The organism is Ruegeria sp. B10 (assembly GCF_056539825.1).
The window spans coordinates 57,521-115,191 of the sequence record NZ_JBQFVP010000010.1 but is presented as its reverse complement, the minus strand read 5'-3'; the positions used below and the strand labels follow the sequence as shown (position 1 = coordinate 115,191).

At 59.9% G+C, this 57,671-nt stretch carries 47 protein-coding genes (2 of these 47 running past the window's edge); 28 read left to right on the top strand and 19 right to left on the bottom strand.

Annotated features, from left to right (window positions below):
- Positions 1-295: the 5' portion of an SDR family NAD(P)-dependent oxidoreductase gene (locus ACR0J4_RS15060; RefSeq protein WP_170641207.1), read on the bottom strand. 719 nt of this gene lie to the left of the window's left edge; the window shows 295 of its 1,014 coding nt (coding positions 1-295); its start codon is at positions 293-295; its stop codon lies beyond the left edge, outside the window.
- A gap of 125 nt (positions 296-420) precedes the next feature.
- Here ACR0J4_RS15060 and ACR0J4_RS15055 point away from each other — a divergent pair, with 125 nt between their 5' ends.
- Complete coding sequence (locus tag ACR0J4_RS15055; protein WP_170641209.1) at positions 421-1,164, top strand: metallophosphoesterase family protein; 744 nt, start codon at positions 421-423, stop codon at positions 1,162-1,164.
- 43 nt (positions 1,165-1,207) lie between these two features.
- On the opposite strand, the gene ACR0J4_RS15050 is transcribed toward ACR0J4_RS15055, so the two are convergent.
- Positions 1,208-1,732 carry a CBS domain-containing protein gene (locus ACR0J4_RS15050; protein WP_170472451.1) on the bottom strand — a complete coding sequence of 175 codons (525 nt, stop codon included), beginning with the start codon at positions 1,730-1,732 and terminating at the stop codon, positions 1,208-1,210.
- A gap of 112 nt (positions 1,733-1,844) precedes the next feature.
- On the opposite strand from ACR0J4_RS15050, the gene ACR0J4_RS15045 reads away from it, so the two are divergent.
- The 4 genes from ACR0J4_RS15045 (at position 1,845) to ACR0J4_RS15030 (ending at position 5,108) form a co-directional block, all read left to right on the top strand.
- On the top strand, positions 1,845-2,030 hold the full coding sequence (locus ACR0J4_RS15045; protein WP_170377287.1) for a hypothetical protein: 186 nt from the start codon (positions 1,845-1,847) through the stop codon (positions 2,028-2,030).
- 66 nt (positions 2,031-2,096) lie between these two features.
- Positions 2,097-3,122: an FAD:protein FMN transferase gene (locus tag ACR0J4_RS15040; protein ID WP_170377289.1), complete on the top strand. Its 1,026-nt coding sequence runs from the start codon at positions 2,097-2,099 to the stop codon at positions 3,120-3,122.
- A 15-nt stretch (positions 3,123-3,137) separates the two neighbouring features.
- The gene (gene nqrM / locus ACR0J4_RS15035) at positions 3,138-3,374 is read left to right on the top strand and encodes a (Na+)-NQR maturation NqrM (protein ID WP_170641212.1); all 237 of its coding nucleotides are present in this window, start codon (positions 3,138-3,140) and stop codon (positions 3,372-3,374) included.
- A gap of 93 nt (positions 3,375-3,467) precedes the next feature.
- Positions 3,468-5,108, top strand: a complete 1,641-nt coding sequence (locus tag ACR0J4_RS15030; protein ID WP_480668725.1) for a sulfatase-like hydrolase/transferase — start codon at positions 3,468-3,470, stop codon at positions 5,106-5,108.
- On the opposite strand, the gene ACR0J4_RS15025 is transcribed toward ACR0J4_RS15030, so the two are convergent.
- Positions 5,105-6,526, bottom strand: a complete 1,422-nt coding sequence (locus tag ACR0J4_RS15025; RefSeq protein ID WP_170641217.1) for a pyridoxal phosphate-dependent decarboxylase family protein — start codon at positions 6,524-6,526, stop codon at positions 5,105-5,107. The genes ACR0J4_RS15030 and ACR0J4_RS15025 overlap by 4 nt on opposite strands.
- Positions 6,527-6,529: 3 nt before the next feature.
- Positions 6,530-7,663 (bottom strand): DUF819 family protein, encoded by a 1,134-nt coding sequence (locus ACR0J4_RS15020; protein ID WP_170641220.1) that lies wholly within the window; start codon positions 7,661-7,663, stop codon positions 6,530-6,532.
- Between the two features lie 213 nt (positions 7,664-7,876).
- Here ACR0J4_RS15020 and gpmI point away from each other — a divergent pair, with 213 nt between their 5' ends.
- Genes gpmI through ACR0J4_RS15005 form a run of 3 tightly spaced genes read left to right on the top strand, consistent with a single transcriptional unit; the run spans position 7,877 to position 11,862 of the window.
- Entirely contained in the window at positions 7,877-9,391 is a 1,515-nt protein-coding gene (gpmI, locus tag ACR0J4_RS15015; protein WP_170641222.1) for a 2,3-bisphosphoglycerate-independent phosphoglycerate mutase, read from the top strand.
- Complete coding sequence (locus ACR0J4_RS15010) at positions 9,388-10,518, top strand: peptidase M23 (protein ID WP_170641224.1); 1,131 nt, start codon at positions 9,388-9,390, stop codon at positions 10,516-10,518. The genes gpmI and ACR0J4_RS15010 overlap by 4 nt, the downstream gene beginning before the upstream one ends.
- 6 nt (positions 10,519-10,524) lie before the next feature.
- The gene (locus ACR0J4_RS15005; RefSeq protein WP_170554976.1) at positions 10,525-11,862 is read left to right on the top strand and encodes a S41 family peptidase; all 1,338 of its coding nucleotides are present in this window, start codon (positions 10,525-10,527) and stop codon (positions 11,860-11,862) included.
- A 31-nt stretch (positions 11,863-11,893) separates the two neighbouring features.
- On the opposite strand, the gene ACR0J4_RS15000 is transcribed toward ACR0J4_RS15005, so the two are convergent.
- The 3 genes from ACR0J4_RS15000 to ACR0J4_RS14990 all read right to left on the bottom strand — a co-directional run bounded on the left by ACR0J4_RS15000 (position 11,894) and on the right by ACR0J4_RS14990 (position 14,630).
- Entirely contained in the window at positions 11,894-13,420 is a 1,527-nt protein-coding gene (locus ACR0J4_RS15000; protein WP_170641226.1) for an MFS transporter, read from the bottom strand.
- Positions 13,421-13,497: 77 nt separating this feature from the next.
- Positions 13,498-13,857: a hypothetical protein gene (locus ACR0J4_RS14995; protein WP_170641228.1), complete on the bottom strand. Its 360-nt coding sequence runs from the start codon at positions 13,855-13,857 to the stop codon at positions 13,498-13,500.
- Between the two features lie 11 nt (positions 13,858-13,868).
- Positions 13,869-14,630, bottom strand: a complete 762-nt coding sequence (locus tag ACR0J4_RS14990; RefSeq protein ID WP_170641230.1) for a DUF6478 family protein — start codon at positions 14,628-14,630, stop codon at positions 13,869-13,871.
- Positions 14,631-14,834: 204 nt separating this feature from the next.
- Between ACR0J4_RS14990 and ACR0J4_RS14985 the strand changes: the two genes are divergently transcribed.
- From ACR0J4_RS14985 to ACR0J4_RS14970, 4 genes are read left to right on the top strand one after another with little or no spacing between them, the layout of a single operon-like run.
- Entirely contained in the window at positions 14,835-17,942 is a 3,108-nt protein-coding gene (locus ACR0J4_RS14985) for an ABC transporter transmembrane domain-containing protein (RefSeq protein ID WP_170641232.1), read from the top strand.
- A complete protein-coding gene (locus ACR0J4_RS14980; protein WP_170641233.1) occupies positions 17,929-18,825 on the top strand; it encodes a type II CAAX endopeptidase family protein in 897 nt (298 codons plus the stop codon). Before ACR0J4_RS14985 ends, ACR0J4_RS14980 begins: the two co-directional genes overlap by 14 nt.
- Positions 18,826-18,885: 60 nt before the next feature.
- Entirely contained in the window at positions 18,886-19,818 is a 933-nt protein-coding gene (accD, locus tag ACR0J4_RS14975; protein WP_170641235.1) for an acetyl-CoA carboxylase, carboxyltransferase subunit beta, read from the top strand.
- The gene (locus ACR0J4_RS14970; protein WP_170641237.1) at positions 19,815-21,089 is read left to right on the top strand and encodes a bifunctional folylpolyglutamate synthase/dihydrofolate synthase; all 1,275 of its coding nucleotides are present in this window, start codon (positions 19,815-19,817) and stop codon (positions 21,087-21,089) included. Before accD ends, ACR0J4_RS14970 begins: the two co-directional genes overlap by 4 nt.
- 73 nt (positions 21,090-21,162) lie before the next feature.
- Here ACR0J4_RS14970 and zapE read toward each other — a convergent pair whose 3' ends face one another.
- The gene (gene zapE, locus ACR0J4_RS14965) at positions 21,163-22,221 is read right to left on the bottom strand and encodes a cell division protein ZapE (RefSeq protein ID WP_170641239.1); all 1,059 of its coding nucleotides are present in this window, start codon (positions 22,219-22,221) and stop codon (positions 21,163-21,165) included.
- Positions 22,222-22,370: 149 nt separating this feature from the next.
- Between zapE and ACR0J4_RS14960 the strand changes: the two genes are divergently transcribed.
- Positions 22,371-23,612, top strand: coding sequence for an MFS transporter (locus tag ACR0J4_RS14960; RefSeq protein ID WP_170641241.1), 1,242 nt, complete (start codon positions 22,371-22,373; stop codon positions 23,610-23,612).
- Positions 23,613-23,696: 84 nt separating this feature from the next.
- Here the strand turns inward: ACR0J4_RS14960 and ACR0J4_RS14955 are convergent, their stop codons facing one another.
- From ACR0J4_RS14955 to ACR0J4_RS14940, 4 genes are all read right to left on the bottom strand, one after another.
- Entirely contained in the window at positions 23,697-24,152 is a 456-nt protein-coding gene (locus tag ACR0J4_RS14955) for a YaiI/YqxD family protein (RefSeq protein ID WP_170641243.1), read from the bottom strand.
- Positions 24,149-25,606: a Si-specific NAD(P)(+) transhydrogenase gene (sthA, locus tag ACR0J4_RS14950; RefSeq protein WP_170377338.1), complete on the bottom strand. Its 1,458-nt coding sequence runs from the start codon at positions 25,604-25,606 to the stop codon at positions 24,149-24,151. The genes ACR0J4_RS14955 and sthA overlap by 4 nt, the downstream gene beginning before the upstream one ends.
- A gap of 3 nt (positions 25,607-25,609) precedes the next feature.
- Entirely contained in the window at positions 25,610-26,443 is an 834-nt protein-coding gene (fghA, locus tag ACR0J4_RS14945) for an S-formylglutathione hydrolase (protein WP_170641245.1), read from the bottom strand.
- Positions 26,444-26,548: 105 nt separating this feature from the next.
- Positions 26,549-27,478 (bottom strand): AEC family transporter, encoded by a 930-nt coding sequence (locus ACR0J4_RS14940; protein WP_170641247.1) that lies wholly within the window; start codon positions 27,476-27,478, stop codon positions 26,549-26,551.
- Positions 27,479-27,625: 147 nt separating this feature from the next.
- Here ACR0J4_RS14940 and ACR0J4_RS14935 point away from each other — a divergent pair, with 147 nt between their 5' ends.
- Complete coding sequence (locus ACR0J4_RS14935) at positions 27,626-28,243, top strand: TetR/AcrR family transcriptional regulator (protein ID WP_170641249.1); 618 nt, start codon at positions 27,626-27,628, stop codon at positions 28,241-28,243.
- A gap of 77 nt (positions 28,244-28,320) precedes the next feature.
- Here ACR0J4_RS14935 and ACR0J4_RS14930 read toward each other — a convergent pair whose 3' ends face one another.
- The 3 genes from ACR0J4_RS14930 to ACR0J4_RS14920 are packed head-to-tail and all read right to left on the bottom strand — an operon-like array spanning position 28,321 to position 35,237.
- Positions 28,321-29,691, bottom strand: coding sequence for an HlyD family type I secretion periplasmic adaptor subunit (locus tag ACR0J4_RS14930; RefSeq protein ID WP_170641251.1), 1,371 nt, complete (start codon positions 29,689-29,691; stop codon positions 28,321-28,323).
- Positions 29,688-31,439 (bottom strand): type I secretion system permease/ATPase, encoded by a 1,752-nt coding sequence (locus ACR0J4_RS14925; protein ID WP_170641253.1) that lies wholly within the window; start codon positions 31,437-31,439, stop codon positions 29,688-29,690. Before ACR0J4_RS14925 ends, ACR0J4_RS14930 begins: the two co-directional genes overlap by 4 nt.
- Before the next feature lie 60 nt (positions 31,440-31,499).
- Entirely contained in the window at positions 31,500-35,237 is a 3,738-nt protein-coding gene (locus tag ACR0J4_RS14920; RefSeq protein ID WP_170641255.1) for a CHRD domain-containing protein, read from the bottom strand.
- A gap of 358 nt (positions 35,238-35,595) precedes the next feature.
- Between ACR0J4_RS14920 and ACR0J4_RS14915 the strand changes: the two genes are divergently transcribed.
- Positions 35,596-36,552, top strand: coding sequence for a LysR substrate-binding domain-containing protein (locus ACR0J4_RS14915; RefSeq protein WP_170641257.1), 957 nt, complete (start codon positions 35,596-35,598; stop codon positions 36,550-36,552).
- Between the two features lie 18 nt (positions 36,553-36,570).
- Here the strand turns inward: ACR0J4_RS14915 and ACR0J4_RS14910 are convergent, their stop codons facing one another.
- Entirely contained in the window at positions 36,571-37,272 is a 702-nt protein-coding gene (locus ACR0J4_RS14910; protein WP_170641259.1) for a GntR family transcriptional regulator, read from the bottom strand.
- A 78-nt stretch (positions 37,273-37,350) separates the two neighbouring features.
- Complete coding sequence (locus tag ACR0J4_RS14905) at positions 37,351-38,709, bottom strand: formimidoylglutamate deiminase (RefSeq protein WP_170641261.1); 1,359 nt, start codon at positions 38,707-38,709, stop codon at positions 37,351-37,353.
- 82 nt (positions 38,710-38,791) lie between these two features.
- Between ACR0J4_RS14905 and hutI the strand changes: the two genes are divergently transcribed.
- The 13 genes from hutI (at position 38,792) to ACR0J4_RS14840 (ending at position 53,682) form a co-directional block, all read left to right on the top strand.
- Positions 38,792-40,000 (top strand): imidazolonepropionase, encoded by a 1,209-nt coding sequence (hutI, locus tag ACR0J4_RS14900; protein ID WP_170641263.1) that lies wholly within the window; start codon positions 38,792-38,794, stop codon positions 39,998-40,000.
- Positions 39,997-41,535, top strand: a complete 1,539-nt coding sequence (gene hutH / locus ACR0J4_RS14895; protein WP_170641265.1) for a histidine ammonia-lyase — start codon at positions 39,997-39,999, stop codon at positions 41,533-41,535. Before hutI ends, hutH begins: the two co-directional genes overlap by 4 nt.
- Positions 41,535-42,326 carry an N-formylglutamate deformylase gene (hutG, locus tag ACR0J4_RS14890; RefSeq protein WP_170641396.1) on the top strand — a complete coding sequence of 264 codons (792 nt, stop codon included), beginning with the start codon at positions 41,535-41,537 and terminating at the stop codon, positions 42,324-42,326. Before hutH ends, hutG begins: the two co-directional genes overlap by 1 nt.
- Positions 42,323-44,005, top strand: coding sequence for a urocanate hydratase (gene hutU / locus ACR0J4_RS14885; protein WP_170641267.1), 1,683 nt, complete (start codon positions 42,323-42,325; stop codon positions 44,003-44,005). The genes hutG and hutU overlap by 4 nt, the downstream gene beginning before the upstream one ends.
- A gap of 126 nt (positions 44,006-44,131) precedes the next feature.
- Complete coding sequence (gene bioB / locus ACR0J4_RS14880; protein WP_170641269.1) at positions 44,132-45,112, top strand: biotin synthase BioB; 981 nt, start codon at positions 44,132-44,134, stop codon at positions 45,110-45,112.
- Positions 45,109-46,242: an 8-amino-7-oxononanoate synthase gene (locus ACR0J4_RS14875; protein WP_170641271.1), complete on the top strand. Its 1,134-nt coding sequence runs from the start codon at positions 45,109-45,111 to the stop codon at positions 46,240-46,242. The genes bioB and ACR0J4_RS14875 overlap by 4 nt, the downstream gene beginning before the upstream one ends.
- Positions 46,239-46,859: a dethiobiotin synthase gene (gene bioD, locus ACR0J4_RS14870; protein ID WP_170641273.1), complete on the top strand. Its 621-nt coding sequence runs from the start codon at positions 46,239-46,241 to the stop codon at positions 46,857-46,859. Before ACR0J4_RS14875 ends, bioD begins: the two co-directional genes overlap by 4 nt.
- Positions 46,856-48,142 carry an adenosylmethionine--8-amino-7-oxononanoate transaminase gene (gene bioA / locus ACR0J4_RS14865; protein WP_170641275.1) on the top strand — a complete coding sequence of 429 codons (1,287 nt, stop codon included), beginning with the start codon at positions 46,856-46,858 and terminating at the stop codon, positions 48,140-48,142. The genes bioD and bioA overlap by 4 nt, the downstream gene beginning before the upstream one ends.
- Positions 48,139-48,759 carry a pimeloyl-ACP methyl esterase BioG family protein gene (locus ACR0J4_RS14860; protein WP_170641277.1) on the top strand — a complete coding sequence of 207 codons (621 nt, stop codon included), beginning with the start codon at positions 48,139-48,141 and terminating at the stop codon, positions 48,757-48,759. Before bioA ends, ACR0J4_RS14860 begins: the two co-directional genes overlap by 4 nt.
- Positions 48,756-49,517 carry a methyltransferase domain-containing protein gene (locus tag ACR0J4_RS14855; RefSeq protein WP_170641279.1) on the top strand — a complete coding sequence of 254 codons (762 nt, stop codon included), beginning with the start codon at positions 48,756-48,758 and terminating at the stop codon, positions 49,515-49,517. Before ACR0J4_RS14860 ends, ACR0J4_RS14855 begins: the two co-directional genes overlap by 4 nt.
- A gap of 186 nt (positions 49,518-49,703) precedes the next feature.
- Positions 49,704-51,065, top strand: a complete 1,362-nt coding sequence (locus ACR0J4_RS14850; protein WP_170641281.1) for a glutamine synthetase family protein — start codon at positions 49,704-49,706, stop codon at positions 51,063-51,065.
- Positions 51,066-51,157: 92 nt separating this feature from the next.
- Positions 51,158-52,540 (top strand): aldehyde dehydrogenase family protein, encoded by a 1,383-nt coding sequence (locus tag ACR0J4_RS14845; protein WP_170641283.1) that lies wholly within the window; start codon positions 51,158-51,160, stop codon positions 52,538-52,540.
- A complete protein-coding gene (locus tag ACR0J4_RS14840; protein WP_170641285.1) occupies positions 52,537-53,682 on the top strand; it encodes an iron-containing alcohol dehydrogenase in 1,146 nt (381 codons plus the stop codon). The genes ACR0J4_RS14845 and ACR0J4_RS14840 overlap by 4 nt, the downstream gene beginning before the upstream one ends.
- Before the next feature lie 42 nt (positions 53,683-53,724).
- On the opposite strand, the gene ACR0J4_RS14835 is transcribed toward ACR0J4_RS14840, so the two are convergent.
- Together ACR0J4_RS14835 and ACR0J4_RS14830 are read right to left on the bottom strand one after the other, a co-directional pair.
- On the bottom strand, positions 53,725-56,130 hold the full coding sequence (locus ACR0J4_RS14835) for a DUF2309 domain-containing protein (RefSeq protein ID WP_170641287.1): 2,406 nt from the start codon (positions 56,128-56,130) through the stop codon (positions 53,725-53,727).
- 15 nt (positions 56,131-56,145) lie between these two features.
- Positions 56,146-57,671: the 3' portion of a proton-conducting transporter transmembrane domain-containing protein gene (locus ACR0J4_RS14830; protein ID WP_170641289.1), read on the bottom strand. The gene runs 25 nt beyond the window's last position; the window shows 1,526 of its 1,551 coding nt (coding positions 26-1,551); the start codon falls outside the window, past its right edge; the stop codon is at positions 56,146-56,148.

Genomic DNA, 57,671 nt, shown 5'->3' with positions numbered 1-57,671 from the left:
TGCGCGGCTCTTCCAGGCTGTAGCGCACACCGGCCTGAGCGGCGAGGTGGATGATCACCTCGGGCTGAAACTCATCCGCGACCTGCATCAGCCGTTCATGATTTTCCAGCATGTCCTCGGTGGTGGTAAAGCTGGGATTTTGCAGCAACATCTGATGGCGGCGTTGCTTGAGGGCGACGTCGTAATAGTCGGTCATCCCGTCATAACCATGCACACGGAACCCTTCGGACAGCAACAGCTTCGCCAGGTGAAAGCCGATAAATCCGGCCGTGCCCGTGATCAAAACCCGCTTCATACATCCCTCACGCTTCGGCTACCCGTCTGCATTGTCTATCAAGGTTGCGCGCGCATTGGTCAACCGCCCGTTTCCGGACCGATTGCCGATTGTCCGTGGCAACTGGTCAGAGTAGAGGTCATTGCATGGTGACGGGCTGGATCAAAGGGCTGCTTGGACCGGGCGGAATGCGCGGCGCGGATGTGTCGGGCATAAGGCCCGAGGCGCCTTTCGTGGCCATCGGAGATATCCACGGACGTTTGGACCTGTTGCAAGCCCTGCTGCCGAAGCTCGACGACGGCCTGCCCTGGGTGTTTGTCGGTGACTATATCGACCGGGGCGATTACAGCGCGCAGGTGTTGCGGCAGTTAAAACATCTGAGTTTGACCTCGAATGGGCGCGTAACCTGCCTGCTGGGCAATCACGAAGAGATGTTACTGCGGTTTCTTGAGGATCCGTTCGGCATTGGCCCGCTGTGGATGAACAACGGGGGCGCCCAGACGCTTGCCTCCTTTGGAATAAAGGATTTCGCCGCCGACAAGGGCGATTTGGCGGAGCGTTTGCGCATTGCCATGGGCGAGGCGCTCGTGGACTGGCTGACCGAGAGGCCCTTGATGTGGAACAGCGGCAATGTCTCTGTCGTTCATGCCGCTCTGGACCCTCGGGCATCAGCGGAAAAACAGGACCGGAGAACCTGTCTTTGGGGCCACCCCAAGTTCCGACAGCAACCGCGCCGGGATGGTCAATGGGTGGTGCATGGACACACAATCGTTGATCAGGCCGAGGTTCGGGACGGGGTCATTTCGATCGACACCGGCGCTTTCGCGACCAACTGCCTGACCGCTGCTGAGTTGTACCCCGGAGGGGTCACGTTCACGGCAACGGCTTAGGTCGTTTGGCCCGAGCCGAAAGATCGCCGCGGGCCGGGTTGCTTTAGCCAACGATCATCTGCTTCATACGGAGCGCTTCGTATTCCAGCTCTTTCAGACGGAAATGCACGACGTCACCGATGGTGATCATACCGCACAAAAGTCCATCACGGACAACTGGCATGTGGCGGAACCGGCCTTCGGTCATGGTTTTCAGAACCGCATTCAGCGTGTCGTCGGGCGAGCAGCTCTGAACCTCCTTGGTCATCAGATCCTCGACCGATTGCGGCAGCGTCTGGCCGGGCGTGTCAGCCATACGTCGCACGATGTCGCGCTCGGACAGGATGCCCTGCAGCGCTCCGTTCTGATCAGTGACCAAAACGGCACCGATGTGTTTTTCCTTGAGAATGTTGACCACCGTGTGGATCGTCTCGTTCGGACGGACCGAGAACACCGCGTCGCCTTTCCCCTCAAGCAGTTTTGCCACGGTCGTCTGCGACTGCGACAGGTTCGATCCCGTCGACTGGCTGTAGGTGGACTTGTCCTGCTTGTCGCCGCGTGTGGGGGCCTGGTATGAGGTTGGGGCCATGGGCAATCTCCTTTTTGGTTCTTGCAAAGTCTTTCCCTTTCACCTTAGCGCAGCTAAATGGCCTGTATAGGGTGCAAATGCCCGCATCGGCGAAAACCCGGAGTCCAAGCCTGTGAGTGACATCTATCTGACACCCCCCATTGCTGCGCTGATTTTCTTTGTTGTGGTGGTCTGCGGCCATAATTTTCGCATGGTGTGGAAACAGCAGCCGGACGGGTGGCAGAAACGGGCGTGGTTGTTCGGACTTCCAGCTGGGATCGGCCTTTTGATGTTGGGTTTTTTGCCGCTGAAGCTGTGAAGCCGGTTTGACTCTGACCGGGGTGGCTGGCATATGCCGGGCACTGCTTTTCCCGGAGACTGATCCATGCGTCTACTGCCTGCGCTGGCCCTTACCACCCTTTTGACTGGCTGCCTGTTCGACAAGGAACACGATGTGGTGCGCCTGTCGGGTGAGACCATGGGCACGACCTTCAATGTCACTGCGATTGGCGAGGATCTGGATGAAACCGCGTTGGCTGCTTCGGTCGAAGAGACTCTGGCCGCAGTCAACGCCAAGATGTCGAACTGGGATCCAAATTCCGAGGTTTCGACCTTTTCGGCGTCCACCAGCACCGACCCCGTTGCGGTATCCGACGAATTCGTACTGGTTCTGGCCGCCGCAAATGACGTTCACGACAAGACCGATGGAGCCTTTGACGTCACCCTCGGCCCGTTGATCGAGCTATGGGGCTTTGGCCCGCGCAAGCCCGAAGACCCTGTGCCATCCGATGCTGATATCGAGGCCGCGCTGGCAGGCGTTGGACAAAAGCGGCTTTTGACCCTGGATGCTGAGGCAGGAACGCTGGCAAAATCCGAACCTGGCGTTGGGATCAATCTGTCGGCCATCGCCAAGGGCTATGGCATTGACGCTGTCGCCGAGACCCTGCGGGACGCAGGCATCGAAAACTATCTGGTCGAGATCGGCGGCGATCTGGTCTCAAAAGGCCAGAACGACAAGGGCGAAACGTGGCAAATCGGGATCGAAAAGCCTCAGGCCGGGTCTCAGAGCCTGCAGTTGATCGTGTCGCTGGATGATCGCGGTATGGCCAGTTCGGGCGATTACAAGAACTACTTCGAACAGGATGGCGTGCGCTACTCGCATATCATCGACCCGACAACCGGGCGTCCGATCACGCATCGTACGACCTCGGTCACCGTTCTGGCGGAAAACGCCATGATGGCGGATGCCTGGGCGACTGCAATGCTGGCACTGGGTCAGGAAAAGGGTATGCAACTGGCCGAAGAGCATAAACTTGCCGTGTATTTTATCTCGCGGGATGTGACAGGCGGCGATGATGCCTATATAACCTCCCACAGCAGCGCGTTCAAAGACGCCCTGGGCACCAACTGATTGGTAGGAACCGAGATGAGCACCTTCATTCTGGCCTTTATTCTTCTGTCTCTGGTCATGGTCGGCATGTCGTTGGGCGTGATGTTGATGGGTAAAACCATCAAGGGCAGCTGCGGCGGTCTGAACGCGATCTCAGGCGCAGATAAATGCGTGGTCTGCCAAAAGGACATCGACCCCGACAGCTCTCTGCGGGACCAGCTGCAATGCAAACGCGCCAAGAAGATGCTGGAGCAGATGGAGCGTCAGGCCTAATCAGCATTTGCACCACCTGCTGGGAATTGGCTAGATAGCCTCCGGACCAGATCGGAGGCGCGTGTGGCCAAAGCCAAGAATATCCTGTTCATCATGTTCGACCAGCTGCGCTGGGATTACCTGAGCTGCTACGGGCATCCGCACCTCCACACGCCCAATATCGACCGTCTGGCGGCTCGGGGTGTGCGATTCAATCGCGCCTATATCCAATCGCCGATTTGCGGCAGTTCGCGCATGTCGACCTATACGGGTCGGTACGTACATTCGCATGGTGCCTCGTGGAACGGGATCCCCTTGAAGGTTGGCGAGATGACCATGGGCGACCACCTGCGCAAGGCGGGGATGGAATGCTGGCTGGTTGGCAAAACCCATATGCGCGCGGATGCAGAGGGCATGGCGCGGCTCGGCCTTGAACCGGACAGCCTGATTGGCGCTCGTGTGGCGGAATGTGGTTTTGATGTCTTCGAACGCGACGACGGGATGCGCCCCGAAGGGCCGGACGGGTTTTATGACCCCGATGGGGCCAAGGCCTACAATGAATACCTGCGCGACAAAGGCTATGAAAGCGACAACCCCTGGCATGACTTCGCAAATTCTGGTTTGGACGCGCACGGCAATGTTCTGTCCGGCTGGTTCCTGAAAAACTCGTGCGAGGCTGCGAACATTGCCGAAGAAGACAGCGAGACTCCCTATCTGACCGGGCGCGGGATCGAGTTCATGGAAACCCATGACGCCCCATGGTGCTGTCACCTGAGCTTCATCAAACCGCACTGGCCCTATATCGTGCCAGAGCCATATGCCTCGATGTACGGACCTGAGCATGTACTGCCGGTGGTGCGATCCGATGAGGAACGCCAAAATGCGCATCCGGTGTCGAAAGCGTTCATGGAGACCAAAATCGGTGAGACCTTCTCGCGCCAGGATGTGCGTGAGGCGGTGATCCCGGCCTATATGGGCCTAATCAAGCAGGCCGATGATCAAATGGGCCGGTTGTTCGACTGGATGGAGCAGACCGGTCGGATGGACGATACGATGATCGTCCTGACATCGGATCACGGGGATTTTCTCGGCGACCATTGGATGGGCGAAAAGACGTTCTTCCACGATACCTCGACCAAAATGCCACTGATCATCTATGACCCTTCGCCCGAGGCCGACGCGACCCGAGGCATGGTGAGCGATGCGCTGGTCGAATCCATTGATCTTGCTCCGACGTTCGTCGAAGTGGCCGGAGGCGACGTCGCCAATCATATCCTCGAAGGTCATTCCCTGCTGCCGATCCTGCATGGGCAGGCGCAGGAGCTGCCTCGTGATGTTGTGATCTGCGAATACGACTATTCCGCATCACCAATCGCCGAGCGGATGAACGCCTCGGTCCGCGATGCGGTGATGTTCATGGTCGCCAACAAACGTTGGAAGCTGATCCATTGCGAAGGTGGGCACCGTCCGATTCTGTTCGATCTGGAAAACGACCCGGAGGAGCTGGTTGATCTGGGCGACAGCGAAGATCATGCCGAGGTGATCAGTGAAATGTATGACCACCTGTTCGCCTGGGCACGCCGCCCGTCACAGCGCACGACGCGGTCTGAACAGCAACTGATCGAGATGCGAACCAAAAGCCGGGGCAGGGGGATCGTGTTGGGGATCTACGACGAAAATGACATGCCGCTAGACCTGACGGTCAAATACCGAAACCGGAAAGCCAAGCCGTACAAGAGTTATCTGAAGGACTAACTGCGCCGCGCTTTCCACTGAACATATCGGGCCATGCCGCGTTCCAGCAGGTTCGGGGTCTTGCCGTCATCCAGATGCAAATCTCCACCACCGGCCCGGTACATCTCGGCAAACACATCCAGCACCTTGGATTTCACCATGCCGCGCAGTGGGACATGGGCCATCATGCCATAGGTCGCGGCCCCACCGGTTTTCGCGAGCTCGGGGTTGGCCCGCACGGTGGCAACGGCCTGCGCCAGATCGCTCAGGTATTCATCGGTGACGTGCCGGTGTTTGGCCGTCACCATACAGTGGATGCCGTCGGGATTCTGCACGCGATTGAGGCTCCAACCGGCGCGCTCCAATTGGTCCGCGACGGCGTAGATGTTCAGGTTTGGGTCGCTGGACCCATAGGCCAGCAGCGGCCCCTGCGGGTTCCCCAGAATGTGCAGCCCGTCGATGGCGGTTATCCCGGCTTTCAGCGCCTCGACCGCCTCGGTCGTGTCTTTGGCCAGACGGCAATACCCCTCGACCCCCAGCTTTTGCATCACGGCCCAGGCCGCCGCATAGGCCCCGCCTGGTCGCGTGCCCAGCAATGCGGGTGAGGCAAAAACGCCACCGGGCCAATCCTGACAGACGAACATCTGGTGCTTCAACAGGTCCAGATTGCGGTAAAGGATGGTCGAGGCCCCCTTGGCCGCATAGCCGTATTTGTGCAGATCGGCCGAGATCGACGTCACCCCCGGCACCCGGAAATCCCAATCGGGCAGATCGACACCGTTCCGCTCCATGAAGGGCAGGATCAGCCCGCCGACGCAGGCGTCGATATGCAAGGGAATGCCCTTGGATTGCGCGATCTTGCCCATCTCGGCAATCGGGTCGATGGTGCCATGCGGGTATTCCGGGGCAGAGCCCAGGATCAACACTGTGCCCGCGTCGATCATGCGTTTCAGTTTGGAAATGTCGGTCGCATAGTCTGCGGTCATCGGCAGCAGGCGGGCCTTGACGCCGAAATACTCCGCCGCCTTGAACCACGCCACATGCGCCGTCTTGGGCAGGATCATGTTGGGCCGCGTCACCTTGCGCGTTTTGCGGGCCATGTCGCGGTAGGTTTTGACCGCCATCAGGCAGCTTTCCGTCCCGCCCGCCGTCACCACGCCGCAGGTCTCGGGCCCGCCATGCAGCAACCCGGCCATGGTCGAGATGATCTGCGTCTCCATCCGTTTCAGGCTTTGAAATGCGGCGGGGTTCAACCCGTTGGCCGACGAAAAGGCGCTATAGGCTTGGGCGGTGAAGGCGTCGTGGTCGTCGTCGAGATGGTACACAAGGCTCCACGTCCGGCCCTCGCGATAATTGGGGTCGCCTTCGGCAAAGGATTTCAACTCGTCCAGAACTTCGGCCTCGGGTCGTCCCGTTTCAGGCAGTTTCTGATGATCCATATCCTATCCTTTCCCGGCCAAAAGCAGCGCCAGTGAAATGCCCAGATAGTTGCCGATGGCAAAGCCCAGAATGCCCGTCGCCATGCCCGACATCAAGGTCGCTGGGTTGCGCAAGCTGCGCGCGACCATGGGCACAAAGGCAGGCGACATGACCGCCGCGACCGAGGTGATCAGGAACGTATCTCGGTCGACCCCGGCGGTGCGTGCAAGCAGTGCGTGCAGACCGAAACTGCCGAAGGTGGCGATCAGCACAAAGCCAAGAATTGACAGATCCATATCGCGCAACTCGGCCAGGTCCATTGACGCCGCAACGCTGAATGAAAACACGTAAAGCAGGTACATGCCCATATGAGGTGCGGCCCGGTTTTTGCGCAAAGACGGTGTGACCGAACCAAGCAGACCCAGAGATGTCAGAAGAACCACGGTCATGACCTGCGAGGGCGCAAAGCTGAACAGAGGGGCCAGAAGCACCGCCGCGGCCACGCAAAACGCACTAACCAGAAAAGCGACCACCCCCTGACGGAGCATATTTGGCGCATTGGCCTCGACCGCGTCAGGAAGCTGCGTGTCGCGGGCAGCCGGAAACGGCTTAAGAAAGCGGGCAAAAACAAACGGGGCTAGCGTCAGAACAAACAGCAGGTAACCTGTGCCGACAACAGTATCGACGGTTGCAAACAGCAGATATCGGTTCTCGGGGATATCGAGCGCTAGTTTGATCGCGCCCATATTCGCAAGGCCGCCCGTATACATCCCCACTGCCATGCCGGAAAGCTGCTCACTCTGCGCGGTGCCGCCTGCTTGGAAAGCAAAGAAAAGGCCCGTTGCAACGAGCGTGACCGAAACAACGGCCAGCGCCATCGACAAGAGCGCAGAACCTGCGATCCGCCCCCATGCCCCAACGTCGACTCCAAACAGCAGCAAAGGCAGGGCCAGTCCTAAGGTAGCCTCCATGACCCCGTCACGGACCTGACCGGCCACGTCAGGCTGCAGACCAGACAGCCCCAACGCCAACCCGGCCATATAGCACAGCACAATCGGCCCCAGCCGCTCGGCCAAAGTCGAATGCCGTGCAAGCAGCATCATCGCGGCGGGCGCCAAAAGGTAGATCAGTGCGAAGACTGAGATCTCTGGCCGCATAGGTTCCCTCTCCCTGAAGGTGAGACTAGGCAGCACCTCGCGGTTCGCACAAGGTGGTCTGACGTAAGGTTCACGTTCCTTTCGGGTAAGGAAATCCGGGTATCGGGGTCGGTTTACGAAACGATTAAATCTGCTCCGATGGGCGCAAAGGCGGTTCACCCCAAAGCGGTCAGGCGATAGAAGGTTCGCCAAGAGCAGTTACCGGAGACCAAAATGGCCACGCCCAAACCCGTAGTCCTGTGTATTCTTGATGGTTGGGGATTGTCCGAAGACACTCAGGCCAACGCGCCATACTTGGCCGATACGCCAACATTCGATGCGATCATGCAGGGCCCGCATGCCACGCTGATAACGCATGGGCCGGATGTGGGTTTGCCCAGCGGTCAGATGGGAAATTCCGAGGTTGGGCACACCAATATCGGTGCGGGCCGTGTGGTGGCGATGGACCTGGGCCAGATTGATCTGGCGATCGAGGATGGCTCATTTTTTAACAACGCCGCGCTGCAAGCCTTCATTGCTAAGGTGAAAGCGACGGGCGGGACGGCGCATCTGATGGGGCTAGCCTCGGATGGTGGTGTCCATGGGCATGTGAACCACATCGTTGCGGCGGCCAAAGCGATCACGGATGCCGGCGTTCCGGTGGCTCTGCATGCAGTGACCGACGGGCGCGATGTCGCTCCGAAATCAGCCTTCACCTACATTGCCGAGCTTGAAGAACGCCTGCCTGAAGGCGCGCGTATCGTCACCGTCTGCGGGCGTTACTTCGCCATGGACCGCGACAACCGGTGGGAGCGTGTCAGCCAAGCCTACAACGCCATGATCAAAGGACAGGGCCGTGCCGGTACCTCGGCGCATGGGGCAGTGGATCAAGCCTACAACCAATCGGAGACGGATGAGTTCATAGTGCCGACCGTGCTGGAAGGCTATGATGGCGTCAAAGATGGCGACGGGTTCTTCTGCCTGAATTTCCGCGCCGACCGTGCGCGGGAAATCCTGCGCGCGATTGCCGAGCCGGGCTTTGACGATTTCGACACCGGCCCACGCGCGGTTCTGTCCGCCTTGTTGGGCATGGTCGAATACTCCGACGGCCACAACGCCTATATGACGACGGTGTTCCCCAAACGGGCCATCGTGAACACTCTGGGCGAGTGGGTGGCCAAGCAGGGATTGCGTCAGTTCCGTCTGGCCGAAACCGAGAAATACCCCCATGTCACCTTCTTCCTGAACGGTGGCAAGGAGGTCCCCGAGACTGGCGAAGATCGCTTCATGCCCAAATCGCCCAAAGTGGCCACCTATGATCTGCAGCCCGAAATGTCCTCGGCCGAGGTGACGGACAAGTTCGTTGAGGCAATCGAGGCTGGCTATGATCTGATCGTCACCAACTACGCCAACCCCGATATGGTCGGCCATACCGGAGATCTGAGCGCTGCGATCAAAGCCTGTGAGGCCGTGGATCAAGGTCTGGCTCGCGTGGTTGCCGCACTGGAAAAAGCCGGTGGGGCGATGATCGTCACTGCCGATCACGGCAATTGCGAAGTAATGGTGGATCCGGAGACAGGTGGCCCGCATACCGCGCACACGCTTAATCCGGTACCGGTGGCTTTGGTTGGCGGGCCCGAGGGGGCGACGCTCCGCACCGGGCGATTGTCGGACCTTGCGCCCACCTTGCTGGCACTGATGAACCTGCCCAAACCGCCTGAGATGACTGGGGAAAGCCTGCTGTCATGAGGGGTCTCGCCGCAGCCTTGGCGGTGCTCTTGTGTGGCTCGGCTAAGGCGCAGAACACGCCTTCTCAGGCAGCGCTGGCGGCGGCCGAGATGTTGGAACAGGCGTCAATCTCGCTGTCCGAGGCTGAAAGCGCCCGCGACCGGGTGCGCGCTCTGACAGTGACGATCCAAGCCTACGAGGCTGGGTTATCCGCCATGCGTGACGGGTTGCGCATGGCGGCCACGCGCGAGGCGCAGCTGTCGGCCGAGCTGCGTGCGCGGGAACAGGATGTCGCGCAGTTGCTGGGTGTATTGCAGACCATAGAAACGACCGCCCCGCCGGTGCTGATGTTGCACCCTTCGGGCCCCTTGGGGGCTGCGCGGGCCGGGATGATGCTGTCCGAGGTGACACCAGGCCTGAATGCCAAGGCGCAGGCTTTGGCACAGGATTTGCAAGAGGTTCAGACCTTGCGAGTACTGCAGCAGGATGCGGCGGAAACCCTGACAGAAGGTCTGACCGGCGTGCAATCTGCCCGCACACGCCTGAGCGAGGCCATCGCGGATCGCACCGGGTTGCCGCAGCGCTTTGTTGAAGACCCGATCAAAACGGCGATCCTGATCTCTTCGACCGAAACACTCGATGGGTTCGCAACAGGCCTATCCGAAATCTCGGAAGGGGAGATCGCGCAAAGTGACGACTCTATTCAAAGCCGCAAGGGCGAAGTGCCTCTGCCGGTTCAAGGCGTTTTATTGCACCGGGCCGGGGAAACAGACGCAGCGGGCGTGACGCGGCCGGGGCTCGTGCTTGGTGCGCGCCCGCGTGCCCTGGTAACAACGCCCACGGCGGCTACAATTCGCTACCGAGGTCCGCTTCTGGACCTGGGAAATCTGATCATTCTTGAGCCTCAGCCCGGCCTTCTGTTTGTCTTTTCGGGCTTGCAGGAAGTCTACGGAGACATAGGTCAAGTGATACCAGAGGGCACTCCGGTCGGTTTGATGCCCGGTGAAACGCCGGAAATCGGTGCTATTTTGTCAACTCGTGGTGATGGCACTGGAACTGACCGGTCAGAAACGCTCTATATAGAGGTCAGAGAAGATAACAGCCCCGTGGACCCCGAGTCGTGGTTTCGGACCAGCAAGGATGGATAAACGAGTATGAAGAAATTTGTGATGGCCGGACTGGCCGGAACGGTTGCAGGCATCATTGCAACAACTCAGATCGCAGGACCCCTGCTGGCGCAGGAGGCCGAGAGCAAGGCCAATGTCTACCAACAACTCGACCTGTTCGGTGACATTTTCGAACGCATCCGCGCGCAATATGTCGAAGAGGTTGAGCCGGAAGAGCTGATCGAAGCCGCGATTGACGGCATGTTGACCTCGCTTGATCCGCATTCCAGCTACCTGTCGCCTGACGACGCCGAACAGATGCGCGTCCAGACCCGAGGTGAGTTTGGTGGGCTTGGTATCGAGGTCACGCAAGAGGAAGGCTTTGTCAAGGTCGTCTCTCCGATTGACGACACGCCCGCTGATGAAGCCGGGATCGAGGCCGGAGATTTCATCACCCATGTGGATGGCGAAAGCATTCTGGGCCTGACGCTGGACAAGGCGGTTGAACTGATGCGCGGCCCTGTTGGGTCGGAAATCGTGATCACCGTTGTGCGTGAGGGCGAGCCTGATCCGTTCGATGTCACCATCATTCGCGATACGATCAAACTGACAGCTGTCCGCGCGCGAACCGAGGGCACCAGCGTCGTCATGCGTGTGACCACGTTCAATGATCAGACCTTCCCGAACCTGCAAGCCGGAATGGAAGAGCAGATCGAGGAAGCGGGCGGGATCGACAAGGTCAACGGCTTTGTGCTGGACCTGCGCAACAATCCCGGCGGCCTGCTGACACAGGCGATCAAAGTCTCGGACGCGTTCCTGAACGAAGGTGAGATTGTCTCGACCCGGGGCCGTGACCCGCAGGACGGCGAGCGGTTCAACGCGACCCCCGGTGATCTGGCCGAAGGCAAGCCAATTGTGGTGCTGATCAATGGCGGCTCGGCCTCGGCCTCCGAAATCGTGGCTGGTGCCCTGCAAGACCACCGTCGCGCGATTGTTGTTGGCACCAAGAGCTTTGGTAAAGGCTCGGTGCAGACGGTGATGCCGCTGCGCGGTGACGGTGCGATGCGTCTGACCACCTCGCGTTACTACACGCCGTCTGGCCGCTCCATCCAGGCGTTAGGTGTCAGCCCGGACATTATCGTAGAACAACCGCGCCCGGCTCCGGAAACCGAAGAAGAGGATGATCGTCCGGCACGTTCCGAGGCGGATCTTCGCGGCAGTCTGAACAATGACAGCCTCAGCGAGGATGAAATCCGCCAGATCGAAGAAGATCGCGCCAAGGCCGAAGCCACAGCTGAGCTGCGGGAAGAGGATTATCAGCTGGCTTATGCCATCGACATCCTCAAAGGTCTGTCGGCGTTCAATCCTGACGGTCCGTCTCAGTAAAATCCAAAGGGTCGCGCCAGGCGCGGCCCTTTCAACTTTCGATCTTGTGCAGCTTGGCTTCGTCTAGCATCAACGCCAGAAGAATGCCCAACGAGACCGAAATCGTGGAAAAGATGAACGCCATACTCATGCCGCTGTCAAAGGCGGTGGTGAGGGCGGATTTGACTGCCTCGACCTGATCCGCGTTCAGCTTTGCCATCACCGCATGCGCAGAGTCGGTGCTAAGGGAACCGCCATTGATCGCCCTTTGCTCGGCGTCGGTCAGATCAATGCCAGCGGCGGCAAGCTTGTCCCGCAGGGTAGACAGCGACACCGCATACATAATAGCCGTTGCACAGGCGACCGAGATTGCCCCGTAGACCAGATGCGTCATGAAGCTGAGGCCACCAACCAGCCCGGCGCGTTCGGGTTTGACCGCACATACCGCAGCAGTTCCGGACGGCCCGACCGTTAGTGTCGCGCCCAACCCGATCATCGCCATACCCGGCAGGATGTGGAAATAGCCCAAGCTGCTGGGCAGGATCACGATACTGGCCGATCCGACAGTCGCCAACACATAGCCCCAAAACAACAGGCGTTTTGGTCCGAAATCATTGTAAAGCGTGCCGGAGACGATCGACCCCACCGCCAACAGGATAGTCAGAGGGGCCAGCCCAAGCGCCGATTGGAAAGTCGTCCAGCCCAGCACCTTTTGCATGTATTGCGGAAAGTACAACAACGCAACGAAGGCGGCTGAGACGTTGAACATATTCAGGCCAAGCGTGATCAGAAACTCTCTATTCTGCATTAGTTGCGGCAGCAGGAGCGGTTCCTTCACCCGCTTTTCAACGCGCGGAAACAGCAGGAACAGAACGGCGCTGACAAAGAACAGCAGCAAAAGCGGGATCGACGACCAGCCCCAATCGGCCCCCACGTCCAACCCATAGAGCAACAGAAGCACGGCAAAGGACAGGATCCCCATCCCGGCAAAGTCGATATGTTCGCCCTGTTTGTGCTGGGTCTCCCGCTCCATCAAAATCAGTGCGGTTGCCATCGAGATGCAGGAGAACACGACGTTGGCGAGGAAGAAGTATCGCCATTCACCGAAACTGACGGCAAGTCCGCTGATCATTGGGCCAAATACATTGCCCGTGGTCACGCCCGCCAGGATCAGACCCATGACAAGCGCGCGGTGTTCCTGTTTGGAGACTTTGGTGGCCCCAAAGGCCAAGGTGCAGGGCCAGACGCATCCTGCACCAATGCCTTGCAAGGCACGCGCGCCGATCAGGAAATCGAGGCCGGGGGCGAAGAAGCACATCACCGAGGCAAACAGAAAGATCGACAGGCCGATGATCATCACTCTGCGGTGTCCGTACATGTCGCCCAAGCGTCCTCCGGCGACCATGGTCATGGCGAAGAACAGTGCGTAAATGTTCAGAACCCACTGGGTGCTGGTGATATCGCTGTCAAAGCTGCTTTCGATCGACGGAACCAGCATCAGAGCCCCGGTAAAGTCGATGCCGATGCCAAATGCGGTCACCATCAAGGCAATGACTTTGATGATACTTTTGCGATCCATGGCGGCTTCCGGAGTGTTGCGGCTGCCTCAATGATGCATGTAAATGGCGAAAAAGATAGGAAAACCCGGGTAGCGGCTCAGCTCGGGTCCCGGCAAATTCTGCGAAAAGCTCGCTTGAGCATGTCAAGCTCACCGCGCAATAGCTCGACTTCGGCGCGTAGGTCGTCGGCGGCAGGTTCGCCCGATATCACCGTGAAATCACCCAGTTTCCGGGCCGTTGAGCGCTCGGATATGACAAAGCTGTGGACCCCGTCCGACAGAGCCGCGACCGGCACCGGGATGGTCACGGTCCAGCCGTCCTCGGCATCCGAGAGAGTGACGCCCTCGACATCTTCGCCACGGTACAACACCTGTATATCCGGCTGGGTCTGGGCGCGCAGATGCCCTTGCCAAATTCCGTTCTCAAACCGGGTTCGGGTCAATAGTGGCTCAGTCATTCCCAAGGACCTCACAAATCAGCGCGATGGTGGCGGCACAAAGTCAGGTCACGCAGAGTGACTCTGTTCATGCCGGGGTTTTCAAGGATTAGGTCCAACCAGACCTTCTCGATCCGTTTCTCATTCAACGGTAGATGGGCCAGATCGAAATCGACGCTGGGCGACGGGTTGGTCAGATCAAGCTTGCGCAGAACCTGTTCGGTATTCGGGCCGCTCAGGATGTTCAGCCGGGCAAAGAGGTCAATCTCCTGTTCCGCGTCAATATGCGTATCCAGACGGATAAGGTGCTGGAGGCTCAGACCCTGAGAGGCGTCGCTAGGCAGTTGGATCGAAAGCGACAGAAAACTGCCTTCGAAACCAAAAACCTCGACCTCAAAGTTGAAAGGGGCCAGATCATTGGGCAGACGGTTGCGGTTCTGACGCAGGGCGATCTCGGCCTGTGGGCAGTCATGAAACACCTGCACCTGATCATTGAGGGACGCTTTGCGCGGGGGTGAGGCAAGGCCAGGGGTTGTAAGGGGCCAGCGCCACAGATCGGGGCGCCAGCTCCAATCCGTGCCGATCGGTTTGGGAAACTGGTTCGAGCCGACTTGAGGGTCGCGCAGCCGCATATCTGCCGTGTCAATCACCTGCCTAAGCTGTGTTTGCAGGGCGCGCGCACTGTCGCGCTGGCGTCGCAGTTCGGCCTGAGGGGCGTTAGCCGCCATCTGCGCGGCATTGCGCCAGCGGTCCAAAACCCTGCGGTGAAAATAGCGTTCGAGAATCCTGCCCATGGTCCCTTCGTCCGACGTAGGACCTCTTTAGTCAAAGACCGGGCGGGGGACAAACCCGGAATTTTGATCTGTCGGATTTCGGTGGGTGTAGGCACCGTCGGTTCTTGCATTACGTCGGGTCTGTGCTTAGGGTCGGGCCTCTTGAAAAAGCGGGTCGCCAGCAACCACGCCACGCATCAGTTTTTCATTCGACAAGGCCCGGCCATGGAACCCACCCTGTTTTCGTTCATTTGGAAACACTCCAAAAAACAACAGCTTGTGCTGTTGGTTCTGACGGTTCTTTCGTTTCCGTTCCTTTATGCCTCGCTTGAGCTGCCCAAGCAGATCATCAACGACGCCATTGGTGCGCCCGCGGATACGGTCACGATCTGGGGGGTGACCGTCACGCAGATTCAATACCTTATGATCCTGTGTTTTGCCTTTCTGGCCACTGTGATCGCCAGCGGCTTGATGAAGATGCGCATCAACACGATGAAGGGCGTTCTGGCGGAACGGATGCTGCGTCGCTTGCGATTTACGCTGATCAACCGGTCGATGCGCTTCCCGAAATCGTATTTTGCCACCACCAGTCAGGGTGAGCTGGTGTCGATGATCACTTCCGAGGCCGAACCTATGGGTGGTCTGATGGGCGACGCCATCGCTCAGCCGGTGTTTCAGTTCGGTCAGATGATGACCATCGTCACCTTCCTGTTCATGCAGAGCGTCTGGTTCGGGCTGGCCAGTATCGCCCTCATCCCGCTACAGGCGTGGTTGATCCCGAAACTGCAACGTCAGATCAACCTGCTGAACAAAGAACGCATTCAGGAGGTCCGCCACCTGAGTTCCGAGATCGGCGAAAGTGCCGCTGGGATCAGCGATCTGCGCACCAATGGTGGCTGGCGCTACCGGTTGGCGCAGTTCAGCTACCGCCTGGGGAACTTGTTTGAGATCCGCTTCAAGATCTACAACAAAAAGTTCTTTATGAAGTTCCTCAACAATCTGATCACTCAGATGACGCCGTTCCTGTTCTACTCGGTCGGTGGATATCTGGCGATCACGGGTGAGGTGACTGTGGGTGCTCTGGTCGCCGCTTTGGGGGCGTACAAGGATCTGAGCGGCCCATGGAAGGATCTGCTGACCTATTACAATCAGGTGCAGGACATGTCGCTGCGCTGGGAGATCGTGACCGAACGCTTCGCCCCGTCCAACATGATCCCGGAACATCTGTTCGAAGGCCGCCCCGAGGTCATCCCGCACCTCACCGGCGATATCGAACTGCGGAACATCACCGTGCGCGATGATGACGGTAAAACCATTCTGGAAGACATCGATCTGAGAATTCCCAAGGGCGCGCGGGTGGCGATTCAGTCGACCAACGCGGCCGAACGCACCGCTCTGGCGCAGCTTTTGACGCGTGAGGTGGTGCCGGTTCAGGGCGAGGTAATGTTGGCCGGGCACAATCTGAACGAACTTCATCAGGCAGTGATTGCTGCTCGGATCGGTTACGCCTATTCGCGGCCATATCTGTTCGATGGAACTCTGGGTGACAACCTGCTGATGCCGCTGCGCCCCCATCCTCAGCACGAGACTGAGGCCAAGAAGGCCCCGACCCGCCGCCAGATCGAGGCCGTTCGGTCCGGCAATCCAATAGATTCGCTAGAGGATGAGTGGGTCGATCCGGGGCTGGCCGGGCTGGACGATATCGACGACATCCGCGCGTGGTGGTTCCAACTGGTCGAGGCGATGGGCATTGACGAGTTCATGTTGCGACGCACCCTTCGCACGCAGTTTGATCCGAAACTGCATCCGCGCCTGTCGCAAGAGCTTGTGAAACTGCGCGAGACCGTAGCCCTGAAATTGCAGGACAAGGGCCTCGATCGCTATGTCTATCGGTTCGACCCGGATCAGTTCAATCCTGCGGTGCCTTTGGGTGGTAACTTGCTATTTGCAACGCCCGCGCGGGATATCACACCCGAGTCTCTGGCTGGTGATCAGCGGTTCCGCAACATGTTGCGCAGCCATGATCTGGCCGAGGAAGCAATGAACATGGCCAGCACCGTGATCGAGACGTTGGACCAGGCCTTTGGTCGCGATGGCACCGATCACCCGCTTTTCCTGCGGTTGGGCATGTCCAAAGACATGTATCACCGGCTTTTGGACATCAAGGATCGCCTGAAAACCAAAGGGGCTGATGCGGTCTCAGAACCGGATTGTGCGCTGATGCTGACAGTACCGTTCCTATTGACGGCCGAGCAAATTGGCCCCGACTTTCCGGATGAATACAAGGACAAGATCCTTGCGATCCGAAAACAGCAATCCGCCGCCATGCATGAGGCGCTGGATGGGATGTTCGTTCCATTGTCACCTGACGCCTACTTCCCGCGCCTGACCGTGATCGAGAATGTCCTTTATGGGCGCGTTTCCCTCATGGCAGGCGCCCACGCCGAAGAGATTGAAGATCTGGTTGCCCAGGCCGTGAATGAGGCCGGTCTGCGCCGCCGCGCTGCGGCCACCATGTTCGACCTGCCCTCGGGTTTGGGGGGGAACAACCTGCCTACGGTGTTCCAAGAACGCGCATCTTTCTCGCGTGCGGGTATCAAGCGCCCCGATATCCTGATCCTCGATAAGGCGCTGGCCAGCCACGATTCGGAAAGTCGCCTGCGCACCCGGCTGCGCCTGCGGGAATTGCTTCCCGAGTCGATCATGATCTTCATGGAGGATCACTTTGCTCATCCCGAAGCCTATGACCTGTTCGTCGAGGTCAAGGATGGCCGCATCGATGGTGTCTCACGCACGCCCGTTCTGCATCAGGAGGGGGCTACTGCCGACCTCAGCAGAAAGCTCGAAATCATCTCGACCACCGAGCTTTTCTCGGGCATCGACGCGCGAAACCAACGGCTGCTGGCGTTCTCGGCGCAATGGTATGACGTCGCCGCGGGGCAGGTGATCTTCTCGCGCGGGCAGACGGCGGACGCAGCCTATCTTTGCATCCGGGGTCAGGCCCGGTTGGACTGGTCGGATGAAGATGGCAACAAACGCCCCATATCGATTGTTGAGCCGGGTCGCTTGATCGGGGATCTGTCGATCATTACCGGTGACCGCCGGCAACTTGATCTGGTCGCTAACAAAGATTGCGCCTTTCTGCGTATCGGAGCCGAAGAACTGCGCGCCGTTGTCGAAAGCGACGCCTCGGTCGCGACGCAGTTGCTGCAGACCGTTGCGGGATACCTGACCACGCTCGCCACGCGCGTGAACACGGTTGCAAACCCGGCGGATGTCTTCCCGGACGTGGTGCAGGAAACCATTCTTGACGAGGCCGATGACAATGATTGAACCCGCCGCCTATGCCGCGCATGAACATTTGGTGCGCGACGCCCGCGCGCGCCCTGATCTGTGGCGGCTGCTGGTCGGGCTGGCGATTGTTTGCACGCTCTATTTGGCGGCGAACACTGTTCTTTTTGCGGTTATAGGCGCCCTCATCCCCCCCTCTCAGGCCCAAGGGTTTTTGCGCGGCACGTCCCCCCTCGCGACATTTGTCCTGCTGGCCAGCTTTGGGTTTCTGACGATTGGCGTTGCTGTTGCTGCAAAACAGATGCAGCAAAGGTCGCTCTGGGCGATTCTCGGAGAGCGTCGTTTGGCGATCAGTCAATTCACACAGGTTTTGGTGGCCTTGGTGGTTCTCGGTCTGGCACTGGCAGCCCTACCGCCTTACGGAATGGGGGATCCGCTGACCCAGAACCTGGCGTTCTTGACCTGGATCGTACTGCTGCCGTTCGCGGCAGGCGCCGTGCTGATTCAGACCAGCGCCGAAGAGATCCTGTTTCGCGGCTACCTGCAGCAATCTCTGGCCGCGCGGTTTCAGTCACCGCTGATCTGGGTAGGCGTGCCTTCGGCCTTGTTTGCAGCGGGTCACTATGCGCCGGGGATTGCTGGCGACAACGCGCTGCTGGTTGCAGTCTGGTCCTGTGTGTTCGGCGTTCTGGCGGCTGATCTGACGGCTCGTTCTGGCACTTTGGGCCCAGCTATCGCCTTGCATTTCTTCAATAATGTGATCTCTCTCCTGATTATCTCATTGCCCGATACGCTCAGTGGTCTGGCCCTTTTCGTGCTGCCCTACGATATGTCGGACGGTGGAGTATTGCGGCAGTGGTTGTGGGTGGATTTCGGCTCGATGATGGTTTGTTGGCTGACAGCACGACTAGTCATCAGGCGCTGATTGCATTTCTTTCCGTAGCGTCTTATTTGACGTCAACGCCGCACAATCCAAGGCTCTGATATGAACTGGATCACAAACTACGTCCGCCCCCGGATCAACTCGATCTTCTCGCGCCGAGAAGTGCCAGAAAATCTGTGGCACAAATGCGATGAATGCGGAACGATGCTGTTCCATCGTGAATTGGCCGAAAACCAGAACGTCTGCACCCAGTGCGGTCACCATATGGCAATCACACCGCGTGACCGCTTTGGCCACCTGTTCGATGGCGGGATTTTCACCGAAGTTGCGGTGCCTGCGCCCAAAGATGACCCGCTGCAGTTCCGCGATCAGAAGAAATACCCCGATCGCATGAAGGCGGCCCAGAAGAAAACGGGCGAAAAAGAAGCCATGCTGGTCGCTACGGGCGAAATCGGGCGTACCCCGATTGTTGCGGCGGCGCAGGATTTCTCGTTTATGGGCGGTTCGATGGGCATGTATGTTGGCAACGCGATCATCGCCGCCGCGCAAGAGGCGGTTAAGCTAAAGCGCCCGCTGATCCTGTTCTCGGCCGCCGGCGGTGCCCGGATGCAGGAAGGCATCCTGAGCCTGATGCAGATGCCGCGTACCACCGTGGCCGTCGAGATGCTGAAAGAGGCGAACCTGCCCTATATCGTCGTTCTGACCCACCCAACCACCGGTGGTGTGACTGCATCTTACGCGATGCTGGGCGACGTGCATATCTCGGAACCCAACGCGCTGATCTGTTTTGCGGGTCCCCGCGTGATCGAGCAGACCATCCGTGAAAAACTGCCCGAAGGGTTCCAGCGCGCCGAATATCTGCTGGACCACGGTATGCTCGACCGCGTGACCAAACGTACCGAGCTGCGAGAAGAGCTGATCACCATCACGCGCATGCTGATGAACCAGCCTCCTGCGATTAAAGGTGATTTGCCCGCGCCGGAACCGGAAGAGGCCGCCGCAGACGCACCTGCTGAAGATACGGATCAGAAATGACCGCCCAAACATCGGACGCCATCCTCGACCGGATGATGGCGCTGCACCCCAAGATCATCGACCTGACCTTGGATCGCGTCTGGCGTTTGCTAGAGGCATTGGACAACCCGCAAGACAAGCTGCCGCCGGTGATCCATATCGCCGGAACCAACGGCAAAGGTTCGACCCAAGCGATGATCCGAGCCGGGCTTGAGGGGGCAGAGCTGTCGGCCCATGCTTATACCTCACCGCATCTCGCTCGGTTCCATGAACGTATTCGTCTAGCCGGAGAGCTGATCTCGGAACCCGACCTGACGGCGGTGCTTGATGAGTGCTACGCAGCCAATGGCGGCGAAAACATCACCTATTTCGAGATTACGACCTGCGCGGCCCTTTTGGCCTTCGCACGAGCCAAGGCGGATTACACCCTGCTCGAAGTCGGCCTCGGCGGACGACTGGACGCCACCAATGTGATCGAAAAACCTGCCGTGACGGTGATCACCCCGATCTCGATCGACCACGAGCAGTTTCTGGGCAATACGCTGGCGAAAATCGCCGCTGAGAAGGCCGGTATCATCAAACGCGGCGTGCCTTGCATCGTCGGCCCGCAACCTGATGAGGCGATGGAGGTCATTGAACAGACCGCCGCACGCCTCGGCGCGCCTCTCGTTGCATATGGTCAACATTGGCACGTCAGCGAAGAAAATGGTCGCCTGGTTTATCAGGACGAAACCGGCTTGCGTGACCTGCCTCTGCCCAACCTCTTGGGTGCCCATCAGATTCAGAACGCAGGCGCGGCCCTGGCCGTTCTGCGCCACCTCAGCCTTGGTGACGCCTCTTATGAGGCCGCAGTAACCAAGGCTGAATGGCCCGCTCGAATGCAACGCCTCAAAACCGGCCCGCTTGTGCGAGCCGCAGGGCAGGCCGAACTTTGGCTGGACGGAGGGCACAACGCCGCGGCAGGCATCGCTTTGGCCGAGGTTCTGTCGAACCTGCCGAAACGCCCGACCCATATGATCTGCGGTATGCTGAACACCAAAGACGTGACAGGTTACCTCGCGCCGCTTGCCAAACAGGCCCAAAGCCTGACCGCCGTTTCCATCCCAGGTGAGGCCGCAACCCTCAGCGCCGAAGAAACAGCCGCCGCCGCTGGTAAGGTCGATCTGTTTGCATCAACCGCCAACAGCGTGGCCGAGGCGCTCGACTCAATCGTCGCCAAAGACCCGCAGGCGCGTATTCTGATCTGCGGGTCCCTCTACCTTGCAGGCAATATCCTGCGCGAAAACAGCTAAGATCCGCCCGCAGGGCTTCATCTGGCTAAAAATATCCCGGGGGAGCCGCCAGCGGCGGCGGGGGCAGAGCCCCCTACTTCCCCCAATCCTGATCCTGCATCTCCCGTAGGCGAGACGCGGTACGCTCAAATTCAAAGGTCCCTTCGCCCTCAACATACAGCATCTCGGGCTCCGCCGCTGCAGAACAGATCAACCGCACCCTGGCCTCATAGAGCGCGTCGATCAACGTCACAAAGCGTTTGGCCTCATTGAAGTTGTTGCGCGACAGACGGGGAATATCCTCAAGCACCAGAACCTTGACCGTTTCGGCGATAGCCAGATAGTCCCCAGGCCCCAGCATTCGACCACACAGGTCGTAGAACGAGGCCCGCGCGACCCCATTGCGAAAAGCTGGCAGCTCAACAGCGCGGCCTTTGACTTGAAGGACCAAGGGCTCGGCGGTACCACCGGACAAATCCGTCCAGACGGCGCGAATCTTCTCACGCGCTTCCGGGCCGATTGGCGAGAAATAAACCGGCGCGCCTTCAAGGCGGTTTTGGCGGTAGTCGGTCGGTGAGACCAACTCCCACACCTGAAGCTGCTCTTTGATATGAGCGATGAAGGGCAAAAACAGCTGTCGATTCAAACCGTCCTTGTACAGATCATCCGGATGCCGGTTCGACGTCGTTACGATGACCACCCCCCCCGCATGTAGCAGATCAAACAGGCGTCCGACGATCATGGCGTCCGTGATATCGGTGATCTGCATTTCGTCAAACGCCAGCAGCTTGACAGATTTCACGACCTCTTGCGCGACCGGGGCTAGCGCGTCTTCGACACCATCTTTGCGTGCCTTGTGCATACCCGCATGGATTTCCTGCATGAACGCGTGAAAATGCACCCTCCGCGCTGGTATGTCTTCCATCGCATCGACGAACATATCCATCAGCATGGACTTCCCACGCCCAACCCCGCCCCACAAGTACAACCCTTTGGGTGGTGGCGGAGCCTTGCGGAACAAGCCTCGCTTCACCGGTGCGCTCAACTCGGCCCTGATACGTTCAAAATGCGGCAGAACAGCTTCCTGCGCGTCATCCCGCGTCAGAGACCCATCGGAGATACGTTCGTTATACAGCGAAATCAGATCCGTCATGGGTTTGAGCCATAGCGCCCGCACTACGCGTTGAAAAGCGGGCATTTTCAGGCACGCATCAATTTTCCTTATGTCGAACCGCAAATCTACTGAATTGACGGGGCGACGAAAAACAGTAGCGTCGCACAACTTGTTTGTCTGAGGTCCCCATGCCGCACTCCGCACGTCTGCTGAATCCGATTCTGATCGTGGGCTGTATCATCATTACAATCAGTTTTGCGGTGCGCGCTTCGTTTGGGGTGTTCCAGATCCCGATCGCATCTGAGTTCGGCTGGCTGCGCACCGATTTCTCAATGGCCATTGCGATCCAGAATCTGGCCTGGGGGATCGGGCAGCCGATCTTTGGCGCCATCGCTGAAAAGATCGGCGACCGAAAGGCCATTGTGCTTGGCGCGCTGACTTATGCCGCTGGTATGGTGCTTTCAGCCTGGTCCATCACTCCGTTTGAACACCAGATCTACGCATGGTTGGTCGGGTTTGGCATTGCAGGGACCGGCTTCGGCGTGGTTCTGGCTGTTGTTGGGCGGGCATCCTCTGACGCGAACCGATCCATGTCTTTGGCCATCGTCACTGCTGCGGGCAGTTTCGGTCAGGTTTTGGGCGCGCCAACGGCCGAATGGATGCTGACCTTCCTGCCCTGGCATCAGGTCTATATCGTGTTCGCCGTCGCCATTCTCTGCCTTGTGCTGATCCTGCCCTTTATGCGCGCGCCTCAGCAAAGCAGTAAGGCCGAGTTGGAAGAAAGCATGGGTCAAATCTTAGGGCGTGCTCTCCGAGACCCGTCTTACACGCTGATCTCACTTGGCTTTTTCAGCTGCGGTTATCAGCTCGGCTTTATCACAGCTCACTTCCCGGCATTCGTGACCGAGATGTGCGGCCCCATCCAGCCGGGTGGCGTGCTGCATTCGATAGGCATAACGACCACGTCCGCCTTGGGTGCGTTGTCTATTTCGCTGATCGGACTGGCCAATATCGGCGGCACGCTTTTGGCAGGCTGGGCTGGGAACCACTTCCCTAAGAAATACTTGCTGGCCATCGTATATACGGCGCGTACGCTGGCTGCTGTCGTGTTCATCATGTTTCCGATCACCCCAATTTCGGTCATCGTTTTTTCGTTGGCTATGGGCTCTCTCTGGCTGGCCACAATACCACTGACATCCGGTCTGGTCGCGCATCTCTACGGTCTGCGCTACATGGGTACGCTGTATGGAATTGTTTTCCTCAGCCACCAACTTGGCAGTTTCCTTGGTATCTGGCTGGGCGGGCGGATGTATGACGTCTATGGCGACTACACAATGGTTTGGTGGATCGGTATCGCCGTGGGCGCGTTTAGCGCGATTGTCCACCTGCCTATTCGCGAGAACCGAGGGCCGACCCCCGCCGCTGCCTAGCTGGGCGCACCCGTAGCGCGGCACGCGCTGCCTGGCCCAACAGGCGAGGGCGCATCTTTGATGCGGCCTCAACTGGCGGGAGGGTCAGCCGCGCAGCGCCGCCCGCAGTTCTCGCTCCAACGCATCCAAGAACCGCGAGCGATCGGCTTTTCCAAACGGTTTGCCGCCACCCCCTGCGCCCAGAGGGTTTGCAGCCCGAAGATCCGCCATCAGGTCTCGCATCGCCAGTTGCTGGCCGATATTGGCGGCGGTGAAAGCCTCGCCGTTGGGCCGTAGCACTCGGGCACCGGCCTCGACACATTTCGCAGCCAATGGGATGTCCGAGGTGACCACCACATCGCCGGTTCCGCAACGCTCGGCGATCCACTTGTCGGCCTCATCCGCGCCCTCGGCCACAATGACGACCTGCACCAGAGGGTTTGCCGATGGCCGCAACCCGCCATTCGACACCAGCGCCATAGGCACTTTGTGTCGGGTGGCGACCCGCTCAGCCTCGGCTTTCACAGGGCAGGCGTCTCCATCGACATAGAGCGTTGTCACGCTTTCTTCGCCTCTTTCTTGGCGGGTTCAACAGGCTTTTTCTTGACCTTGAACTCTTCGGGGATCGGCATCCGATTGAAGGCATCCAAACCCGCGATCTTATAGGCCTCGGCCAGCGTCGGATAGTTGAACGTGTTCTGTACGAAGTAATCCACGGTGCCTTTCAGATTCAGCACGGCCTGCGCGATATGTATCAACTCCGTTGCGCCTTCGCCCACGATCTGCACACCAAGCACCCGGCGGGTTTTCAGGGAAAACAGCATTTTCAACATGCCATGTTCCAACCCCATGATATGCCCACGCGAGGTTTCGCGGAACCGCGCCACGCCGACCTCATAGGGGATGCCGCGCTCCTGCAACTCTTCCTCGGACATGCCGCAGGTTGAGATTTCGGGCACGGAGTAAATGCCATAGGGATACCACGGGCTTTCCGGCAGAGTCGGGGTTTCAAGCGCATGACACGCCGCCACGCGTCCCTGTTGCAACGAGGTTGAGGCCAGCGAAGGATGCCCGATCACGTCTCCCGTAGCGTAAACATGCGGCACTTCGGTCTGGTAGGTCTTGCGGTCCACGCTGATCCGGTTGCGGTGATCGGTTTCAACACCAACAGCCTTCAGATTCAGTGTCGAGGTCGCGCCCATGCGTCCGGCAGCAAACAACAGCATCTCGGCCCGGACGTGACGACCGTTCTCAAGGGTGACCTCGACATGCTCGCCCGCATCTTCGATCTTTTCGACGGCCGAACCGAGCCGCAGATCCACTCCATTTTCGCGGATCTGATGTGTGAAATCGTGGATCAGGCGTTTGTCGATGAAATCAAGGAAGGTGTCGCGAGGCTCGATCAGGGTGACACGGACATCCAGGGCCGAGAACATGGTGGCGTATTCAACACCAATCACCCCGGCACCGATCACGACCAGCGACCGAGGGATCTCGGCCATTTCAAGAAACTCATCGCCATCCACAACGGTTTTGCCGTTGAACGGCACATAGTCCGGGCGATAGGTTTTTGTTCCGGTCGCAATCAGAAACTTTGCGGCGGTCAGGCGGGTTTTCTCACCGCTATCCGTCGCCACCTCAATCTCATGCGGACCCGTGAACGAGGCCAGCCCGTTCAGAGTATCCACATGGTTTCGGTTGAACTGATGCTCCAGCACGTCAACTTCGTGGTCGAGTGTCATGTGCAGCCGGGCTTTCAGGTCTTCGGCGCGAATCTGTTCCTTGACCCGGTAAGAGCGGCCGTAAAAGCTGCGCTCACGCCAGCCCGAAAGGTTCAGCACGGTTTCACGCAGGGTTTTGGACGGGATCGTGCCGGTATGCACCGAGACGCCGCCGAAACGGTCGTGCCGGTCGATCACCAACACTCGGCGCTTCAATTTGCCCGCCTGAATTGCCGCAGACCGGCCCGAGGGGCCAGACCCGATGATGATCAGGTCATAGTCATACTTGCTCATGCCTCAGTCTCCGTACAGCGCTTCGGCGTGGAACGTGATGTGGTCTTCCATGAAGGTGGACACAAAGAAATAGGAATGGTCATAGCCTGGTTGCAGACGATAGGTCGCCTGCTGGCGGCGCTCGGCGATGGCCGAAGCCAAAGTTTCGGGGCGCAGGAGGTCGATGAACTGGTCGTTCGCACCGGTGTCGATCAGGACAGGGCCGTCAAAACCGACCTCTTTCATCAGGAGCGAGGCGTCGTGCTTGGCCCAAACGGCCTCATCATCGCCCAGATAGGCGCTCAGCTGTTTGCGGCCCCAATCCGCGCCGCTCGGGTTCGAGATTGGCGCAAAGGCCGAAACCGAGCGATAGCGTCCCGGCAGGTTCATCGCCAGTGTCAGCGCACCATGGCCGCCCATCGAATGGCCGGTGATTGCCTGACGATCCATGTCGATGGCAAAGTTCTCGGCGATCAGCTCGGGCAGTTCCTCGGCCACATAGTCCCACATGTTGAAATGTGGGGCCCACGGGGTTTGCGTTGCGTTGACGTAGAAACCCGCGCCTTGGCCAAGATCATAGTCTTCGTGGTCGGCGACGCCTTCGCCGCGCGGAGAAGTGTCGGGGAACACGATGGCGATGCCCTGTTCGGCGGCCCAGGCCTGTGCACCGGCCTTGGTCATTGCGTTTTCATGGGTGCAGGTTAGGCCAGACAGGTACCACAGGACCGGAACGGGGCCGTCCTTGGCCTCGGCAGGCAGGAACAGGCCAAAGGTCATATCGCATTGGCAGGTGGTCGAGGCATGGCGGTAGACACCTTGCACACCACCAAAACAGGCATTTTCCGAAAGGGTTTCCATCTGGTAGAGTCCTTAGTCTAGGGTCGCGCCATGGCTATCGCCCAAAGGACGCCGCGTAAAGTGCGGCAGTCACCCTGTGCATGACTTTTTGGTGGGGTTGCGTGCTCACAAAGCGGTAAGCCATCCGATGATCAGCGGAACCGTCAGAATACTGGCCGCCGTAGACAGCAGGATCGCCGCCGAGGCGCGATGAGGCGCAACACCGTAATGCGCGGCTAGCATGTAGACATTGCCCGCAACCGGTAGTGCAGCGGCGGCAATCGCAACCGTGGCAGAGAAGGTATCGACTGGAACCAGCCAAAGCAAGGCGACGGCGACACAGGCGGGGTGTACGATCAGCTTGCAAAAGCTCAGCCAGCCCGCGATTTGGACCCGCTCGGCCGATTTCCCAGCCAGCGAGGCGCCGATTGCGAATAGTGCTCCGGGCGTTGCGGCCCCACCCAGAATGGTCAGGAAATCGTTCATCGCGTCGGGCACCGGAATCTGCAGCGCTGACCAGGTCAATCCGGCTGAGATCGACACGATCATCGGATTCTTGAGCAACCCAACGCCGATCAATCGCAGCGTTTTGACCGTTAGCTTTCCGTCCCGGCCGCCATTGATCAGGATCACGATGAGCGAGGAAAACACCACCAGATCTACCGCGAGGATCAGCATGACAGGCCCGATCGCGGCCTCAGACAGCAGCATGGCCAACATCGGCAGGCCGAGAAACCCGACATTGCCGATTGCAGCACACTGGGCCTCAACCGCAGCGGTGGGGATGTCGAGGCCCCGTATCCAAGCCACCAGCGACGCCAGAGCATAGACCGCCAGTGTGCCGATCAGATAACCGATGATCAGCCGCCCATTGAAGATCTCGGCAAAGGGCAGAGTGGCGGCAAAGCGAAACAGCATGGCCGACAGGGCAAAGAAAAAGACGAATTTCGTCAGATAGGCGGTGGCTTCCTCAGTGAAAAACCGCGTGCGCCCGGCCCAGTAACCCAGGCCGATGATCACGAAGAATGGAAGGGTACGCAGAAAGATCTCGACCATGGGTACCCTCCTAACATGGATTGCGCGACCTGCAAGTCACGGATCGAACAGCGTTTTGGGTGACGGCCCGTCAGAAAACACCAAGAATCCTTGTGTCTGAACAGATCGGTTTATAAATTCGATCCACAACCCGCTGAAGGAGCCATCATGACCCAATCCGCCACCATCCTGCGTACCGGCCGAAAATTCGACCAGGTACTGCGCGGGGCCCGAGAAGTTTTTCTCGCGGATGGGTTCGAGGGGGCCAGCGTGGACGACATCGCGCGGGCGGCGGGTGTCTCAAAAGCGACGCTGTATAGCTATTTCCCCGACAAGCGCCTGCTGTTTATTGAGGTGGCGCAAACCGAGTGCCGCCGCATGGCTGAGCGTGTGATCTCGATGATCGACGAAACCAAACCCGTGCGTGAGGTTCTGACGATTACCGCGACGCAGTTGGTCAGCTTTTTCGTGTCGGATTTCAATCGCCAGATTTTCCGCGTTTGCGTGGCTGAACGGGATCGGTTCCCGGAACTTGGACGCGTTTTTTATGAAGCTGGGCCTCAGAACGGTCAGCGCAAGATGGTTGAGTATCTGGACAAGGCTGTCGCTAAGGGCGAATTGGTGATCGAGGACGTGACGATCGCAGCAGAACAATTCGCCGAGCTTTGCAAAGTACGCCTATGGCTGCGCGCCGCCTTTGGCATTCAGGAAGAGTTCTCCCAGGCCGAGATCGACGAGGTTGCCCTGCAAGCTGTCGACATGTTCATGGCCCGCTACGGCGTTTGACAAAGTGAAATGGCCTGCAGCCCCATCTGCAGACCATTCCCACTCGTTAAAAACATACTCGTTACCTGAGCACCCACTCACTCGATAAAAGTTTTGGCCAACCGGTCACTGATGGGCTGTGACAGATAGGCGATCACGGCCCTCTCGCCGGTATTGACGAACAGATCAGCCGGCATACCGGGTACCAGATTCAGCGCGGCCACCGCCTCGGGCTGCTGGGCATCCAGTTTGACCCGCGCCTTGTAGTAGGGCTCGCCCGTGCGTTCGTCTTCCAAAGCATCGGCGGAGATGTCGAAGATCTTGCCGCTGGCCTCGGGGACGTCTGCCTGTGCGAAGGCCGACAAGCGGATGCGGGTGGACTGGCCGATCCGCAGCTTGTCAATATCACCGGTTTTGACCCGCGCCTCGACAATCAGCGCCTGATCCGCCGGGACAATGTCCATGATGTGTTCGCCCGGACGAATGACGCCGCCCGTGGTCGAGGCCGCCAGATTGACCACCCGCCCGCTGGTCGGGGCCAACAGCTCGATCCGCTTGCGACGCTCGGCGGTGCCTGCATATTGCGGGCGCACGAGATCAAGCTGCGCTTCAACCACCGCAAGCTCACCCGCGATCACCTCATCCCGCAGCTTTTGCTGGCTGATCAGCGTCAGTTCCAGCTCTCTAACTTGATTTTCAGCCTGCGCGATCTGGGTGCGCAGCGAAGCATCGACGCCGTAGAGACGCTGCAGCTCAATCTGGCGCGAGCTGACGCGGGTGGCTGCCACCAACCCCTTGTCCAGCAGGGTCTGCAGGTTGGTCAGTTCGGTCAGCGTGATCTCGATCTGATTCTGGGTTCTGACGCGCTGCTCGGTCAGCCCCTGCGCCTCATCCTTCAGGCCCGAAATCCGCTGCTCGTTGATCCGGGCTTCTGTCTGGCGGGCGCGGGCTTCGACGTCAAACAGCTGTTTCTGCGTCAGATAGGCGGACGTCCAGTGCAGCCGCTCCATACCCGCCTGAAAACCGGCCATGGCCGAGGCCTCATCAAACCGATCCTGACCGCTCATCTGTGCCAGAAGGCGGGCGCGGCGCACCGAAAGTTCACCCATCTGGCTGCCCAACACGTTCAGGTCGACGTCGATATCGGTGCTGTCCAGCCGGATCAGGGGTTGGCCTGCCTGAACGAAATCTCCGTCGGCAATCAAGATGTCACGGATGATGCCGCCGTCCAGATGCTCCACCGTTTTGCGATCACCTTCGACCACGAAGGAGGCCGGGGCAACCACCGCGCCGTCCAGTTTCGAGGCGAAGGCCCAGTAGGCGCTGCCTCCGACAAAGGCCATCAGGGTGATGACGCCAACCCAGACATAGCGTCCGATCCGGGGGGAGGCGTCCGAGATATCGATGAACTCTGCCTCATTCAGAGACAACGCATTGCGAGAGGCGTTGTACGGGACAATCTGTGTCATTGGGCTGCTCCTGTGATTTGCGTTTCCGGGACGGGCTGAGGGGTAGGGCGGGTGCCCTTGCCTGAACTGTCCAGAACATTGCGGCGATTGACTTTCAGCACGTCATCCTTGTCGCCAAACTGGGTCTGGGACCCGTTGCGCATGACCATGACCTTGTTGGCGGCCTGCAAGGTTGCGGGGCGGTGAGTCATGACAATTGCGATGGAGCCGCGGGCCTGAGTGGCCAGAATGGCATCGCGCAAGGCCTGTTCCCCTTCGGCATCCAGATCCGAGTTCGGTTCGTCCAGCACCAGAACAAACGGGTCACCATAGAGCGCGCGGGCGAGGGCCAGACGCTGCCGCTGACCGCCGGACAGAAAGAACCCTTGACCAATGCGCGTTTCATAGCTGTCGGGCAGGGCGCTGATCATTTCGTGAATGCCAGCTTCCTGCGCGACGCGAAAAACCTCGGCGTCGTCGATGGCGACCGAGAAACGGGCGATGTTTTCGCGGATCGTACCGTCGAACAGCTCAACATCCTGCGGCAGGTAGCCGATCTGTTTGCCCAGATCCTCGGTGTTCCATTTCGACATTGGGCTGCCATCCAGCAGAACCTCGCCCCGTTGCGGGTGCCAGATCCCGGCCAGCATTTTGCCCAGCGTCGTCTTGCCCGAGCCGCTATGGCCAATGACAGCCAGAACGTCGCCTGCGGCCAGATCAAAGTCGATACCCCGAATGGTGGCATTGATCGCGCGCGGCGGACCGGCCTGAGCAATTTTCGCGTCCAACGTCTTGAAAGCGCGGGGCAGGTGCAGGTTGGGTGTTTCCTCGGCGAAGTCCTCTGTCAGCGCCTTGATCTTGGCGTAGGAACCGCGAGCGGCCAGAAAACCACGCCATTGGCCGATAAGCTGGTCAATCGGCGCCAGCGCCCGCGCCAATACGATGGTCGCGGCGATCATGACGCCTGCAGTGGATTCGCCCGTTATGGCAAGGGCTGCACCCAGACCCAGAATGGCCGATTGCAGGCCCATACGGATGGTCTTGGACAGGACCGAAAAGCCAGCGATACGGTCAGCCGCGCATGTTTTATGCGCGTGCGCGTCGATTTGCAGGGCGGTCCAGCGACGCACCAGATCGGATTTCATGCCCAGCGCGTGGACCAGTTCGGCATTACGATCCGAAGTCTTGAACAGCGCGTCCGAGCGTCCTCGGGCCTCGGCAGCGTTTCGCATCGGTTTCTGTGCGCGTGCGTTGTTGATCAGCGCCATGACGGTCAGGGTGACGGCTCCGGCCAGTCCCAGCAGACCCAGCAGCGGGTGCAGGACATAGAGGACCAGCAGGTATATCGGAATCCACGGCGCATCGAAAAAGGCGGTCAGGGTCGAGCCCGAGATGAACTCGCGAAATCCGTTGACGTCGTCGACCAGATTCTCGGCGCTCTGCGCTTTGCCCTGAACCCGGCGGCGCATGGCGGCCCCCAGAACGGGCGCACCGACGGCCATTTCGAACCGGGCGGCCAGGCGGCCCAGGATGCGCATCCGCATCAGTTCGAGACAGGCGATAACGACAAAGACGCCGCCCAGCAAAAGGGTCAGCGCCATCAGCGTGTCGACATTCTGGCTGGTCAGGACCCGGTCGTAGACCTGCAGCATGTAAAGCGGCCCGGCAAGCATCAGCAGGTTGAGAAACAGGCTGAAGAAAGCGACGGCAACAAACCCTTTGCGCAACGAGGCCCATGCGGTTTGTACGGGGTTGGATTTCTGAAACATCGTCTTGCCCTTTTCCGGTTTGGCAAACGGGGCGGCCAAAGCCGCCCCGTCCGTTTTCGATTAAGCGACGAAGTCGTCTTCGGTCAGGTCGGTGGTGTTGACGCCCGCCAGACGGACCGATCCTTCGGTGCCGAACGAGATCACAGCGTCGTTGCCATCCTGAGCAACATTCACCGCGCCGCCGAAGTCGGGACCGAAATCGCCAAACTGCAGCTGGTCGAGGCCAACTTCGAAGTCCTGGATCACGTCGTTTCCGAAGTTTGCGCCGAAAGTGAAGGTATCCGAGCCTGCGCCACCGATCAGGATGTCATTGCCAACCTCACCCGAGATCAGGTCATCGCCGTCGCCGCCGCTGAGTTTGTTATCGAGATCGCTGCCGATGATGATGTCACCATCGTCGGACCCGATCACATTCTCAATCGACTGCAGAACATCGACTTCGATCTGGTTGTCGATGACGTCCTGACCGATGACACCGGTGCCGCCTGTGGCGTTCACATCCAGCGTGGCGCCCGCATCCACCAGCGTATCCTGCACGACCGGGCCATTGTTGCCAGCCGGCGCGTTGTGCAGATGGATGGCCGAGACAACACCCGGGATCGGCGTGTTCAGGTCGGCCTCGTTCAGGCCCACAACGCTCAGCTCGCTGGAATAGGTCACCTCACCTGTGTTCAGGTTCTGGGTGATGACCAGAGAGGCCTCGCCGGTGGCTTCGCTGTCCGAGGTCGGCCCCGGTTCCTGCGCCGCGTCCAGACCGCCGCTCAGGGTGACGGTGCGGATGCCATGCTCGGTTTCGACACTGTCCACCAGCAGCTGCCCGCGGATTTCGCCGCCGGGGAAGTCCGATGTGTGGATGTTGTAGTACAGGTTGCCCTGAAGCGCCTGTTCCACAAATGCCGCACCATTGGCGATGTTCGCGCCGAACTGACCAGGGGCAGAGACCACGGCGTCCTTGATCGAGACATTGAAGCCCGTATCGCGGGTTGCTGTGCCATTGCCATTGGCGCCTAGGCGCACCTCGACCGCGACATCCAGATCCGAGAAGTCGGCCGTGTCGATGCCGTCGCCACCGTCGATGAAGTCATTGCCCAGACCACCGGTCAGAACATTGTCCGCATCGCCAGCGATCAGAACGTCGTCGCCTGCGCCACCATCGATATTGCCGTTGGTGGTGCCTAGATCGACAAAGATGTCATCGCCCACGCCCAGCAGAACGTTGCCGGTGATCACACCTTCGTCGTTATTGACGATGGTCACGTCACCCGCATCCAAGGCGTCGATTGCATTGACCGTCCCGCGGATCTCACCTTCGTTCAGGATCGCCCCCAGAAGGTTCAGGCCACCGTCAACGCGGATACCTGCGGCCGCGTCCGAGGTCTCGGACCCTGCGATCAGGCCTTCGTTGACGACCACCCCGGCAAATCCGGCCTCGGACTGGCTGGTAAACAGGCGCAGACCATCGCCGATCTGATTGCCCTCAACCGCGTCGCCGCGACCTTGCAGAGTGCCTTCGTTCAGAGTGGCTGCTGACACGATATCGCCTTCGACATCGCCGGTTTGCAGCGACACGGCCGAGCCGTTGTTGCCCAGACCTGCATCAACCAGACCGGTGTTGCTGAAGGTGTAGTTGTCGGCAGTGCCATCGGCATAAACGGTGCCATTGCGCTGGTTGCCGGTGCCGAGGATTTCGCCTTCGTTGACGACCTCAAGCCCCTCACCGTCGATATTCACCGCACGGCTGTCCGACGTAACGGTTCCACGGTTCACAAACGAGCCGCCGGTGTGATCGCCAGTTCCGAAGTAGACGCCGTTTTGTACACCCGCGAAAACACCGCCTTCTTCGTTGACCAATTGGCCTTGGAAGTTAACGTTGTTCACCGCGCGGAACGCACCGACGGTTCCGTTTGCACCTTCCGACAGGACGGTGCCTGCGTTGGTGATGGAGCCGGTGAACGTGCCTGCGTTGCCGACATTGCCGATGCGGATACCGTCGCCTGCGGCATTGGTGCCCGCTGCCGCGTTGCCGCGACCCTGGATCAGACCGTCATTGTTCAGCGTGAACGCATTCTCGCCTGCGATCTCGGCGCCAAAGCCCGAACCTTCGTTGCCTTCACCCGCATCGACGACGCCGGTTTCTTTGTTGTTGAAGGTGAAGTCTTGCGCGGTGCCATCGGCATAGACGGTGCCGTTGCGCTGGTTGTCGGTGCCGACAATCTCGCCTGCGTTGTTCACTTCGAGGCCGATGCCGTCGATATTGAAAGCGCGGCTGTCGGACGAGATCACCCCGGTTTCGAGATTGTTGAAAACACCACCAGTGTGATCCGCACCTTCGCCGGCAACCGGGTTGCCGAAATAGACACCGTTCTGAACGCCCGAAATCTGGCCCGAGTTGTTGAACTCACCCTGGAAGGACACGCCGTTGACGAAACGCACACCGGCAACGGTGCCATTTGCGCCCTCGGAGTCGATAATGCCCGAGTTGTTAATGACCGCATCGGTGACGCCGATGTTGCCCACATTGCCGACCCGGATACCGTCGCCTGCCGCGTTGGAGCCTGCCGCCGCATTGCCGCGACCCTGAATGGTGCCTGCATTGTCCAGCGTGAACGAGGATGCGCCATCCGCAGTTCCGCCGATTTCAACGCCAAAGCCCGACCCTTCATTGCCTTCGCCTGCGTCGATCGTGCCTGTGACCAGGTTGTTGACTGCGAAATCATCGGCTGTGCCGTCGGCGTAGACGGTGCCGTTGCGCTGGCTGTCCGTGCCAAGGATATCGCCGCCGTTCACTAGGTTCACACCCGTACCGTCGATATTCACCGCGCGGCTGTCGGATTGGATCGTGCCGAAGTTCAGAACATCCAGATCATGCGTGCCCTGACCGATATTGAGCCCGTTTGCAGCCCCCTCGATCACCCCGGTCGAGGTGTTCAGGATCTCGCCCTCGGCGCTTGCGCCGTCCGCAATGCGGATACCGGCTGCGTTGCCTTGCGTGCTTTCTGATGTGATCAGCCCGCTGTTGAGGATCTCGGTCTCGAGGATCGTGCCCTCGGCCCCGTTGTTGATGCGGATACCGTCACCGGCCAGACCGGTGTTCGATGCCGCCTGACCACGGCCCTGAATGGTCCCGCCAAAGCCGTTGAAGATATCGGTTTCCACACGGTCGCCGACCTCGTCCCCGACCTGAAGCGAGATGCCAGCACCCTGATTGCCTTCGCCAGCATCCACGGTTCCGCCCGTGAAGTTCGAGATCGAGATATCCTCGGCGGTGCTGTTGGTGTAGATCGTGCCGTTGCGCTGATCTCCGGTGCCAAGGATGTCGCCGAAGTTGCGCACATCAATGCCTTGGCCCTGAATATCCACGGCACGGCTGTCGGAAGAGATCACGCCGCCACGGAAGTTGTCCAGGCTGCCCGAGCTGTCGGGGCCTGCAAACTGAACACCGTTAAAGTCGCCCGAGATCTCACCAAAGTTGCGCACAGCGGCGCTGCCGGTGAACTGAACGCCGGTGGCCAGTGCGTCGGGGCCGCTATTGGCCTCGATCACGCCCGAGCGGAAATTGAACACGTCAACATCCTCTCCCTGGGCCTGAACGGCGGCGACGGCGTTGTTGGTGACGATCTCGCCAAAGTTCAGCAGGCGCGAAAAGTCATTGGCCAGAACAAAGGCGGGCGTGTCATCCACGATCGTGTTCTGGAAGAAGTTGTTGAAAAGGGTTTGGCCGTCACGTGTGGTCTCTTGCGCCAGTGTTGACGTAGTCAAGAGACGGGCGCGCAGGCTTTCTACGAATTGGGACAGCATGGGTCACTCCGTCTGGTTTGTTGCGTGATGCAGGTGGCCCGTTTGATCGGGCAACCGACGCAACAAATCAGTAGGCCTGGCCCGTGGTCAGCGGAAATTCATGTTCCAAATTGGGGGTATAACCAACGCAAATACTCACGGGTTTCGTGAGGTCTTCGCTGGTCAGGGCCTTGATTCAAACGGCGATGCGATGGGAAAACGCGGGTCGCTCACTTATTTGATGACGAAGTTTCACCTATTTGTGACGAATTGTGGGGGTCAAATTCGCCTCAAACCGCTGTCCGGGCTTCTGAAACAGGGGGGCAGCGCGTAGTGTCTCAGGTACCTTGACCTATTTGATTGTTTGAATTGCCCCGCCATGAACCTCAGAGACCTGGAATACGTCATTGCCATCGCCAAGCACGGCCAGTTCAGTCAGGCCGCATCAGCCTGCAACGTGTCCCAGCCGGCGATGTCCAACCAGATCAAGAAACTCGAACAGGAGTTGGGGGTCGAGCTGTTCCTGCGCCTGAATAATGAGGTCCGCCCAACGGCCTGCGGTGCGCGGATCGTCGACATCGCAACCCGGATGCTGAATGACGCGCAAAAGATCCGCGACACAGCGACCGAGTTTCGCGACCCCGAGGCGGTGCCCTTCACCATTGGAATGACTCCCACGTTGGCCCCATATCTGACGCAGTATTTCTCGGAGCTGTTCAGCACTTTGTTTCCGCGCATGCGGGTGACAATGATCGAAGACCTGCCGCAAAAGATGTTGAAGATGGTCGAAGATCACACGCTGGATCTGGCGCTTGTCGCTAAGATCAACAACAGCGACGCGCTGGATTTCACCTCAATCTGGTCCGAGCCTCTGTTTCTGGCACTGCGCGAGGGGCATCCGCTGCATACTCTGCCCTCGATTTCTGCCGATGAGGTGCCAGTGCATGATTTCATCCGTTTGCCCCATAGCTTCGGCTATGCGCTGGAAGATCGGTTGCCCAAGCAGGATCCCTCCAGCCGTATCAGTAAGCGCTTTGATCTGACCGCTTTGCGGTTCGAGACGATCTGCCGTCATATCTGCCACTCTGACGATTGCACGATTGTTTCCGCCCTGGCGGTCGAGCAGTTCAAGCGGGATAACTGGCCGCTTTGCTTTATTCCGTTCGAAGGGCCAGGCCATCTGCGCGATCTGGGGGCGGCGACGCGACCGAATTGCCCGCGCAAACCGATGCTGGCGCGGATCGGAGAATACATCCGCGAAAAACCCCCGATCGGCGTGATCCCGACCTATCAACCCGAGCACGTTGATCCGCCGAAACAGCCTGCGACGGTCTGAGCGTATTCGACCAAGGGGTTAGTAGGTGGTCCGCATCTGATAACCTTGATGGAAGGTCATTCTGACGAATGTGACCGGTTTGCTTTGGAACCATGTCGTGCGTTCCAGTTGGAACAACGGTGTGCCCGGTGGCACTGACAGAAAGTCCTGCAACTGCCCGGTGGCCGGAACCGCCGAGAAGGCGATCTCAGCATTGGAAAAGGGAACCTCGGATAGCAGCCATTCATTGGGGCCGGTGGTCAGAAAGCTCTCATTCAGCACGTGAGGTACGGCATCAACGCTGATCCAACGCTCTTCAAACTGAAAAGGGCGGTTGTCTGCGTGATGCATGCATTGAAGATGCAGGATTTGCGCGCCTTCCTGCAGGCCCAGCTTGGCTTGCAGCCACGCTGGGCAGTCGATCTGCGTACGGCTGACAAGCGCATAGCGATACTCGGCATTCATATCCTCGATCGTCTGGCGGACAACGGTGATCGGCAGTTTGGCCTGTTTGACCGGGGTCGTGACAACCCGGGTGCCGCCTTTGCGCTTGCGGGTGATGATGCCCTGTTCCGCCAGCTCTCGAAGCGCGCGGTTCACGGTAGCTCGGGCGCAGCCGAACTCGGCGGCCAGTTCCAGCTCGGTCGGAAGCAAGCTTCCCTGAGGCCAGATGCGGCTTTGGATACGGTTGATCACCTCGTCACGGATATCCTGAAAACCGATGTTCTTCTGTTCCGTCACGATCTGATCCCGTTTCCTCAATAAGCTTATTCATAATATGTATTGCAGGCGACCCTCGCGTAAAGAGGATGCCTAGCGTTACAAGTGAGGCAGTATCTCGGCTATGGCTTTTCTGTACCGCGTCACTATCTGGTCGCGTGCCACGTGATGCCCATCCTTGACCCTATGCCGCCCAGCCGACCAGAGGTCGGTCACCATTCCGTCCTGTGCGGCAAACACAAGCCCGTCCAGTAACTGGTCAGGTCGCAAAGCGCACAGCGCCGGATCACTGCTGTCGATGGCAACAAGGTCCGCCAAGGCGCCCTCTGCGATCTGCCCCGCGTTGCGTCCCAGCGCTTGCGCTCCACCCGTCGCGGCGCCGCAATAGAGGGTTTGTCCGACGGACCCTTCGCCGACTACCATCACATTGCGCGACAGGTCACGCAGGCGTTGGGAGTATTCCAGCGTCCGAAGCTCCTCGGTCAGTGAAATCCGCACGTTCGAATCCGATCCCACACCGAACACGCCGCCTGCGGTCAGATACGTCGCGCCATTGAACGGGCCGTCGCCCAGATTGGCTTCTGTGATTGGGCAAAGGCCTGCGACAGCGCCGGACGCCGCCAATGCGCGTGTCTCTTCATCGGTCATGTGTGTGGCGTGGATCAAGCACCACTGCCTGTCGACAGGGGCATTACCCAGCAGCCATTCGACCGGGCGCGCGCCCAGGCCAGCCTGCACCTGCGTAACTTCCTTGGGCTGCTCGGCTATGTGGATATGAACCAAACCGGTGTTATGGTTCAGCACTTCTTTCAGATCGGCGGGTGAGGTCGCGCGCAGGGAATGCGGGGCAATACCCACCCGGACATCCTCGGGAAGTGAAGCGCTGGCCGCTTTGGCCTCGTCCACCAAGCGCAGGAAACGGGTCACGTCGTTGTCGAACCGCTGTTGCCCGAGTTCCAAAGGCACTTCTCCGACACCGGCATAGGAGTAGAGGACGGGCAGATGCGTCAGGCCGATGCCTGTTTCGACGGCGGCGGCCATGATGCGGTCGGATAGCTCGGCCAACCGTTGATAGGGCGCGCCTCCGGATTGATGGTGCAGATAGTGAAACTCTCCGACGGAAGCGAAACCGGCCTCCTGCATCTCCATATAGACCAGTGCCGCGATGGCCTGAATCTGATCGGGCGTCAGTTGTGCAGTAAATCGATACATCACATCGCGCCACGTCCAGAAGCTGTCGCGCCCGGCACGCCGGTATTCAGTCATCCCTGCCATGGCCCGTTGAAAGGCATGGCTATGCAGGTTGGCCAGCGCAGGCAACAGGGTGTCGACCGTGACATCTGCGTCCTGCGCTTTTGCGCCTGCGACCACAGTGGCGATATGCCCGTCTTTCAAATCCAGCCTAACATTTTCTGCCCAACCTGTTGGTAGCAATGCGCGCTTCGCGAAGATGGTCATTTGGCTCTCCATTTAATGGATAGACATAAAACATATTGGAATGTACTAGAAAAGAGAGAATTGCATCCACTGCGAGAATCAAATGCCCACAACCCACATCCTGAAGGACTTGAGCGCCGCAACCATGGTGGAGAATGGCGCGCCTTATGGGGTGATCGAGTCAGCGGCAATTGTGATCGAGGGCGAAAAAATCGCATGGGTTGGGCCGCAGGCCGCATTGCCCGAAGCCTGTGCCGGGTTGTCTGAGACGTCCTGTGCAGGGCGTCTGGTGACACCCGCTCTGATCGACTGCCACACGCATGTGATCCACGGCGGCCACCGCGCGGTCGAGTTCGAGATGCGCTTGAATGGGGCGAGCTATGAAGAGGTCGCCCGCGCCGGAGGCGGCATTATCTCGACGGTAACGGCCACGCGCGCCGCCACTCTTGACGACCTGATCGCTCAAGCGCTGCCGCGCGTGGATGCGATGCTGGCCGAAGGTGTCTCGGTCATCGAAGTAAAATCCGGCTACGGTCTGGATCGCGAGACCGAATTGAACATGCTGCGCGCCGCGCGGGCTTTACAAGACCACCGTCCGGTGCGGGTCGTAACCAGTTTTCTTGGCGCCCATGCGGTGCCGGTGGAGTACAAGGGCAATCCGGACGCATACATAAGTGAGATTTGCATTCCAACCCTGCGCGCCGCCCATGCCGAGGGACTGGTCGACGCACTCGATGCCTTCTGCGAAGGGATTGCCTTTCTGCCCGACCAACTCGTGCCATTGTTTGATGTGGCGAGAGAGCTTGGCCTGCCAATCAAACTCCACGCCGAACAGCTGTCCAATCTCGGCGGCGCAAAGCTGGCGGCCAGCTACGGCGCACTGTCTGCGGATCATATCGAATACCTCGATGATGAGGGCGCGGTGGCAATGGCTCGTGCAGGCACTGTTGGTGTGATCCTGCCCGGTGCTTTCTATACCCTGCGCGAAACGCAATCGCCGCCCATTGATCTGCTGCGCAAGCACAATGTCCCGATGGCTTTGGCGACGGATTGTAATCCGGGTTCGGCCCCGATGACCTCTCTGCTTTTGGCGATGAACATGGGCTGCACCCTGTTCCGCATGACGCCCGAAGAGGCGCTGAAAGGCGTGACCCTCAACGCGGCCCGCGCGCTGGGTTTGCACGATTGCGGCCAGATTGCACCCGGCATGCGCGCTGATCTGGCGATCTGGAACGTCACTCACCCGGCCGAGCTGTCCTATCGCATCGGCTTCAATTCGCTACACACTCGCATTATCGGAGGCGCAGTTTGACCACCCTGACCCTTACACCCGGCGCTGTTTCTCTGGCGCAGTTGGAGCAGGTGTTCTTAGACGAATGCGCCGTGCAGCTAAATCCGGTATGCCATCCCGGCATTCTGGCTGCCCACGCGCGCATCGCGGATGCCGCTGCGGGTGAGGCCGCAGTCTACGGCGTCAACACAGGCTTCGGCAAGCTTGCCAGTGTCAAGATTGCGGCCGAGGATACGGCGACCTTGCAGCGCAATCTGATCCTGTCGCATTGCTGCGGCGTCGGCCCAGCGATCCCGCGAGCGCATGCGCGGTTGATGATGGTTCTGAAACTGCTCAGCCTTGGGCGCGGAGCCTCGGGCGTGCGGCTGGAATTGATCACGCTTCTCGAGGCAATGCTGGCCAAGGGCGTCACCCCTGTGATCCCCGCACAGGGCTCGGTCGGGGCCTCTGGTGATCTGGCGCCGCTGTCCCATATGGCCGCTGTCATGATGGGCGCGGGTGAGGCCGAATATGGCGGCAAGGTGATGCCGGGGGCTGAGGCGCTGGCGGCAGCTGGCCTAACGCCGGTGGAGCTTGGCCCGAAAGAAGGCCTCGCGCTGATCAATGGCACCCAGTTTTCGACCGCTTTTGCATTGGCGGGCCTGTTCGGCGCGTGGCAAGCGGCGCAGAGCGCGCTGGTCACCTCGGCTTTGACTACGGATGCGATCATGGGATCCACCGCGCCCTTGCAGCCAGAAATACACAGCCTGCGCGGCCATCGCGGCCAGATTGAGGCCGCAGCCACCATGCGCGCCATGCTGGCCGGATCGGTGATCCGAGAAAGCCACCGCGACGGCGACACGCGCGTGCAGGACCCGTATTGTATCCGCTGCCAACCGCAGGTCGTCGGTGCGGCAATGGACGTTATCCGACAGGCCGCCACGACGCTTGAGCTTGAGGCGAACGCCGCCACCGACAACCCTCTGGTCTTGTCCGAGGCCGGGTTGATCGTCTCGGGCGGTAACTTTCATGCCGAACCAGTTGGTTTCGCCGCCGACATGATCGCGCTGGCCGTGGCCGAGATCGGAGCCATCGCCCAACGCCGCATCGCGCTGATCGTGGACCCCGTCCTCAGCTTTGATCTGCCGCCGTTCCTGACGCCTAATCCGGGGCTGAACTCGGGCCTGATGATTGCCGAGGTCACGACGGCGGCTTTGATGAGCGAGAACAAGCATCTCGCCAACCCTTGCGTGACGGATTCGACGCCCACCTCGGCCAATCAGGAGGACCATGTCTCAATGGCGGCCCATGGCGCGCGGCGTCTGGGGCAGATGGTGACCAATCTGGAACGCATTCTGGGGGTTGAACTGCTCTGCGCCACGCAAGGGATCGAATTCCGCGCGCCATTGCCCACCAGTGAGACGCTACAAGACGTGATGGCTCGGTTGCGTGAGGTGGTGCCGCCTTTGGGGGACGACCGCTATACCGCGCCGGATATCGAGGCGGCCTCAACCCTGATCTCTAGTGGCGAGATCGCTCATAACACTGGTGTTGCCATGCCGGAGTTGGGCGCGTGATAGATCCGGTTGAGGTCACCCGAGGCGATAGCCCTATTGTTCTGGGCCTGCCCCATACGGGCACCTATGTGCCGCCCGAGATTCAGACCAAGCTGAACGTGCGGGGCAGGGCGCTGACGGATACGGATTGGCATGTCCACACGCTCTACGACGGGTTGTTGCCCGGGGCGACGACGGTTCGAGCGAGTTTCCACCGCTATGTGATCGACGCCAATCGCGATCCGTCGGGCGTGTCGCTCTATCCCGGTCAGAACACGACTACACTGGTTCCGCTGACCGATTTCGATGGGAATGGGATCTGGGATCAGCCGCCATCCGACAAAGACATCGCAGATCGCCTCGCCGTGTTTCACGCGCCTTACCATGCAGCGCTAAACGCCGAATTGGATCGGGTTAGGGCGATCCACGGCATTGCGGTCCTCTATGACTGCCACTCGATCCGCAGCACCATTCCGTACCTGTTTGACGGAGTTTTGCCCGATATGAATCTGGGCACAAATAACGGCACGACCTGCGCGCCTGAGATCGAGGCAGCGGCCCATGAGTTTGCCGCTTCATCACCCTATAGCACCGTCTTGAACGGAAGGTTCAAAGGCGGCTGGACGACGCGCCACTATGGCCGCCCGGCCGAGGGTCTCCACGCCATTCAGATGGAGCTGGCCCAATCCTCCTACCTGACGACCGAGCGCCCGCCATGGTCCTATGACGACCGCAAAGCCGACCGTTTGCGCCGCTGGCTATTCGACATTCTGGACGCCGTCCAAGACACAGCATTGGAGCTTGCATCATGACCGACCCTCGCAAGAACACCCGTGATATCTATCCACCCACCGGGCCAGAGTTGAACGCCAAAAGCTGGATGACCGAAGCGCCGCTGCGGATGCTGATGAACAACTTGCATCCGGACGTGGCCGAGAACCCGCATGAGCTGGTTGTGTATGGCGGCATCGGGCGCGCGGCACGGACGTGGAACGACTTTGATACGATCGTGGCCAGCCTCAAGGATCTGGATGAGGATGAAACGCTGGTTGTGCAATCCGGCAAACCCGTGGCCATTGTGCGGACGCATACGGATGCGCCTCGGGTGCTGATTGCGAACTCGAACCTCGTGCCGCATTGGGCCAATTGGGATCACTTCAACGAGCTCGATAAGAAGGGTCTGATGATGTACGGCCAGATGACCGCTGGCTCGTGGATCTATATCGGCACGCAGGGCATCGTGCAGGGTACCTATGAGACCTTCGCCGAGGCCGGTCGTCAGCACTATGGCGGTGATCTGACCGGGAAATGGATCCTGACTGGCGGTTTGGGTGGAATGGGTGGCGCGCAGCCTTTGGCGGCGGTTTTCGCCGGGGCCTGCTGTCTGGCAGTTGAATGCAACCCCGACAGCATCGACTTCCGCCTGCGCACCAAATACCTGGATGAAAAGGCCGAAACGCTGGACGAAGCACTTGAGATGATCGACCGCTGGACCAAGGCGGGTGAGGCGAAATCCGTCGGCCTGTTGGGCAATGCTGCCGAGATCTTCCCCGAGATTTACGCCCGGATGCAAGCCGGCGGCATGCGCCCCGATATCGTCACCGACCAGACCAGCGCCCATGACCCGGTCAACGGCTACTTGCCGCTGGGCTGGACCATGGCTCAGTGGAAGGACAAACGCGAAAGCGATCCCAAAGCGGTTGAAACCGCAGCGCGCGCCTCGATGAAGCAACATGTTGCTGCGATGGTCAATTTCTGGAACGCGGGCGTGCCGACGCTGGATTACGGCAACAACATTCGCCAAGTGGCGCAGGACGAAGGGCTCGAGAACGCCTTTGCCTTCCCCGGTTTCGTGCCCGCCTATATTCGCCCGCTGTTTTGCCGCGGGGTCGGCCCGTTCCGCTGGTGCGCCCTGTCTGGCGACCCCGAGGATATCTACAAAACCGATGCCAAAATGAAAGAGCTGTTCCCCGAGGACACCCATCTGCACAACTGGCTCGACGTGGCGCAGGAGCGTATCGCCTTCCAAGGCCTGCCTGCGCGGATCTGCTGGATCGGTCTTGGGGATCGTCACAAGGCCGGGCTGGCCTTCAACGAAATGGTCCGCACCGGAGAGCTAAAGGCCCCGGTTGTCATTGGTCGGGATCACCTCGACAGCGGGTCCGTGGCGTCACCGAACCGTGAGACCGAGGCGATGAAGGATGGCTCGGACGCTGTTTCCGACTGGCCGTTGTTGAATGCGCTGGTGAATACGGCCTCAGGCGCCACATGGGTGTCTCTGCACCATGGTGGTGGGGTCGGGATGGGCTTTAGCCAGCACGCGGGCGTTGTGATCTGTGCGGATGGTACCGATGCAGCAGCCAAACGGTTGGAACGGGTTTTGTGGAACGACCCGGCTTCGGGCGTGTGGCGTCACGCGGATGCGGGGTATGAGGATGCCAAGGCCTGCGCCCGCGAACACGGGCTGCGGTTGCCGGGTATTCTGGGATAGGCCTCGGTCAGCGATCAGCGAATTGATGCGTCATATTGAACTTGTGATGCCTGCCGGGTTGCGTCGTGACTTTTTGTAGATAATAAACTCGACGCAACGCAAGCTGCCGAGAGTTTTATAGATAAAATGATCATCCCTCATTCCGGCTGGACCAAAAAATCCGCGCAAGCTGTTCATGATCTTCCGCTGATGGACCTGTTGTTCCGGGCGCAAACCGTCCATCGTGAGCATTTCGACCCCAACAAAATCCAGACCTCGAAGCTGCTGTCGATCAAAACTGGAGGCTGCGCCGAGGATTGTGCCTATTGCTCGCAATCGGCCCGCAACGGCTCGACCCTGCCTGCCTCCAAACTGATCGAGGTGCAGCGAGTTCTGGCCGAGGCGAAGAAGGCCAGGGATGGCGGCGCGACGCGGTTCTGCATGGGCGCTGCCTGGCGTGAGCCCAAGGCGCGGGACATGGCAGCTTTGGTCGCGATGGTCGAAGGCGTCAAGGCCATGGGAATGGAGACCTGTATGACGCTGGGCATGCTGGACGACACGCAGGTCGTGCAGCTGCGCGATGCGGGGCTGGACTACTACAACCACAATATCGACACCTCCGAGCGCTACTACTCCGAAGTCATCACAACCCGGACCTTCGCCGACCGGATCGATACGATGAACCGAGTGCAGGAAGCAGGAATCAAGGTGTGTTCCGGCGGCATTCTGGGCATGGGCGAGCATACGGGCGACCGCATCGATATGCTGTTGACGCTGGCCAACATGCAGCCTGCTCCGGATTCGGTTCCGATCAACATGCTGATGCCGCAGGCCGACACACCTCTGGCCGATGCCGAGCCGATCGACCCGATCGACTTTGTGCGCATCATCGCAACGGCGCGTATCCTGATGCCAACCTCTTATGTTCGCCTGTCCGCAGGCCGTAGCGAGATGAGCGACGAGATGCAGGCGATGTGTTTCCTCGCCGGTGCGAACTCGATCTTCGTGGGCGAAACGCTGCTGACGGCGGAAAACCCCGAAGAGGACACCGATATGGTCCTGTTCGCCAAACTTGGTCTACAGGCTGAGAAAGCCGGGGATCAGGCGGGCCGGGAAGCCGCTGAATGAAGGCTGCTGCTCGGCTCGATTCCATGCTCGACAACTTGCAGGCTCGGCATCGCCGCCGGGTCCTGACGCCTGCGTCGGGATTGGATTTCGCGTCGAATGACTATTTGGGCCTTGCCGGATCGCAACTACTGCAAGAGGCTGCGCAAGAGGCCTTGGCGCGCGGTGTTCCGGTTGGGTCTGGTGGTTCGCGTCTATTGCGCGGCAACCACGCCGAGCATGAAGCGCTTGAGGCCGAGGCCGCCGCGTTCTTCGGGGCCGAGGCCGCTTTGTTCATGGGTGGCGGCTTTCAGGCCAATCAGGCGATTTTCGCAACCCTTCCTGCGGCCGATGATCTGGTTCTCTACGACGCTCTGGTTCACGCCAGCGCACATGAGGGCATGCTCTCTTGCCGGGCCGATCTGCGGTCGTTTCGGCATAATGATGTCGGCGACGCGCGTGAAAAGGCGCAGCTGTGGCGGGCCGAGGGCGGTGCGGGCCAAATTTGGATCGCAGTCGAGAGCGTCTATTCGATGGAAGGGGATCTGGCCCCTCTGACCGATTTGGCGGGTTTGGCGCGGGAACAGGACGCCGTTCTGGTCGTCGACGAAGCCCACGCGACCGGCGTGTTCGGACCTCGGGGACGGGGGCTGGCGCATGACCTCGACTGCCATCTGTTGACGCTACACACCTGCGGCAAAGGTCTGGGCGTTGCCGGAGGGCTGATCTGCGGCCCCAAGGTCATGATCGACACGCTGATCAACCGCGCACGCCCCTTCATCTTTGCCACCGCGCCGTCGCCTTTGAATGCCGCTTTGGTTCGTACGGCCCTTGAGGCGCTGGCTACTCAGACAGGTCTGGTCGACGCCGCCCAGAAGCGCATTGACCATGCCCATGATGCGGCGCGCGCGATTGGAATTGCTGAGGCTGCGCTCAACAGTCTGATCATTCCTGTCATTCTGGGCGATAATGCGCGCACGATGACGATGGCACAGACCTTGCAAACGCAAGGGTTCGACGTCAGGGGCATCCGCCCGCCAACCGTACCGCGCGGAACGTCGCGGTTGCGGATATCCATCACCGGCAACGTGGATCGCGCCGATATCTCGGCCCTGTTTAGCGCTTTGGCGGCATATCAATCGGAGGCCGCATGAGCGCGCTGATCATCACCGGAACCGACACGGGCGTCGGCAAGACTATATTCTCCGCCGGTCTGACCGCCGCCCTTGGAGCCACCTATTGGAAGCCGGTGCAATCCGGGCTTGAGGACGCGCCCGACACCGACATCCTGCGCACCCTGTCCGGGGCCGAGGTTCTGCCTGAGGCCTACCGTCTGAACATGCCCGCCTCGCCGCATCTGTCCGCCGAGGATATGGGGGTCGAGATTGACCTTGCCCAACTGGAACTGCCGCAGGTCGATGGCCCGCTTGTCGTTGAAGGGGCAGGGGGGGTGATGGTCCCTCTGAACCGGCAGGTGTTCTATCTGGACCTCTTCGCGCAATGGAACGCCCCCGTGGTTCTGGTTGCGCGCACCGCGCTTGGAACGATCAACCATACGGCTTTGTCCCTGATGGCGTTGCGCAATGCGGGGTGCGATGTCGTTGGCGTTGCCTTTGTCGGCGACCCCGAGCCAGAGGTCGAACAAACCATCGCGCAGATGTGCAAGGTCCGGCATCTGGGGCGTTTGCCCTACCTCTCGGACCTGACCCGTAAAAATCTGGCGGATGCGTTCCAAACCATCGACCTTGATGCGATCCGGAGGGCTCTATGACCCCGCTGGAGTTTGACGCCCGCCACCTGTGGCACCCCTACACCCATGTGCTGGATCCCGGACCGATGCATATGATTACCGGGTCCGAGGGCGTCTGGCTGACACGTGAGGACGGCGGGCAGATGATCGACGCCATGTCCTCCTGGTGGTGTACCGTTCACGGCCATCGTCACCCGGCCATTATTGAGGCGATGCAGGCCCAACTTACGCAACTACCGCATGTCATGTTCGGAGGCCTGACCCACGCGCCCGCGGTCGACTTGGGCCGTAGGCTGATCGGAATGCTGCCCGACGGTCTGGATCGCATTTTCTATAGCGACAGCGGTTCGGTCGCCATCGAAGTCGCGTTGAAAATGGCGGTGCAGTACCAGATCGCAAAAGGCCGAAGCGCGCGGTCAGAGTTCGCCACCATCCGGGGCGGCTATCACGGCGACACGTGGAAAGCGATGAGCGTGTGCGACCCGGTCAATGGGATGCATGGGCTGTTCAAGGGCGCTCTGTCCATCCAGCATTTCCTGCCGCGCCCGACCATCCGGTTCGATCAGGACTGGTCGGAGGATCCCGTCGAAAACGGTCTGATGGCGCTCGAACAGCTATTGGACGAAAAAGGCGACAAGATCGCGGGGCTGATCCTGGAGCCTGTCGTTCAGGGTGCGGGTGGGATGTATTTCTACCACCCGAACTGGCTGAAAGGTGCGCGGGCGCTGTGTGACGCGCATGACGTGCTGCTGATTTTCGATGAAATCGCCACGGGCTTTGGCCGCAGTGGCGAGCTGTTTGCCATGGATCACGTGGATGTGGTGCCTGACATCCTGTGCCTCGGCAAAGCCCTGACCGGAGGGCATATTACACTGGCTGCCGCCATCGCGACCGAAGCGGTCGCGCGCGGCATCGGCGAAAGCGAGGCCGGGGTGCTGATGCATGGCCCGACCTATATGGCCAACCCTCTGGCCTGCGCCGCCGGTGTTGCCAGTCTCGATCAATTGGTCCAACGCGACTGGCGGGCCGAGGTCACAGGGATTGCGCACCAGATGCAGGCTGAACTCGCTCCGGCTCGAGACTTGCCCGGTGTTGCGGATGTGCGGGTTCTGGGCGCCATCGGCGTGATCGAGATGAAGGACCGTGTCGACCCTGTCGTGGCCCATGGCCTCGCCCCAAAAACCGGCGTCTGGTTGCGTCCGTTTGGGCATAATATTTACTGCATGCCGCCCTACATCATCTCGCCAGATGAACTAAGCCGCGTCACCGCTGCCATGTTCGATCTCGCCGGAGGTGCCGGATGAGGCATCACTGGCTGGCACGTTCGGATAGCCCCGATCTGATCCTCGTTTTCGGGGGATGGGCGTTGGGTCCTGCGCCGTTCTCTGGCCTCACGGGTGGGGAAAATGTGCTGTTTGTTGAGGGTTATAACCGGCTGGATGACCCGCTGCCAGACTTGTCGCGGTTCGATCGCTTGGATTTGCTGGCCTTCTCTTTCGGCGTCGCCTCAGCCGCGCATTGGCTGAAACAAATGGGGATGCGTCCAGATCGCTTGGTTGCAGTCAGCGGCACGCTGAACCCTGCAAGTGCCGAGCATGGCATCGAACCCGACATGATCCGCGCAACGGCGGATCAATTGTCTCAGACCAGCCTTGCCAAATTCTGCCGTCGTGCAGGCGCGAGCGGAGATGTTCCCGAACTGGATATCCCGTCGGCTCGGGCCGAGTTGCGCGCGGTGATCGACCGTGGCCCAGCTGAAGATCCGGGTTTTGATCGTATTTGGATTCCCACCCGAGACCGTATTGTTCCTACTAACGCACAACAGGCCGCATGGGCCTCGCGTGCTGATAGTATTCGAACTGTCGAGGGTCCTCATGTCCCGTTCCGCGCGGGGCAAAGCTGGGCGGAGTGGCTGGCATGACCGTACATCTCTCGGACCGGGTTCAACGTAGCTTCAGCCGTAGCTTTCAAAGCTATCACGACACCGCCTGCCAACAGGCCTGGGTCGCCGAGAAATTGGTGGAAGAGATGCGCCGACACGGCGCCCCGGCCAAGTTTGAACGCGGATTTGAACTGGGTTGTGGAACCGGGCATTTCACGCGGCTTCTGCATCAGAACCACAGTTTCGGCAGCATCATCCTAAATGATATCGCACCCGAAGCCCGCCAAACGGCTGATGAGCTGGGCGCGCAGTTCATCTGCGGCGATGCGCGGCGGGTGATCTGGCCCGAGAGAACCGATCTTTTTGCCTCGGCGTCGATGATCCAGTGGATGGAAGACCCGCAGGCGCTGTTGGAACGGGCGGCGCGATCCCTCGCACCGGGCGGCTGGTTGGTGATTTCGGGCTTTGGGCCGCAACAATACAGGGAACTCAGTCAAATCGGCACCTCGGCCCGCGCCCCCGGTTTATGCGACCCTGACCAAATGGCCGCCGCCGTTAGGGCGCATCTGGTGGTGCTTTCGACAGGCGAGGCGCTGCGGCCCTCGTACTTCCCCACGCCGCGCCATGTTCTGCGCCATTTGCGTAAGACCGGCGTCAACGGGCGCGCGAAAAGTGTCTGGACCAAATCCACACTCGCCCTGTTCGAGGCAGAGTACACACGCCAGTTTCAGACCGAAAACGGCGTCTCTCTCAGCTATCACCCCGTTTGGATCGTCGCGCGCAAGCCGCAGGTCTGAGGCCTCGCGGTTACTTAATCGCGTCCGTCTTTTCAGTGTTTGCAGGCACTCAGGCGCAGATTGTGAAATCTCATACCGAAACGTCGCAATGATCGGTTGCGTTCGCGGTCACAGGTCGCCACGGTAGCATTTGAGATTTTGGCGTTGCTGTGGCCCGCCATCAGGAATTTAAAGGAGGGGGGCAGAATGACCGCGACACTTACATTCGAACATCTCAAAACACAGGTTTCAGCGGGTGAGGTAGACACCGTTCTGGTGTGCTTTGTTGACATGCAGGGCCGTCTGATGGGCAAGCGCTTTCACGCGGGTCATTTCGTTGCGGGCGCATGGGAAGAAACCCATTGCTGCAACTACTTGCTGGCCACCGATCTTGAGATGGGCACACCGGACGGCTATGCCTCGACCAGTTGGGAGCGGGGATATGGCGACTACGTCATGAAGCCCGATCTTTCGACCCTGCGCCCGGTGCCGTGGCTTGAGGGCACTGTGATGGTGATGTGCGATATCCTCGACCATCACACGCATGAAGAGGTGCCGCATGCGCCACGGGCGATGTTGAAGGCGCAGGTCAACCGCTTGAAAGCCATGGGCTATGAGGCGATGTGTGCGACAGAGCTGGAGTTTTTCCTTTTCGAGAAGAGTTTCGACGAAATCCGCAAAAACGGCTTTCGCGATCTTGAGCCGATTTCCGGCTACAACGAGGATTATCATATCCTCCAGACCACCAAGGAAGAGCATGTGATGCGCCCGATCCGCAACCATTTGTGGGATGCGGGGATACCGGTTGAGAACTCGAAAGGTGAGGCCGAAACCGGGCAGGAAGAGCTGAACATCAAATACGCGCCAGCGATGGACACGGCCGAGTACCACTCGATCGCCAAGAATGCGGTGAAAGAGATCGCATGGCAGCATGGTCATGCGGCGACCTTCCTGCCGAAATGGCATCACGACAAGGTCGGCAGTTCCAGCCATGTGCATCAATCCCTGTGGAAGGACGGCGCACCTGCTTTCTACGATGAGAATGATCCGCTTGGCATGTCTGATGTGATGAAAAGCTACTTGGCTGGCCTGCTGAAATATGCCCCGGACTACACGTATTTCATGGCCCCTTACATCAACAGTTACAAACGGTTCATGAAGGGCACCTTTGCGCCGACACGGATCATTTGGTCCGTAGACAACCGCACGGCTGGCTTCCGCCTTTGTGGCGATGGGACCAAGGCCATTCGGGTGGAATGCCGGATCCCCGGGTCGGACATGAACCCGTATCTTGTGATGGCCGGTATGCTGGCGGCGGGCATTGCCGGCATTGAAGAGGGATTGGAATTGCAGCCTGCGGCAACCGGCGACGTCTACCAGGGCGACACGGGGATGATCCCCGGCAACTTGGGCGCGGCATTGGGTGCTTTGCGTGGTTCAGCCATGTTGCGGGCCGCAATGGGGGATGAGGTGGTGGATCACTACGCTCGGGCCGCTCAGGTGGAGATCGAAGAATTTGCGCGTGTGGTGACCGATTGGGAAGTCGCCCGAGGGTTTGAACGCGCGTAAAGGACGGGAGTGAGGGGCCAGCCCCTCGCGCTCCCCGAGGTATTTTTGAAAAGAAGAAGCAGGGATCCTGTTTTTCGAAAAATGGAGTAACTATGGGGCAGACGTTGAAATGTGTCTCGCCGATTGATGGGTCGGTTTTTGCGGAGCGGGAGGTGTTGTCTCGGAACGCGGCGTTTGAGGTGGCGGCTCGGGCGCGCGCCGCGCAAGCGGCTTGGGCGGCGCGGTCCTTGCAGGAGCGAGTTGATCTGGTGATGGCCGGTGTGGCGGCTGTTGGTGCGATGAATGATGAGATCGTGCCTGAGCTTGCCCATATGATGGGTCGTCCCATGCGCTATGGTGGTGAGTTTGGAGGGTTCAATGAACGCGCCAGCCATATGGCGGAGATTGCTGAAAGCTCGCTTGCTGATATTGCGGTAGGCGAGGATGAGACGTTTCGGCGGTACATCAAGCGTGTTCCGCATGGGGTGGTCTTTGTGGTGGCCCCTTGGAACTATCCCTATATGACGGCGATCAACACGGTGGCTCCGGCGCTGATCGCTGGGAATACCGTGATCCTGAAACATGCCACTCAGACGTTATTGGTGGGTGAAAGGATGGCGCAGGCGTTCCATGCGGCCGGTCTGCCCGAGGATGTGTTTCAGAATGTCTTCCTCAGCCACGATGTGACCCATGATCTGATTGCCGGAAATGCGTTTGATTTCGTGAATTTCACTGGGTCGGTTGGGGGTGGTCAGGCGATGGAGCGCGCGGCGGCGGGCACCTTCACTGGCGTCGGGACCGAGCTTGGCGGAAAAGATCCGGGCTATGTTATGGAGGATGCTGATCTGGATGCCGCCGTGGATACTCTGATCGACGGGGCCATGTTCAACTCGGGCCAATGCTGTTGCGGGATTGAGCGGATTTACGTGCATGAAAGCCTTTTCGACGATTTCGTTGCTAAGGCGGTCGAGATTGTGAAGGGCTACAAGCTGGGCAATCCTCTGGACCCTGAGACGACTCTGGGCCCGATGGCCAATGTGCGCTTTGCCGATGAGGTGCGGGCGCAGATTGCCGAGGCGGTTGCCGCCGGTGCCGTGGCCCATATCGAGACATTCCCTGAGGATGACGGTGGTGCTTATCTGACGCCTCAGATCCTGACCAATGTCACCCATGATATGCGCGTGATGCGTGATGAGAGTTTTGGGCCGGTCGTTGGGATTATGAAAGTGTCGTCGGACGAAGAGGCCATTTCTCTGATGAATGACAGCGAATTTGGCCTGACCGCTAGCTTGTGGACCCGTGACGTGGACCGGGCCGCGCGAGTGGGTGATCAGATCGAAACCGGCACTGTATTTATGAACCGGGCCGACTATCTGGACCCGGGTCTGTGCTGGACCGGCTGCAAGAATACCGGGCGGGGTGGTGGCCTGTCGGTCATCGGGTATCACAACCTGACCCGCCCAAAATCCTACCATTTGAAGAAGGTAACATCATGAGCCTTGTTGGAAACTGGTCCTACCCGACCGCGATCAAATTTGGCGCTGGCCGCATCAAGGAACTGCCTGAGGCCTGTGCGGCGGCAGGGATGAAGCGCCCTCTGCTGGTGACGGACAAGGGGCTGGCCGATTTGCCAATCACGACGGCGACGTTGGATATTCTTGAGGCCGCTGGTCTGGGCCGCGGTCTTTTCAGCGATGTGGACCCGAACCCGAATGAAAAGAACCTCGATGCTGGAGTCGCGTCCTATAATGCGGGTGGGCATGACGGGGTGATTGCCTTCGGCGGCGGCTCGGGGCTGGATCTGGGCAAGATGGTTGCCTTCATGGCGGGTCAAACGCGCCCCGTTTGGGATTTTGAAGATATCGGGGATTGGTGGACCCGCGCGAATGCGGATGTGATTGCGCCGATCATTGCGGTGCCGACCACGGCCGGGACAGGGTCCGAGGTGGGGCGCGCCAGTGTCATCACCAATTCCGAGACCCACGCCAAGAAGATCATCTTTCACCCTAAGGTCCTGCCCACCGTGGTGATCTGCGACCCGGAACTTACCGTGGGTATGCCGAAATTCATCACAGCAGGCACCGGGCTGGACGCCTTTGCCCATTGTGTCGAGGCTTATTCCAGCCCGCATTACCATCCGATGAGTCAAGGCATCGCGCTGGAGGGAATGCGGTTGGTCAAGGACTATTTGCCGCGTGCTTATGCGGATGGCACTGATCTTGAGGCGCGCGCGCAGATGATGAGCGCGGCGGCGATGGGGGCGACCGCGTTTCAAAAGGGCCTCGGCGCGATCCACGCCATGAGCCATCCGATTGGTGCGGTGTTTAACACTCATCACGGCACGACCAATGCGGTCTGCATGCCCGCTGTGCTGGAATTCAACGCACCCGCCATTGCGGATCGGTTCCAACAGGCTGCCGCTTATCTGGGGATCGAGGGCGGCTTCTACGGATTCCAGAGCTTCGTGCAGGAGTTCAACGATGCGCTTGGGATCCCGCGCCAACTGTCGGAACTGGGCGTGACCGAGGACCGGCTTCCCGAGCTGGTCGAAGGCGCGATCATTGACCCCTCCTGTGGGGGCAATCCGATTGAGCTGACGAAAGAGAACCTGACGCAGCTTTTCCACGCCGCTCTTTAGATGAGACGGCCCGGCGGGTTTCCTCGCCGGGCATTTTTATTGTTACTCAGCCGCCATGGCGCTGATCTCGGCCCGCGCCATCGCGACCCATTCCAGATCCTTGGTGTAACGCCAGGCCAGATCGCCGTTTTCATCCATGGCGATTAGGTGCAGCCAACGATTGTCGAACAACTCTTTCACGGTTTCGTTGCGTCTGAGGATGTCATTCATCGCCTCTCGTGGGGCCTCAATGATGACCGACAGCCGAAGCGGATCGTGCTGGAACGTCTCTCCGTCATGTACGGATTGCCAAGGCAAGCCGGGGCGCAACGCGCCGCCGTTTCCCTCGACCACGCCGATGCCGCCAACCACGTTGTGCAGCAATTTGTTGCCGCCGCCGAACAGGCCGGGCGCGACGGTTGAGCCATAGTATTGCAGGCTGATCCAGCTGGCGACCACGACCGGGGCGGTCATGATCAGTTCCAGCACGCCAAAGCCCTCATCCGCGCGCCAGTCATAGCTGTGCAGGAAGGACTGGCCCGCAAGACCCGTGCCATCGGTCCGGGACCGCGGCGCGGCAATGAAGGCGCGGCATCCGGCCAGACCCCATTCGGGGCGCAGCTCAGCCCAATCGGTGGCGCGGCGGGCGATGTCATTGGCCCCTTTGGCACGCGGCAGACGCGCGGCGCGCTCGGACCGGGCCAGTTGTCCGGCCGAGGTCAGCCAGGTTTTCAATTGCGCGATCTGCGCGGCCCACTGACCCGTCGCCTGATCCTGATCGAACAGAGAGACCTTGTCGGTCGTAGTGTGGTGCATCGCCGCCAGAAACAGCGTGTCCGCCGGGATGTCGATCCCCTCGGCGCGCAGCCCTTCACGTACCGCATGATCGTTCAACAAACCGGCCAGAAGGCGGGCGCTGACGTCGCCGGCATGACCGCCACATGCGCCACATTGCAGGGCGCTTTCATGGGGGTTGTTCGTCACATCCGCGCCATGACCGGCGAGCATCACGATACGAGCGAAGTTGCTGGTCAAAGACATCGCCCCAAGGATGACCTTGGCCGAGGTAACACGTGTCGGCAGGTCGATCCCGTCGTCAAGCTTCGGCGCAGGGTCGAACTTTGCGGCCCCGTGGCCCTTGCCCAGAGCGTCGCGCAGCAGTTTGCCCGCATAGACCGGGCCCGTTGCCTCGACAAACGCGAAGGAGGAGACGGCGGCCAGTTTGAACCGGCCCCAGGCCCGTTTGGCCCGTGCGGTGTAACGGCGGTTCAGGTCGGCCTGCGTGCCCTCGGCCGCGTGGGAACACACGTTCGGGTTCAACAGGACCGGCCCCCGTATCTCGGTCACGTCCGAGCCAGCCGCCTTGTGGGCGCTGGCGAGGCCGAAAAAGCCAGCAAAACCAATGGTCTCAATCCCGCTGTCCTGCGACTCCAGTGCGCGGCGGAAGACTTCGGAGCGGACGTCAATGCAAAAGGCCGCTTGCACCTCGGGACGGCCTTCGACCTTGCGCGGCTTACGTGTGCTGAGGGTTTGCGCCAATTTGCGTTGTTGCGCGCGCTCCGAGGCGTCCTGAAGCACCGCGTCGATCACCAGATCGCGAGTCGGGGTGATGGGGGCCTCATGCTGGGCAATGGTTTCGGCCCAGCGATCGGCAATCTGATCGTGGTAAAGACCAAACAGAGCCTCTTCGAATACCATGCGAATGGCCAGCAGTTCGGTGGTGCTTGTATCCGTCTGCCCTTCCAATTCAGCCTGCCATAGCAGATAGCGGGCATATTGCGCCCAACCGCCCAGTGTCATCAGCCAGCGATGGAAGGCGGTGCTGGCCGCCTCAGGGGTGACTCCCAGTGCCTCAGAGGCGCGGCCAATCGCCCGCCATTGCGAGCGGTTGGTGCCAGCCACGAAGGCTCCGAACCCTTTCAGGCCGTGGATTTCCGGGGTCAGATCGCGTGAGGCGAACTCGCGCCACGCGCTATAGGCACCGCCTGTGCGGTTGGGTTGCCACAGGGCCTGACCCTGATCGAAATGGCTGGCGGCCCAGGCCCCGATCCGTTCGTCAATCAGACCCGGCCAGTCAATCCCGGAAACCTCGGCGGCCAGATCGGCAACCGTGGGCAGGGGGGACAAGTCTGCAGTCTCGGACCCGAGCGCGGCTTGCAGATCTTCAAAACTGGGCGCGTCAAAGCGGCTTTCGACGCTGGCGAGGGCATCCCGCAGATCGACCTCAGAAATCTCTCCGCTTGCCAGTTTCTGCGCAAATACCGCCCGGTTCGGAGTGATCCGCGTGCCCGAAACCCGTGCCAACCGGGCGGACGTCACAGCCAGCGTCTCTCGTGTTTGCCCCAGAAATGGGTTCACCGCGACGTTGGAGGCAAGCGGGAACAGCGGCGGGATTTGACGCACCGCGTCATTGGCCAGTGCGACCAGTTCCAGGAGGGCTGCAGGATAGCTTTCGTGCTTCATATACATTTTGAGAAACCCCTCTTAAACGGTCTGGCGCTTGGACCATCCGTCCAGCAGCCGGTCAAAGATTGCGTTGGCATAGAGCCCGTTTGACAGATGCACCCGAATGCCTGCCGCCGCCGGGTGCGAGGCCCAAAGCGGGAAGGTGGATTGCGCCAGGGCCACCGCGCCAAAGCTGATCAGGGCGAGAATGATCAACGTCCATTCCAACGGCCCGGGTGCAGGCGCTGCGGGCAAGGCGCCCTTGGTCAGATGCACGGCGATGATCTGCAAGACGAAGTAGCTGATCGAGGTCACTCCAGCATAGACAACGGTGCGGCGGGTCAACGCGCCGGGTGCGGCATCAGCAAAGCCCTGCGCCAGCAGATAGGCGACGCCGAAGATCAGGATCACGCCAAGGGCAATCGCCTGAACGGATTTGCCGTCTACGCCGAAGGTCATGGCGACGATGCCGTAGATCAGGATGCCGGTGGCAAAGGCCAGCAGCACATTCCGTGCACTTGGCACAGCGACTGGGCCGGGCCGGCGAATTGCAGCGACGTTGCGCACGGCCTCGCCCGCGCTGAGAAACGCATGCGCCTTGTAGAGCGAATGCGCCACGATATGCAGCATTGCCAGCGAGAACAGGGCCAGCCCGCATTGCATGATCATGAAGGCCATCTGGGCAATGGTCGACCACGCCAGAGATGTCTTCACCGCAGGTTGCGTCAGCATCACCAGACCGCCGAACAGCGCGGTGAACCCACCCAGCATCACAAGCAGCGCCATTATGCCCGGTGCTGCCAGCATCACGTCGGCAAAGCGGATCAGCAGGAAACCACCAGCGTTGATGACACCAGCATGCAGAAGGGCCGAGACTGGGGTCGGGGCCTCCATCACCTCGGTCAGCCAGCCGTGGACCGGGAACTGGGCCGAGGCCATGATGGCGGCCAGAGAGATCAGAAGGGCAGCGGCGATGGTCAGTCCGTTGGGTTCAGCTGAAGACAGGAGCGACGCAATGTCCGTGGTGCCATAGGTTGCGATCAACAGGACCACCGCGAGCGCCAACGCGGCTTCACTGATGCGTGCCACAACGGCCTTTTTCCGCGCTGCCCGCTGAGCGGTGGTCCGCTCGGGGTAGAACAGCAGCAGTTGGTGCAACAGCAGGCTGGTCGCAATCCACGAGGCCATCAATTGGATCAGGTTGCCCGACATCACCAGTAACAGAACCGAGGCGAGTGTTGCCGACATCCAGCCGGTGAACGCACCCTGACGGCCCTCGCCATCCATATAGGTGGCCGAGTAGCGTAGAACGATCCATCCGATGAAGCTGACCAGAACCACCATGATGGCGCTGACCGCATCAAGCCGCACGGAAAGGCCAACACCCCAGAACCCGATCAACCCCGAGGTGCCGGGGCCCTGAAGAACCAGCATCAGGGCCGACAGTGCGGCGCCTCCGAAAGCCGCCAATGCCGCCCATTCCGAAAGTCTCGAGACACGGTTTGGCCGCAGTCCCGGGTTGCGGCTGGCATAGTAGGCCGATGCCAGCAAGATCAGCGGGCTGA

Coding starts and splice junctions, on each gene's coding strand:
- ACR0J4_RS15055 (WP_170641209.1), top strand. CDS start 421: ATGGTGACGGGCTGGATCAAAGGGCTGCTTGGACCGGGCGGAATGCGC.
- ACR0J4_RS15050 (WP_170472451.1), bottom strand. CDS start 1,732: ATGGCCCCAACCTCATACCAGGCCCCCACACGCGGCGACAAGCAGGAC.
- ACR0J4_RS15040 (WP_170377289.1), top strand. CDS start 2,097: ATGCGTCTACTGCCTGCGCTGGCCCTTACCACCCTTTTGACTGGCTGC.
- nqrM (WP_170641212.1), top strand. CDS start 3,138: ATGAGCACCTTCATTCTGGCCTTTATTCTTCTGTCTCTGGTCATGGTC.
- ACR0J4_RS15030 (WP_480668725.1), top strand. CDS start 3,468: ATGTTCGACCAGCTGCGCTGGGATTACCTGAGCTGCTACGGGCATCCG.
- ACR0J4_RS15025 (WP_170641217.1), bottom strand. CDS start 6,526: ATGGATCATCAGAAACTGCCTGAAACGGGACGACCCGAGGCCGAAGTT.
- ACR0J4_RS15020 (WP_170641220.1), bottom strand. CDS start 7,663: ATGCGGCCAGAGATCTCAGTCTTCGCACTGATCTACCTTTTGGCGCCC.
- gpmI (WP_170641222.1), top strand. CDS start 7,877: ATGGCCACGCCCAAACCCGTAGTCCTGTGTATTCTTGATGGTTGGGGA.
- ACR0J4_RS15010 (WP_170641224.1), top strand. CDS start 9,388: ATGAGGGGTCTCGCCGCAGCCTTGGCGGTGCTCTTGTGTGGCTCGGCT.
- ACR0J4_RS15005 (WP_170554976.1), top strand. CDS start 10,525: ATGAAGAAATTTGTGATGGCCGGACTGGCCGGAACGGTTGCAGGCATC.
- ACR0J4_RS15000 (WP_170641226.1), bottom strand. CDS start 13,420: ATGGATCGCAAAAGTATCATCAAAGTCATTGCCTTGATGGTGACCGCA.
- ACR0J4_RS14995 (WP_170641228.1), bottom strand. CDS start 13,857: ATGACTGAGCCACTATTGACCCGAACCCGGTTTGAGAACGGAATTTGG.
- ACR0J4_RS14990 (WP_170641230.1), bottom strand. CDS start 14,630: ATGGGCAGGATTCTCGAACGCTATTTTCACCGCAGGGTTTTGGACCGC.
- ACR0J4_RS14985 (WP_170641232.1), top strand. CDS start 14,835: ATGGAACCCACCCTGTTTTCGTTCATTTGGAAACACTCCAAAAAACAA.
- ACR0J4_RS14980 (WP_170641233.1), top strand. CDS start 17,929: ATGACAATGATTGAACCCGCCGCCTATGCCGCGCATGAACATTTGGTG.
- accD (WP_170641235.1), top strand. CDS start 18,886: ATGAACTGGATCACAAACTACGTCCGCCCCCGGATCAACTCGATCTTC.
- ACR0J4_RS14970 (WP_170641237.1), top strand. CDS start 19,815: ATGACCGCCCAAACATCGGACGCCATCCTCGACCGGATGATGGCGCTG.
- zapE (WP_170641239.1), bottom strand. CDS start 22,221: ATGACGGATCTGATTTCGCTGTATAACGAACGTATCTCCGATGGGTCT.
- ACR0J4_RS14960 (WP_170641241.1), top strand. CDS start 22,371: ATGCCGCACTCCGCACGTCTGCTGAATCCGATTCTGATCGTGGGCTGT.
- sthA (WP_170377338.1), bottom strand. CDS start 25,606: ATGAGCAAGTATGACTATGACCTGATCATCATCGGGTCTGGCCCCTCG.
- fghA (WP_170641245.1), bottom strand. CDS start 26,443: ATGGAAACCCTTTCGGAAAATGCCTGTTTTGGTGGTGTGCAAGGTGTC.
- ACR0J4_RS14940 (WP_170641247.1), bottom strand. CDS start 27,478: ATGGTCGAGATCTTTCTGCGTACCCTTCCATTCTTCGTGATCATCGGC.
- ACR0J4_RS14935 (WP_170641249.1), top strand. CDS start 27,626: ATGACCCAATCCGCCACCATCCTGCGTACCGGCCGAAAATTCGACCAG.
- ACR0J4_RS14930 (WP_170641251.1), bottom strand. CDS start 29,691: ATGACACAGATTGTCCCGTACAACGCCTCTCGCAATGCGTTGTCTCTG.
- ACR0J4_RS14925 (WP_170641253.1), bottom strand. CDS start 31,439: ATGTTTCAGAAATCCAACCCCGTACAAACCGCATGGGCCTCGTTGCGC.
- ACR0J4_RS14920 (WP_170641255.1), bottom strand. CDS start 35,237: ATGCTGTCCCAATTCGTAGAAAGCCTGCGCGCCCGTCTCTTGACTACG.
- ACR0J4_RS14915 (WP_170641257.1), top strand. CDS start 35,596: ATGAACCTCAGAGACCTGGAATACGTCATTGCCATCGCCAAGCACGGC.
- ACR0J4_RS14905 (WP_170641261.1), bottom strand. CDS start 38,709: ATGACCATCTTCGCGAAGCGCGCATTGCTACCAACAGGTTGGGCAGAA.
- hutI (WP_170641263.1), top strand. CDS start 38,792: ATGCCCACAACCCACATCCTGAAGGACTTGAGCGCCGCAACCATGGTG.
- hutU (WP_170641267.1), top strand. CDS start 42,323: ATGACCGACCCTCGCAAGAACACCCGTGATATCTATCCACCCACCGGG.
- bioB (WP_170641269.1), top strand. CDS start 44,132: ATGATCATCCCTCATTCCGGCTGGACCAAAAAATCCGCGCAAGCTGTT.
- ACR0J4_RS14875 (WP_170641271.1), top strand. CDS start 45,109: ATGAAGGCTGCTGCTCGGCTCGATTCCATGCTCGACAACTTGCAGGCT.
- bioD (WP_170641273.1), top strand. CDS start 46,239: ATGAGCGCGCTGATCATCACCGGAACCGACACGGGCGTCGGCAAGACT.
- bioA (WP_170641275.1), top strand. CDS start 46,856: ATGACCCCGCTGGAGTTTGACGCCCGCCACCTGTGGCACCCCTACACC.
- ACR0J4_RS14860 (WP_170641277.1), top strand. CDS start 48,139: ATGAGGCATCACTGGCTGGCACGTTCGGATAGCCCCGATCTGATCCTC.
- ACR0J4_RS14855 (WP_170641279.1), top strand. CDS start 48,756: ATGACCGTACATCTCTCGGACCGGGTTCAACGTAGCTTCAGCCGTAGC.
- ACR0J4_RS14850 (WP_170641281.1), top strand. CDS start 49,704: ATGACCGCGACACTTACATTCGAACATCTCAAAACACAGGTTTCAGCG.
- ACR0J4_RS14845 (WP_170641283.1), top strand. CDS start 51,158: ATGGGGCAGACGTTGAAATGTGTCTCGCCGATTGATGGGTCGGTTTTT.
- ACR0J4_RS14840 (WP_170641285.1), top strand. CDS start 52,537: ATGAGCCTTGTTGGAAACTGGTCCTACCCGACCGCGATCAAATTTGGC.
- ACR0J4_RS14835 (WP_170641287.1), bottom strand. CDS start 56,130: ATGTATATGAAGCACGAAAGCTATCCTGCAGCCCTCCTGGAACTGGTC.